The sequence below is a fragment of the Bifidobacterium sp. UTBIF-68 genome (assembly GCF_006408855.1).
In the GTDB taxonomy this organism is placed as follows: Bacteria; Actinomycetota; Actinomycetes; order Actinomycetales; family Bifidobacteriaceae; genus Bifidobacterium; species Bifidobacterium reuteri.
The window spans coordinates 1-57,671 of the sequence record NZ_JFAN01000027.1 but is presented as its reverse complement, the minus strand read 5'-3'; the positions used below and the strand labels follow the sequence as shown (position 1 = coordinate 57,671).

The following is a 57,671-nucleotide window of genomic DNA, read 5'->3' as shown; positions in this document are numbered from 1 at the left end:
GTTATCGGAGAACGTGCCGCCCATGATCGTCGTGGCGCCGTCGGCCTGGCTGATCACACCGCCATTCAGGGCCTTGTTGCCGGAGAACATGCCGTTGTTGATGGTCACCGTGCCGCCGGCGTTGTAGGCCACGGACCCATTGCCGGTCACGTCGATGCCGGAGAACGTGCCGTTGTTGACGGTGAGCGATCCGCCCTTCTCCACGTATGCGAAGTACCGTTTCCCATTCTTGTAGGAGAAGCCGTTGTCGGTCGTGTCCTTGCCGATGGTGAGCGATCCGCCCTTCTCGACGACGAAGAAGGTGTCGCCTGGCGTGGTGGTTTCGATGGAGGTAGCCGCCCCGGTGGTCGCGGTCAAGGTGATGGGTGTGCTGATGGCCGTCTGTGCCCCGTCGGGCACGGTGACCGTGGTGGTGATGGTGACCAGGCCGCCGGTCTTGGTTGCACTCAAGCATTGGGACAGCATCGTCCAGTCGGTCACGGCCGAGCAGTCGACACCGGCGTCCGTGACCGGTGTACTCACCGTCTGGGATGATGCGTCGGCTGCGGGGACCCCGTTGTCGGCCTGTGCGACGCCTACGGCCATCGGCCCCATGGCCAGTATGGCCATCATGGCCATGATTCTCATCGAGACTCGTCCCATCAATGCTTCAACCTTTTCCCTGATGCCCCGCACGGCGATGTGGCGAAGGTATCAATCCAATACGATTACGTGTGTGATGCCGCATCTCTGGTATCGGATGCGGCGCTTCGCCCGGGAGGGGCGAAGACGGGAAGACCGGACGGCGTCCGCCGCGGGCTCCATCCACGTGATGCGCGGGTGGAGGCCATGCGACGGCATGCCGCCGGTCTTGCCGGTTTTGGGTCAGGCGACCAGCTGCTTCTTCATGCGGCGGGTGCGCAGGTACACGGTGACGCCCGCACCGGCCAGCAGCACGCCGACCACCGTGAACAATGCGGTGCCGGCGGCACCGGTGAGCGGCAGCTGCGTGAGAGAGGTGACGTTCTTCACCGTATGGGCGTTGCCCACATTGGCGTTGGCATCGGTGTAGAGGCCGAGGCCGCTCTCGTCGGTGATGGTGATGGTGCCGTCGCGGTTGATGTCGACCTTGAGCTTGCCGACCACCTGCTGCATGTAGCCTGTCGGGATGACGGTCTCCTTCACCCAGTAGGTGCCGGCCTTGAAGCCCTTGAACGCGACGACGCCGTCATCGCCTGAGGTGGCGGTCACGTCAGCACCGTTCTGCTGGTATGCGGTCGTGTAGTCCTGGTCGGTGTACACGGTGAACGTGGCGCCCTTGAGCGGGGTCTTGTTGTCGCCGCCGACCTTGGTGAAGGCGAAGTCGAAGGTCTTGAGGCTGTTGGTGGCCTCCTTGTCGTTGTTGCTGACCTTGAACTTGTTGTCCACGGTCTTGCTGGCGGAGGAGTTCACGGTGGCCTGGTAGGTGACCTTGATGGTCTTGCCGGCGTAGTCGTTCCTCTTGCCGTTAGCCCATGCCCACTTGGACAGGTCGATGATCATCTGGGTGGTGCCGTTGCCTTCCACGTCGGCGTCGGCCGCAGGCCAGCCGGTCAGCGTGAAGTCCTTAGCAGCATCAAGGGTCTCGTTCTTCGTGGGGTCGTTGATGTCCTTGATGACCGTCACGGTGGGGGTGGTGCCGGCCTTCACGGTCAGTCCGGTGCCGGGGGTATCGATCAGCCGGTAGGTGAACGCGTCGGCGGCCGGGTTCTGCACGGTCGGGTCGGCGGACGCGTTCATATTGGCGGTGTTCGGGATTATGGACTGCAGGGTGTAGGTGACGGTGTCGCCGATCTGCACGGTGCCGTCGAGGTCCTTGTCGGAGTCCTTGGAGATGTTGGTGTTCTCCGCCTTCAGATCGACGAATCCGAGCCTTGAACCGTCGGCGAACTCGTTGGCGCCCGGGTAGCCGAACGGCTGACCGTTGGTGTTGATGTAGTCCACGCCGGTGCCGACGAACATAGGGATGCCCGCCTTCCGGTCGCCGAGCTGCTCGGCGGTGGAACGGTCGAGGATGAGGTACAGGCCCTGGCTGAGCTTGCGTACGGTGGCGGTGCTGCCCGTAGGCGAGGTCGTCAGTGCGGTGCCGGCGGCGTCCTTCACCGCCTGCTGTTCGGCGAGCTTGTCCACGAACTTGCGCAGCGTACCCGACCAGGTGGGGGATCCGGAATCCTCATACTTGGCGGCGACATACGCGATCGGGTTGTTCCGGTATTCGGGGGATGTCGTGGCCCAGTCCGGATCCACAGCGTCAAGGGCGGTCTTCACAGCCGTGTCGATGCCGTTGTCCCCGGTGGCTCCGACCTCGAGACTGGTCACATGGATGGTCGGATTGTTGTCGATGGTCGCGCCGACATAGCTTCCCACCTTGATGGCGACGAGGTCGCGCCCGTTGATATCACTGGCGGTGCCGGCTGTCACGGTCAGTCCCATGCTTTACGTGGTCACATCGGGCTTGACCTCGGCTGCGTTGGCGCTGGCGGCCCCCAAGGCCATGCCGCCCAGCAGCGTCGCCGCCGCGGCGATCCCGGCGAATATCTTCCTCATTCTCATTGCGTTACGGCTCCTTAAGTTGTTAACGCTCACAATCACGGGTGCGCGAAAACCGGAGTCAACGTTGATTGGACAGTGACACCCTTGTTCCAGGCGCACCGGACGGCATATAACCGCATGCCGCACGATTGCGTGGAGGCCCTACCCCCTACGAGTAGGGATATCATCGAACCCCCCCCGTCAAGTCCCCCCGACGGGTCATATTGTCCGCTCTGAATCCTTCATCTTCGGCTAGGAGCTCTCGCAGCTGCTTGTTCTCCCGTTCAAGCATCTCGTTGTAGGAGACCAGCTGCTCCATGACCCGGTCGCGTACGCTCCCGGGCACCAGCCACATCACCTCGCCGACGGATGCCCCCTTCGATTCCGTTTTCGCCCCCTTCGTCCGCACATCGCCATGGATGAAGTACCAGCCGTCATCCTCCTGCGCATATCGCAGAATCGCCGATTCGCGCTCCTTCCACCGGAAGAAGCATCTCTCGATCCTCTTGCGGCCGATCAGCTCCGGCTCCAGCCCGGCCTTGCGGAACAGTTCCGTCGGCGCGGCGCCTTGCCGGTACCGTTTCAGGCATGCGGCGGCGAATCCCCTCTCGTATCTGATCCTGTTCGGCCCGACGGTGCTCACCGCCGGAAGGGAGCCCAGATACCGCACCTGCTCCGGCGTGAACGAACGGCTTCCCGACGCCGTCGCATCCGATTGCCCATCGTCGCCCGGCAATGTCGTCATAATCCGGCTCCCCTTCCTCCGATGCCGCGTGACCGTCCGACCAAGTCTTCCCGAACGGCTCGGCCATCCTCGGACGCGCCACGTCCCGCTCCCTGGCTGCACGGTCTTCCTCTGGGCGGCCCATACCCCGCTCAAGTACCAGTTAATTAAATACCTAATTAATTATTTAATTAACGGTTTCCTGCTTGTCCACGTACTGCCTGATCGCGTTCTCGAAGACCTCCTGCATCTTCATGCCGTGGGTCGTCGCATACACCTTGGCCGCCGTCCTTACCGAGGAATGGATCCTGATGGAGGTCATGACCAGCGGGTCGTCGACGCCGCGGTTGTCGTCGTCCTCGCGGAACACGTCCTTGACCTCCTTGATCTCGCGTTCGGTCGTGACGGGCCGGTAGGCCTTGCGGTTGCCTTTCATGATTCGATCTCCTTGATGAGCTCGCTGAGCACGTCACCGTACTCGAACAGTTTGGTCGGGTTCCATCCGAGGGACTTCTTGATCTCCTGGCGCTTGCGGATGACGGTCTCGAACCGTGGCGTATCGTTCTGGTCCAACGCCTCCAAAGTCTCCTTGAACGCGGTGGTGCCGATCTCGGCGCGCACCACGAGCGCGGCGGCCGGCTTCTTGTCGCTCACCGCCTTGAGCGTCGCCCATGCCTGCTGGAGGTCGAGCGGCGAATCGGAGGTGGGGACGATGACGAAGTCCGCCACGTCGATGGCAGTCTCCAGCACCCTTCCCGACGGCGGCGCGTCGATAAACCGCCACTCCCCCTCCGCCGGCTTCAGACGCGTCAGCGTGGACAGGTTCGCCGGGACGACCTCGAACGGCAGCGGATCGCCGTTGTCGGACGCGAGGTCGGCCCACAGGCTCGCCGAGGACTGCGGGTCGGCGTCGAGCACCTGAGCGTCGAGCCCCCTCATTGCCGCGGCCGCGGCCAGGTATACCGCCGTCGTGGTCTTCGCGACGCCGCCTTTCGCGTTGGCGATGGTTATCTTCATCCTCCACCCCTTGTTAATTAATTATTTAACACAATCAGACAATGTCATGCCCACCCACAGTCTACAGCCTGCAGGGCAGGGACACGTTATTTAATTAAATAATTATTTAGTTATTTAATTACCATTATTCGGGTTTCCCATGTACCATGGAGCGCATGGAATCGACGCGACGAGGTGAAGGCGGCATGAGCGAGTCACAGGCACTGGTTGTCCAGACGCTGATGGACATCGAGCAGCGTGAGCCGAGCAGCAAGGAGATCTGGTACGGCCATTCGATCCTCACCTCCACGCTGTTCCCCTCCACCCAGCCGAAGGCCGGGACGGATTTCGTCAGCAAGACCAACGGCGCCATCGAGTACATCCTCGAAGCCGGCATCGATCCCGAGGAACGCAAGAGGAAGTTCCCCTACGGCAAGTACCCGCGCCTCATCATGGCGTGGATAGCCAAGCAGATCAGGGCCGCGAAGCGTACGAAGACCGAATACGTGGATCCCGCGACGCGCACCATCACCATCCCCTCCATCTGGCAGCTGTGCAACGAGCTGGGCCTGCCGCGCGGGGGCAAGACGGCGGACAAGCTCCAGGAGCAGCTGAGGCTGCTGCTGGCCAGCCATATCTCCATCCGCAGGACCACCGGCTTCGCCGGGGGCAGGATGCATGATCTCGTTTCCCTGCCTCTCGTCGAGATGGTGCGATTCAAGGAGGACGACGACTCCGCGTTCTCCGGCAGCGCCTTCGTGCTCACCAAGGAGGTGTACGAGCGTCTCGCGCGCGAATCCGCACCGTTCGACACAAGGGCGAGTTCTCTCCTGCTGAGTGGAAGAAGCGTGCTTCCCTACGACATCTACGTGTGGATGACGGGCAGCATGAAGAACCTCAATCATCCCCTCCCCATCACTTGGGAATGGCTGTATGAGCGCTTCGGCGATGGCATCGGCGAAATCCGCAACTTCAAGATGAAGTTCCGCCGTGCGTTGGACAGGGTCCATCAGGTGTACCCGATGGCGAGGTTCGTCGTCAGCAGCGAGGGTGTGACGCTCTTCCCCAGTCCTACCGCGATAGGCCAACGCGAGAGCACCGTCGACCAGATTACTGGTGAAATCAAGACCGTGCGTCGAGGTTCGACGAGACGGCGCAGGAAGCAATGACGTACCATACCGGCATTGCTACGATAGTCCACTACCTGCGGCCTTCACTCCCCGGACCGCCTCGTGGTAACGCGGTCGTATAGGCCCGGGGATACGTCCGGATTGATGGACTATCGTAGCGGCCATTGCAAGCCGATAACGGCTGAAGCGCCGAGAATGCGAACCGCATGGTGATTCACCGGGCTATGGCCGGTATCGCGCCCGGACCGGTGCCAGCTCCACTGCTACGATAGTCCACTATCATCCGCCCCAACGCACGGCTGGCAGTGGACTATCGTAGCGTCGCCGCACATCGCCGATTCTCGCACCAGCAGGGTGCTTGCGACGAGAATCGGCGTCATTCCGCGGATACCGGGTATCGAACAGTATCGTGGCAATCCGCCAATCATAAGATCCGAAGCATCGTACGGCACCGGATTCGTGGACTATCGTAGCGGGCTGTCTATCGCAGGAGCCACGTTACGATAGTCCATCATCGAGCTTCAACCGACCATCTGACGGCTAGTGGACTATCATAGCGTTTCGCGCCCCTCCGGTTATTCACCCAAGCAGATCGGCGTCATTCCAAGCATTCAGCATGGCAGCGCCTTCCTGATAGAGGTCATCGGCCCGGTTCCTGAACCGTCGTCCCGCACTCGTAGTGATGGACTTTTGTAGCATTACGGTTGAAGCCGTTTGGCGTCAGGGCGGCCGGCAAGACCCGAGAGCCTAGCTACGATAGTCCATCATCGGAGGCGCGGGACCAGAGCGGAGGTTTGCGATAGTGGACTATCGTAGCAATACTGCTGCTTGATGCCGTACAAGCCCTGATGAGTTGCCTGCGCGTGAAGACGCTACGATAGTCCATCATCGTGGTCGCCTTCCCGCGACTGGATGGCAGTTAGTGGACTATCGTAGCAATACGATGCCTGAAGGGTCCCTCAGGACGATGTGGATAACTCTCTGGCGTAGTGGACTATCGTAGCGATTTTTAGTGGACTATCGTAGCATTTCGCAGTTTTCGCACCATTGGGTAGTGGACTATCGTAGTAAAAATAGTGGACTATCGTAGCGATTTTGATGGACTATCGTAGTAGTTTTAGTGGACTATCGTAGTAAAAATAGTGGACTATCGTAGTCGTCGATGCCCGCTCAGCCCTACTCCCGCTTGGGTTCAGAGACACCCCTTATAGTGTTATATTGTTATAGTTAGTTATAGTTTTTATAGTAGATGCGAAAAAATCCGAGTTATCCACATCCCCCTTCGTCAGCATTTGTTCGCAGTCGCCTTCTTGACAGCGCATCCACCTTTATCGGAACCATCGTTGCATGCCAGTTGTTGTTAATTAATTATTTAATTATCACACTTTGCTTAGCTTTGCCTTACGGAACTGCGTGGCTACCTACAAGTAACCCGCCAAAACGCCTTACGCTTGTTGCATGGAGTTTTTAGCGTTATTCGGTGTGGCAGCGCTTGTCAGTGCCATCGGCTTCCGCAGGTTCGTATGGTTCATCTCGCTGGGATACGGGTTCTCCGTCGCCACTATCGGCTTGATGCTGACGATGATGTCGTTGGACGCGCGTGCTCCGGTCCCACTGGCGATGTCGGTGCTGCTCATCGTGTACGGCTGCCGTCTCGGCGGGTATCTCATGGTGCGCGAATGTCGCAGCGCCGCCTACCGCGAGACGATGCGCAACGAAATCAAGGACGGGTCGGGCACCCCGCTGCCGGTGAAGGTCGTGGTGTGGCTGTCGTGCGCGCTGCTCTATGCCTGCGAGACGTCGCCGATTCTGTTCCGTTTGACCACTCATGCGCCCGTGGACGCCGCAGCCGTGGCCGGCATCGGCGTCATGGGGGCGGGAATCGTGTTGGAGTCGGTCGCCGACCATACGAAGAACCGGTACAAGCAGGCGCATCCGCACCGGTTCTGCGATGTGGGCGTGTTCCGTCTGGTACGTTGTCCGAACTATCTGGGCGAGGTGCTGACCTGGACAGGCGTATTCGTCTCGGGGATTACAGCCGTTGAGGGCGTGTGGCAGTGGCTTGCGGCGACGGCCGGATGGCTGTGCATCGTGTGGATCATGTTCGGCGGCGCCCGCAGGCTGGAGATCCGCCAGAACAAGAACTACGGCGACGACCCCGAGTACCGGACGTATGCCTCCCGGACGCCGATCCTCATCCCGTTCATCCCGCTGTACTCGGTCGCCAAATACCGTTGGCTCGTCGGCTGAACGTCGACGTGCAGGAAAGGGGGCCGCATCTCATGACGGTGACGGTTCGCGCATACGATGCCATGGGCGAGCAGGAGCGGGACATCAGAACGCTGGTGTTCGTACGGGAGAGCGCATGGAGGCCCGAATTCGACGAATGGGACGAGCCCGGCGCCTCCACCCACCTGCTCACGCTCGACGACGCCGGAAAGCCGGTCGGGACATGCCGCTTCTACCTCGATACCACCGTCGAACCACACCGGCACGTCATCGCGCGTCTCGCGGTGCTCGCCAAGGCGCGCGGCCACGGCGTCGGGTCCGCGCTGCTGGACGAGGCCGAATCCCGGATAGCGGCCCTCGGCGGGGAGAGCGCATGGGTGCATGCCGAATTCGACTACTACCCGTTCTACGAACGGCACGGCTATGTGTTGTCCGACGACGTGTACGAGAACGGCCGGCATGGATGGCTGAGCAAACCGCTGGACCTCCCAGGCGGTAAAGACTCGTAGGGGCTCGACAATTAGTTAATTAAATAATTAACGATATGGCTTTCGGTCAGCGTGTCTTGGTCCGGTGACGTCTCTTCGGTAGGAGATGAGAATAATAATTAAATTATTAAATAATTAATATAATTCATCGCGGGGCCCACATGTCGGTTCCATCGGTCGTTGCATATGAAACTGTTCATTGTCAATCGGCAAGCTCGGAAACTGGTATGGAGGTCGTGTACGAGGGGCAATGGAGCAATGGGAACATAACGATTCGTCGGCAGGATAGGTCTCGCCGAGTCTGTGTAGAAGGACAAGAAAACGCATGACGGAGAGGCCATTCACCATGCCGGCATCTGCGGAAAAACACCTTGCATCTCGCAACTTGCCAAACCCACGACACACAGACTCGGCAGGTTATGCTGGAATCGGTGTCTGCAACAAGGGAGAAAGGCAGAGCATGGAGACAATGGAAGTCAAAGGTTATGGAGCCACGGTGACATTCGACGGTGAGACCATCACTATCAATAGAACCAAGTTCGGAAACAGTATCGTTGGTATCGAAAAAACGGTGATTCCGATGTCTTCAGTCGTGAGTGTGAGCCTCGGCAAGGCAAATCTGTTCATCAATGGACTGTTCTGCGTAAGCGTCATGCTTCCGAACGGAGAAACCAGCGAACTGTATACCAGTGCAACACAAGCACGACTCGCACCGTACTCGGTAATCTACACCAAGCAACAATCAAAAGACTTTGCACAACTGGCGGAAGCCGTCAATGCTTGCATCCCGTCTAACCCGACGCCAATCGAACATGACCAGTCGAACGAAACAAGTTTCGCCAAGCAACAAGCCAAGTTGAAAGAGCATCAAGTAGCATACGAGAAGCGTTTCCCCGAGGGGAGACGGATCCAAAGATTCAAGGGCAACGATGGTACAGTCATCGACTTGTATGAGCATCAGATTTGGTGTAATGGAGAAAAACGCAACCTTCAGGGTGTGATTGCAAGCGTAGAGAACGGTTCCGCTCTCGAATCTCGTGTGACTGTCACAAGGCTTCTGCTTGCCGGACCATTCGCACTTGCCTTCAAGAAGAAAAAAGGTGGTGAGAAGTACGTGACCATCGAAGGACCCGGCTTCGCTTGGATTGCCGAAGCTGACCGTAAACATGTCAAGGAAGCGGTTCTTTTCGTCAACGCAGTGACCAACCAAGTTGCCAAGGATACCAATGAAGCCAACGACTATATGCCTTCTGTTTCTGCAACCACACCGACGAATGTGACCCCGACGATGCAGGCGGGCGACAACATTGCGGATAATTTGGCAAAACTAGCACAGCTTCATGATGCTGGAATTCTTAGTGATGACGAGTTCGATGCGGCCAAGAAGAAGGCGCTCGGGCTGTAAGACATTCAACCATTATTAACGGAGGTGTTCATCGGTTATCCCAATGAACACCTCCGTTTTCGTGGACACAATCTTGTTATATATATAATTAATTAATTAACTGTTTCGAGTTGTTCCTCCATCGGAGCAGCGGGAAGTGGATATCTTGCGGCTGAGGAACGGTCGGACGCCACGAAGGATGTAGATGCATTCCTCGGTGTCCAGCAGTCCGAGCTCGTCGGGTTGCATGAGTTCGCGCTTGGTGCGACGCCAGCTCACGCTGTACGTGCCGTTGGCGCCCTTGCTCTCGCTGTCGTCCATCACATCGATGGTCTGATGTCCCAGCCGCTTGGACACCCATTCTAGGGTGCTGGTCTCGGTGCCGCCGAGGAACAGCATCGAATCGCAGTTGCCGACGATGGTCTCCCAGTCGTCCCGGTACATGGACTTGCCCTGTGCGTAGTTCTGGATGATGACCGAGCAGGAGATGCCGCGGCTGCGCAGCGTCGCGATAAGCCTGGTGAATCCGGGGATGCGTCCGATGTTGGCGAACTCGTCGAGGAAGCAGTGCAGGGGGATGTTTCCGCCGCCCTCACGGCCCTTGTTCCCGGCATGGTCCGCACGGTACACGTTGGACTCGAACAGGCACTGGTAGAAGATCGAGGCGAGGCAGGAGAACGTGCCCTCGGTGTCAGGCAGCGCGAGGAACACCGCGCTCCGACGGCTCATGACCTCGTCCAGTCGGATCGTGTCGTCCGAGAGAATCCTGCGGACGCTGCCGACCTCCAGCGGCGCGAGCCTGACGCCCAATGAGGTGATGACGGAGCGTTTCGTCTCGCCGGCGCCCTGCACGAACTTGCGGTACTGGCGGCAGGCGAAGTCCAATCCCTCCAGCGTGCGCCGCGAATCCTCGTCATGCCGGGACGGGTCCAGCCGGTATTCGGCGACCAGTTCGCGTGCCGACTCGAACATGAGATCCACATCCGATTGCAAGGTCTCGTCCGTCTCGCTGGCGTCCATGAGCAGCAGAAGGTCGAGCACATGGGTGAGCGTGGGGGAGGGTTCGGCGAAATACGCCCACGCGGTCAACGCGGTCAGCAGGTTGCGTTCGGCACGCTCCCAGAACCCGTCGCCCCCTTCGGGTCGTCGGCCGTCGCCGGAGGTGTTGGCGATGATGTTCTCGGTGAGCCTCAGGATTCCCGCCTCGGGATCGGACGGGTTGATGTAGCGCATCGGGTTGAACATGTCGGAACGCTCCAGGTCGATGAGGTCGAGGCAGCGCACCTCATAGCCATGTTCTTCGAGCATGTCGCCGACGGCTGCGCGGATTTCGCCCTTCGGGTCGGTGACCGCATAGGACATGTTCGCCTGCCTGAGATTCGGCAGGACATACCGTCTGGTCTTGCCCGACCCCGACGAGCCGATCACCAGCACGTTGAGGTTGCGTCCGGTCCGCCTGCCGTCGATGCCCAGCGATTCGCTGGCGGTCATGAGCAGATCCTCGCCCGCGCCCATGCGGAAGGGGCGGATGTCCGAAGCGCCGCCCCACCGTGCCGAACCGTGCTCCTCGCCCTCGCGAAGGTCCCGGCGCATCGACCAGCGGTAGAGCGCCGCCAGGGCCACGACGGCGACCAGAAGACAGCCGCACAGCACGTCCGTCCTGTCCGCCGAGAGACGGAACGGGTCCGTGAGCCAGTCGAACATGCGGTCCGTGACCTGCGAGACCGATTCGCCGGAGGCGAGCCCGGTGCGGACCCTCATTGACATCCGGTTGCCGAACCAGAATAGCAGCACGCCAGTCGGCACGGCCGCCAGCAATGTCTTCGCGATCGTGTTCATGGGAGCCTGCTTTCATGCTGTCCGCCGCCCGTCCGGCGCCGGCGTCCAATCTTGTCGGCGCTGAGCCGGCGCAGCGCGTCGAGCACCATGTCGCGGCCCACCGGCCCGGACTCATGATCCGTAGCCGGCGGGGGAGCGGTCTCAGACGGCATAGGGGTTGGATACCCGGTCACAGTCGTCTGGCGGCGGAGGAGTGCCGGTCCAGCATCGGCCTCCTCCGCTGCGGTCTCGTAGCTGATGACGAGCATGTTCATGCCATGCCATGAGACGACGCCTGCCCCGCGTTCGGCGCAGATCAGATCGTCGATGTGCGTCTGCGATACCGTGCGGCTCATCCCTCCTCCCTAAAGTCGAGGGACGTGCCGGCGGCGAGCATGTCCGCGGACAGGGTCGCCGTCTCGGCCATCACCGACGGCCATAACGGTTCGCCCTCCGGCGTCATCCATCCGCTCGCCACGACCATGTCGCCCTGCCTGAGCCGGCTGCGACGGCAATACGAGGGCATGGCGTCGCCCGCCTCGATGCTGACAGGCTCCGCATACCCGGTGGGCATCCTCACGCCGATTCGCAGCGTGACCGTCTCCGTCCCCGTGCCGGACAGCCCATAATCAGGGTCGTCCAATAGTCGTCCCCGGATGAACGCGTATCGTCTCGCCGTCATCGTCATATCCTCCTTCATCGTGCGCGCGTACGTTCATGACGGGGCAGCGGCGTACGGCCCCCGGCCTTGGCACGGAGCTTCTCCGCGATGAGCTCCCTGAGCCGGCGCAGCGTGTCTGTGCGGCTCACCTTCGCCGGCGTCTGTGGCGCATCCCGGCCGGCGGCCGGTTCAGTCCTGGATGTGTCGGGCCGTGGTGTCGGTTGTTCGCCGTCATGCCCCGCTGTGGGCGCGGATGGCTTCGCATCCTCCGCCGGCTGCCGGCCTTCCTCGTCGTCGCCCGGCGTCGTCGTTCGGGACCGTCCGTCGAGGTGCAGTTCGAATCCGATGTCATCGAGGGCGCGGCGCACGGCATGCGTGACATGGGCGAGATCCCGGCCCTCGAAATGGATCCATGCGACGTCGCCGCCGTATTCGACCGCGTATCGGACGCCGGCCCGTCTCAGGCTGCGCGTCACCGACCGCACCTGGTCCCGGTCGAGTTCGATCGCATGGATGTCGCCCTTGGCGAGACGCTGCAGACGCCGTTCGCTCATGCGACCGGTGTCGCGGCCATGCCTGACCGCGCCGCGCATGGCATTGAGCAGATGCGACGGCGTGCGGGCGAACCATGCTGCGGTCCGTGCGCCGACGCGCAGCGTGAGGCCGCCGCCGGCGAGGGTCAGCCCCATGACGGCCTGCCGGCCGGCGTCATCGAGACGTTCGTCGATCATCGATACTCCTTCACTGTGGTCAGACCGGGTCCGGCGTGCGATGCCGTCCGCCGGTACGCCGCTGCATGGGAGGCTCCTGAATGGGAGATGTCTGCATGTCGAGGGAGCGGAGCAGGTCACGTTCATGGGCCAGCGCCTCGACACGGGCCTCATGCCGTTTCAGCTCCTCGAGCAGGTCGGCCGGCACCGTCCCGTCATGCTGCGCGGCGGTCTCGTCGAGTGCGACCAGCGTCGCCTGGAACGCGTCATGCGCATCCTGAAGCCGCCGGTCAGCCTCGGCCAGCGCCTGCGCGACCGTGATCCCGCGACGTGCCAGACGGCTCGCGAGGTTGAGCCTGTCAGTCAGCTCGTCCAATTGGGAGAACTGACGCTCCCGCATCTCCAGCCAACGCCGGTGGGCGGGCGAACGGCCGAACGATTCGGGGACGGACGATTGCGGGGAGCCCATGGAGCGGATGGGCAGCGGCGCGAAATGCGCGTGCAGATCGCCGGTGTCCATCCGGCATGCGTACCGTCCCTGCCCGTCCATGACCGTGACCGGGTCGGCCTTCGGCAGGTAGGCGCGGTAGGTGTCCCCGTCGCGTACGACGCGCGTCGCCGGGACGGCGATCGTCTGCCGCCGTCCGGTGCCGGGGACCCATATGAGCAGCATGTCCCCGTCGCGGCGTGCGACCAGCCTGCGGTTGAAGCTGATGGCCGTGACGGTACTGCGGCCGATGCGCGCCATGATGTTCAGCTCGTCGTAGGCGCGTCCCAGTCGCACGTCACGCACCTTCATCCCGCTCGCCGTGTCATGGAACGTCAGATGACGGCCGCGGACGGCCGCACGCACGCCATGGTCGCCCAGCAGACGGCGGAACGAGTCGAAGTCATGCGAGCCCGCCGCCGCCATGTCGATGACGGCGCGGATGCGAGTCTTGACCGCATCCCCCTTCGCCGACGCATACAGTTCGGCCAGGCTGACCCCGTACCGTTGCCCCCGTGCCCGTTCCGGCAGGACCGTGAGACCCTCCTCCAGGCATATCCGGTCGCTGACCGTCCGCCATCGGGCGAGCGTGTCCTTCCGGACGCGCATCCTGCGGCCCGTCAGCTGGCTGGCCGCGCAGATGATGATGTGGTTGTGCGTGTGGCCGCGGTCCACATGCGTGGCGATCACATACTGGTATTCGCCTCCGGTGATCTCGTCGGCGAACCGGACGCCCAGCTCATGCAGCCGTTCGGGCGTGAGCCTCGCACTGTCCTCGGGGCTGAACGACTGGATCACATGATGGGCGAGCACGCCGTCCGCGCGCCGCGAGGTCGCCGCGTCGTCGAGGGTGAGCATCATGCGGTCCGCCAGCAGGCCCGCGTCCGTGACGTCATCCGAATAGTTCGACGACACCAATGCGCCGCCTCGCGTCTTGCCCGGGTCGGCGATGTAGCGGACCGACTTGGCCAATGTGGTCTTGATCTGGTTCATCTTGACGACCGCCATCCCGCAGCCTCCAACGCCTCGTCCCGCTCACGGCACATGCGCGCCAGCAGGGCGCGCAGCTCGCCCTGCGCCTCCAACACGAGCGCGAGCTCGGCTGAGGACGCATGGCCGGCGATGTTCGCCCGGTGCGCGATCTGGTTGATGTTGCCACCGATGCGCGCCATGTCCGCACGGACCATGGCCGGGTCCAGGGCGACCGTGACGGTCACCGCATGCGCGTTGATCAGCAGGTCGCGCGCATGCGACGTGAACGGCAATGCGCCGCCGCGCGCACGTCTCACCCGCTGGTAGAAGGCGTCGGCCTGACGCCATTCGTCATGCGTGAACGTGACCTTGCGGACCACGGGGCGCCTCCGGTTCACGCTCTCGCCCATGGCGTCCGCCTATCGGGTTCCGGGTGTCCCGCCGTCGCCGGCCGTGCCGGCGACGGGGCGAGTGTGGCCACACTTGCTATGCTTGCTGACCCTGTTTCCCGTACGGGAAACAGGGGGTGACCACCAAGTGAGTCCGTCATCGTTAACCTCGCTTGACTAAAGGGCGTTGTGACCATCCAACACCGGACGTGGCCGGCAAGTGGTCACGGACGGTTTTACGCCCCGCGATCAAGGAGGATCATCATGACGGCAAGCAGGAACGCGAAGGCCAGGGCACAATGGGTGGCCCGTGCCACGGAGGAGGAGCGCAAGGGCCTGGAGCGTCGGCGAAGGCTCCTGTCCGGCCTGTACGACGAGATGGACAGGTATCTCGCGTCCGTCGGACGGCTCAGGCCCATGCTCCAGGAGATCGCCACGGAACTGGGTGTCGGCCGCGCCGACCTGAAGAGACTGTTCGACGTGACCGACCGTGAGGTGGCGGCGCTCTACGAGCCACGCAAGACCCCGGCCGCACCCGCCAATGAGGAGACGGCCGACGAGCCCGAGAACATGGCCTCCGTCGCTCCGGACCCTGTATCCCCGCCGTGGGGCGTGCCGGACATCATCCCGCCCTCCGGCGCGTACGCGCAGGCCATGGCATAGCTGCTGGGCGACGCCATGATGGACGGGACGGACGCGGAACCACCTCCGGACGTGACGGTGCCGCCGACATTTCAATCGTGGACGCGGGCATCCCCGATGAAGCCTTTCAGGGATTCGACGCTCGCCATGCCCATGAGACGTGACACCTCGGTGAAATCGCCGCCGGTCTCTTGCAGCGCGTTGACGGCGAACCGCCGGCGCAGCGCGTCCGGGGAACGGCCGGCGGCCTGCTTGACCGACCTCCATACGGTGTCGGCGCACACGTGCGCCAGCCCCTTCTCGCCAGGGAACGTGTATCCGCAGCCACGGCAGGATATGGCATGGGCCAATGGGGCTCCGACCGGAACGCTGCGTCTGCGCACCCCGGTGCCGCAGTCCAGCCGGTATCGGCCATGGCCGTCCGCATGCAGGTCGCTGCCGCGCAGCGCCGCGATTTCGCCGCGTCTCAATCCGGCGTCGCCCGCGAGCATCACCATCATCCGGCTCCGTCCGTCCCAATAGGCCCTGCCGCGCGCCATGTCCGCCTCGGACGCGATGTCCTTGACGGCTTCGGCGCGCGGGAACCGCGGTGCTGCGGCCACGGGGTCGGAGCGCAGGCCAGCGGAGGCGGCCCATGAGAAGAACGACGACAGGACGCAGCGGTCGGTGCGCAGCGTGTTCGCCCCGGCCCCTCGTCGGTGCAGCCAGAAATCAACATCCCGTCCGGTCACGTCGGCGGGGATCCTGCCGACGTATCTCGCGAACGAATAGATCCTTGATCTGCGGTATTCGATGGTGGAACGACCGCAGTGACGGGATTCCATATACCTCACCCATGCATCGACCCATGGCTCCCATGGTTCGGGATGGTGCTTCATCGCACCCATGTGTATCATCGCCTTCGTTGACAACCACCAGCCAGCGTAGTCGCGGCATGGTCCGAATGCCACAGGGGAGCCGCCATACGTATGGTTTGCACCCCCGCAGGCATGGAATAAACGAACGTGATGCCCCCATATGCCGATAACCCCCACGTGATGCGGAAGCCGCCGGACGATGTGGGGTAGGGTTGCCAATAATACGGGGGCTCCTTGGAAAGGCGCGGAACGCGCACACCCCCCCATCATTGAACCGTGATGCGCCTTTCCCCGGTTCGCATCAGCGAATCGACTGCCGCAACGAAGCGGCCGACGCCGGCGACGCCGGTACAGGACGAACGGGGAAGGAGGTGCTTTCCTCCGCGCATGACATCGACTGGGCGGAAGCATTGAACGCCGGAATGCCAGCGGGAACGGACGGTCCCTGGAAAGTCTCGTCCGACGCCGATGGATTCCGGCCAGCGTGGCATCGGGAACCGTGACCCGGCCATGCGAGATCCACCATGAGAAACGAGAACCCATAATGAAGATCCGCATCAATCCTATCCCCGGACGGCCGCGCGGCGAATGGCGCGACGGCAAACCCGCCCATCATCCACACCCGGTGCGGCCAGGCTCGGCCTGCGGATGCGCCGACCCGGTGCGCCTGTCCATGAGCCTGCATCCTGCGGGAAGAGGCCGCAGATGAGCGTCGCCGCCTACAGCTACGTGATGACGGTCACGTGCCACATCCCCAGCCATATCGCGCAATCCATCCTTGCGCATCTCGCCGATCATGCCGACCGTTTCGGCCGCCACGCCTTCCCCTCAGTGCCCACGCTGGCCAAGGATGTCAGATGCTCCGACAGGACCGTGCAACGCCACCTGCGATGGCTGGAGGAGCACGGGTTCATACGCCGGTCGCGCAACCTGAGCCGGGTCAGCAGGATCCCCGCACACAAGCGTCCCATCGTCTACGAGATCAGCCTCGACGATCATGCGCGAAGCCGCTTCGCCGAAGAATACCGCGAGCATGCCGGTGCCGGCGCCGGTGACACCGTTGACGCCGGGGCGGTGACAGCCACGTCATCCAAACCGCCATGCGAACCTTCCCCACTGTCCCCTGAAGGGGACAGCTCCCCGAAGCGCGGACGGCCCCGCACGCCATCCGGCACCGAGGCGGCGGCGTTCCTCATCGCCTTCGCGGACATCCTCCGCAGGGAGGGGATCGCCGCCGACCGGCCGCGACGATCCGACCGGCGCGCCGCCGTCAGGCTCATGGCCGCACACGGCGCGCAGCCCGCCCTCGACATGGCCGCATGGGTGGCGTCGGACGGGTTCTGGTGCGGGAAGATGCTCAACGTGCGGTCGCTGGAACGCCGTTGGGAGGAGCTGCGACTGGCACGACGCCACGAGCGGGCCAAACGGCGGACGACACCGGCGCCCCAGGGGACTGCGGCGGCCATCGGGGCGGACACGGCGATGAAGCATCCGGCCGTGCTGGTGTCGTCCTCGACCGTCGCCAGATGTCCGGTCTACGGGTACCGGACGTTCCCCGCCGCCGGCGCGGACCGCACCGGCGAAGCCCAACGCCACCTCGACGGCATCATCAACGTCGAGGAATGCCCGCTGTGCTCGCATGACGACCGCAACCGCCCGCTGCACGGCGGCAGCCGGCGGCCCATGCCGTCCGGCGTCACCGCGGCGCCCATGGGCCGGACGCGGGGACGGTGGTGACCATGGGCGACAGGGAACGAACATCATCGGGTGCGCAATGGATCCACACCTCGATGCTGCCGCCGGACGGCCTGTGCTCGCAGGCCGACGTCGAGCTCTACGACATGCTGTGGATGCAGATAGGCCTCGACGGCGACGTCGGCCGCGACGACAACCTCAAGCATGCAGCCAAACGCCTGTGCATGCGATGCCCGGTGCTCATGTCCTGCCTCGCCCGAAGCCTGCTCGTACCCGTCTCCCACGGGGTCATCGGAGGCATGACCTACAAGGAACGCCAGTACGCGAGGCATGTGGCAGTCCTCCACCAGGTCATCACCCGGCAGCGCAAACGCACCGACGTCGAGATGCGCACCGGGTTCGAGCGGCTCAGCAGGTGGCTTGAAGCCCATCCGGAGATCCACCGCATGGTATACAACCGCCGCCACAACGAACAGTCACGCCTCGCACGGGGCAAGGCCGGATCCTATCCCGTCAGAATCGTCGCACGGCTCGCATGCGCCGATTCCGACGCCACGGTGGAGGACGGCGCGGAAAACGACGCGTGACCACCAAGACCGCATCGCGGCAGCATACTGGTCGCCATGCGGTCGGCGCCAACGGAGGCGCCGGTCAAACAACCCGCACCACGATCCCGGACGGGTGCGGCACCAACCCGGTGCCGCACTACGGGGAAATCAGTCGATAGGAACAAGCAATCATGACATCAATCCCAAGCCTGCGCCGCATGGCGCGCATGGCCATGGCGGCGGTCACCGCATCCATGTTGCTCGCCACCATGGCGGCGACCGCCAGCGCCGAACAGACGACGCCTGCCCTGGGTGACACGATCACCCTAACCGCAGAAGGTTCGAACTCCCTGAACGGCCCCGACTTCCGCGTGGCCAGACTCGCCGGATTCACCATCGACGGCACCGCCGTCACGGTGGCCGTCGAACCCGCCGCCAAGGACGCGGTCATCGCATCGCTGCCCGCCAAGGACGACGGCGCAGGCGTCGCCGACGACTACCAGGAGACGACGGACGGTGACCCGATCACATGGCTGGCCCGACAGGGAGACGCCAAGGATTCACCGGCATGGAGGATCTTCGCCGAACGCATGGCCGCCACCGACCTGATCGCCGGCACGGCGCCCACCACGGGAACGCCGATCACAGGGGACAACGGCACCATATCCAAGGTGGTCTTCGACGGGCTCACGCCGGGGCTCTACATGCTCATCGACGCCAACACGGCGGCCGAAGGCACCACCAAATCATCGCCGATCCTCGTCGGCACGGCCATCACCGGGGCGACGCCGCCCATCGGCAACGCCGACGGCACCGTGGAGGTCAAGAACCAACGGCTCGCCATCGACAAGAGCATCATCGAGGACGGCGGACAGACGCAGACGGCCGACAGGTCGGTCGGCGACACCGTGGACTACCGGATCGCCACGCAGATACCCGACACGTCGAAATACGCGAACGAGGCGGACAGCCCCTACATGTTCCGGGTGGAGGACACGCTGTCCAAAGGCCAGCGCTTCAACGACGACCTCACCGTCGAATCCAGCCCGGACGGCGCGACGTGGACGCCCGTACCCCAGGACGCATGGACGGTCGAGGCCAGCAGCCCTGCGGACGGGACCACGGCCACCGTCATCACCATCGACCTGTCCTCATGGACATACACGCAGGGGCGCAACGGCATGGTCGGGGGAGCGGTGCGCATCTCCTATTCGGCCACACTCACCGATGACGCGGTCATCGACGGCGCAGGCAACACCAACGGCGTCACGCTCACCTATTCCAACGACCCGGCCACGAACCAGACCGGCAGGATAACCCCTCCCGACACCCGCGTCTACACCCACGGATTCCGGTTCACCAAAACCGGCTCCGACGGCACGACCCCGCTCAAGGGCGCGACCTTCACCCTCTACGCCGGCGAAGGCTTCACCGACGCCGACAAATACCGTCGCGCCGACAAGCCCGACATGGACGTGACCGCCACATCAGGCGATGACGGCGTGGTCGCGTTCACCGGCCTTGCCGCCGGCACCTACTGGGTGAAGGAGACCGGCATACCCGACGGATACCGCGACCTCGACGTGCGGTTCAAGGTCACGATTACCGCAGACCACGGCTCCGCCGCCAGAATCCGCTTCGACAGGATCGCATCATTGGGCGACTCGCTCGTCAAGCCCTCCGGGGACGGATCCACGCTCGTCGTCTCCAACGTCGAACACCTCACCCAACTGCCCCTGACCGGCTCCGTCGGCACCACCATGTTCGTGGTCGTCGCACTCCTGCTCGCCGCAGGCGGCATCATCCTCGCCCTGGTCTCCAAGCGACAGCAAAGCAATCTGGTCGACTGACGGTACCGTGCAGGACGAGTGCTGTTTCGTTCCCCCGCCGCTTCCGGTACATGCGTGTGAATGCGCCGGAAGCGGCATAATTCATGGGACGAAACATAGTATGGGATCCGCTCCGGAATCTATCGGTATCCGTCGTTTTTCGGATACTTATATACATAATCATCGAGCTTCACAGAAGCGCCAATATGAAAAGCGACCTTTGCTTACGTCAGGCGGTTTGCAGCATTCTGCTGCAGCGTCGCCGCGCTGCTTCGGCGGTTACGCCGAGCGCTCGGCCGATGGTGTTTCAGGACTGGCCGTGATTGCGACTCGTCTCAACGGTGCGCTCGATCTCACGGTCGAGCGCATGCCGCTGGGAGTTCAGTCGGCGCAGCTCCCGCGATGAATCCCAGCGCGGATCCGTGGTCGGGTCTCCCGGCGTCGGCTCGTCCTTCGCCTCCATCTCGGCCGCGATTTCACATCTGTATGCGGTCAAAGCCTCCTGCTCGGACTTTGGAAGATCATCGAATCTCATTTCAACCCCTCCTTTCTGAGGTAGCTCTTTCTGGCCTTCATCGCCTGCACGATCAGTTGCAAAGGTCATCGGATGCCATGGACCCCTTCCGGTAAACCCGGGAACAGGCGCGCGAATAACGCTGCGCCGGCCTCAGGACCATCGAGCACGCCCATCCTGTACTCGTCCAGGATGAACCCGGTGCGGGCGCGCCCGTTCCGAAGCGCTTCCGGATCCATATCCGCGTCCACGTCCGATTCGTCGATGGTTGCGGAGGCGTGCACCAGCTCGACATCGGAGATGCCGTCGGGCATCGTCCCGTCCGGGTAGTGCACCAGCACCATTTCGCCGTCGCCATCCATCTCGGTCAGCCGGCACATGCCGGTGCCGTCCTTGAGCCGGATGTACTCGCCGATATCCGGCTCCCCGTCACGCATGAAACGGCACAATCCCATCTCGCCGTCATACCCCATCATCGAGCCTCCTCGCTTCCTGACGCAGCTCCCATACTAGGACGCCGCAACAGGCCTGCACGACGGCGGTTCCCGGCATCCGTCCGGGGAAAAACAGGGCGTGACCATTTGCGCGGGCGATACGGACGATAGTGGAACCTGTGCGGTGGGGCCAACGGCGGCCCCGGCAAACCAGTCCCGCACCTGACATCAACGGAACCCCGTGCCCGTCACGCCGCCGACAGGCGTCGGCGGGCACGCCGGGACCCATTGGACTACTTCGATGGTGGAGAGGAAACCCACATGAACACACAGGCACGGAAGACGATGACGGTCATAGCGGTGATCCTGTCCATCCTCCTGCTCGCGCTGACGGCCACGGCGCTGCGGGCCGACGGCATGACGGCGGCGGCATCCGGACGGCATCAGGCGATCCCCGCCGCAGGCGGATTCTACGAGCCGAACAAGGTATGGGTCCGCAAGGGCGCGGACGGCGTCTGGCAGATGATCACGGACCCGGACCACACGAACAGCATGGGCGCGGACAACAACGCGTTCCTCAACGGTGAGGAGGTGGCCGCGGCCATCAGCATGGCGGTGCCGCCATTGAACCGGAACGGCGAGGACTGGCTTCAGATCACCGACGACTGGACGAAGGTGGACCGCTACCTCGACCCGCAGGACGTCTCCACGGTGCGCATCTACGACTTGGAGACCTACGGGTACAATGCGCCGTCCTTCAACGGCATCAACGTGGACGGCCGGGACGTGACCGCCATGTTCGACATCACCGTCGACGGGACGGTCACCAGGGCGACCGCGAAACCCGAATACGTCCAAGGCCTCAAACAGCGGCACGAATCCATGCAGATCTCCATGCTCGTGCCCTTCACCGTGAACTTCGACCCCGAAGCGGACCTAGAGCAGGACGGCGCCTCCGACGGCAACACGTGTTCGGACGGCCAATGGGAGCTGCGCAACAAGGCCGACGCGAGCTTCCACAGACTGGAGCGCCTGGAGTCGAACGAGCCGCTCATCTGCATCCTCAGGCCCGGATTCGACAAGGACGTGCTCGCCAGCAAGACCGAGGGAGGCGACCTGTCCAGCATCGACGGACGGGACGTGCTGCCCGGCCAGACCGTCACCTACCGGCTCGGCATGCGCGTCGAATGGATGCGCGACGACCCGATCCAGCAGCTCGAATTCCTCGACACGTACGACCCCCGCACCACCCCCGACAAGGCCAGCCTGACCATCACCTCAAAAGGACAGGACGGCTCCACGACCATCCCCCGGTCGGCGTACGACACCGAATGGGACGACGCCGGCCACCGGTTCACGGTACGGTTCCACCGCGAATGGCTCGACGGGAACTGGACGACCTGGCGCACCCACGATTTCACCCTCACCTTCGACGCGAAGGTCGCCGACGACGCGGCCGTGGACACCGTCATCGGCAACAAGGGCTGGCTGACGCTCAACGAATCCATCCTCGAATCGAACGAGGTGTCGAACCGGCCGGTGGACCCCGAACCCGTCAAACAGGACACGCAGGCCAACTCCTCCGTGGACATCGACGGCAAGACCGCCCTGCTGGGCGACCGCCTCTACTACCGGATCACGATCGACGCGACGGGCCTCGCCGGACAGGCGTACCCGGTGCGCCGGCTCGGCGTGGTCGACGACTACGACGAACGGCATCTCACCCTCGACATGACCGGCGTCCACGTGCTCGACGCGACCGGCAAGGACGTGACCGACAGGCTCAACATCCAGGACAGGGACGGCGTCGTCTACGCGTTCTTCAAGACCGTGGACACCACGCTTCCCGACGGGACCGTCATCAACGGCGACCCGCAGCCGGCCGACCTGGCGGCATACGCCGACCGCGAGCTCATGCCATACGCGGACCCGGGCATCGACCAGAGCCTGCTCGGTTCCGACTACCAGCTGGTGCTGCCGATGACCGTCACCGACACCGGCGAGGGGACGAAGGTGGAGAACACGGCCACACAGGTCACGAACCACCGCAGGGCGGTGTCCAACACCGTCGTCAACACGCTCACCGAGATCAACCCGTACAAGGACGTGAGCGTGGAGGTCGGCTCCGACAGCGCCGACGGGATGAGCATCTACAGGAACCAGACGTTCCTCTACCAGTTGAACTCCTCCACCCTGCCCGCGAACCGCGCCTACCCCGAGGTCACGGAATGGCGCATCGACGACGACTACGACGAGACCGGCGACGAATACACCGGCCAGTGGGCCGTCTACGCCGCCGAGGACCTGCACGGCCCCGACGGCGGGACACTGGCAGCGAAAGGCGTGCGCATCGCCGGCAGCGGCTTCGACGCGTCCGCATTGGGCGGCGACCTGTTCACCCTCGACATGCGCGACGGGGACTTCACCATCACGGCCACACGGCGTTACCTGGACCTCGTCTCCGCCGACGGCGCGCACGCGCAGGCCTGGCGCGCCTACGTGCAGTTCCGCAGGCTCAAGGCCGGCGAATTCTCCAACACCTTCACCGAGACCATCAACGGCACACGGCGTCCCTCCAACGAGGTGACCACCACGACGCCGAAGACCTCCCCGTCCATCAGCCTCGAGAAATTCGACCGCAGGAGCGGACTGCCGGCAGGCGACCGCGACAGCACCGAGGAGGCGCTGGAAATCGAAGGCGACGGGACTGAGATCGTGTTCCGCATCACCAACACCGGCGACGTGCCGTTGACCTCGCTGAAGCTCACGGACGAGACCATCGTCGGAGACGGCACGGTCGGCGACCTCGCCTACCCGGACGGCTGGGCCGACCTGGTGCTGCAACCGGGCGAATCGGTGGACGTCACCGGCACATTGAGCGGGGTGACCAACCTGCATACGGACCGCGCCACGGCCGAAGGGTCCCCGGTCGTCGAATGCGTGCCGAAGGACGACGACCCGTTCGACGACAAGCCGGCACCGCCGGTCGAGGAGGGGACCGTATGCACAGACACCCCGGTCGAAAGCGACCCGGACGACTGGAACGCCTACAGGAAACGCATCCTGCCCAGCACCGGCGTCAACGTGTCCGGGCTGGCCGCGGTCGGCGTGATCCTCGCCCTGCTCGGCCTCGGACTGCTCCGGATCCGCCGCGACGGCGACGGACGGCACTGAGCCACCGGGCATGGCCGCACCCGCCTCGCCGCGTCCACGCCCGGAGACAGCAACGACGCATCGACCCACGGAGGAACCCATGGAAACCATCGACACCATCCTCGACCTGCTGCAGAAGGCCGCCGTCCTCGGCGGCGGCATCTGGGCGGTATGGGGCGCGATCACACTGGCCGGAGGGCTCAAGGACCATTCCGGGCCCCAGACCCAATCCGGCATCTGGCAGCTGGTCGGCGGCGCCGTCATCATCGCCGCCGCCGCACTGTTCGCCAACCTCAGCTTCTGAATACAACGGGCAAAACGAACATCCGAATGAAAGGAGATACGCGACAGCAAAGAACCATCCATAATTAAACGAGTATGCAATGTAAAACAAATACCCAAACATAAAACGAATACCTATCTCGTGGGGTGATGCCGATATGGCCGATCTCGTGGAACCGTGCGTGAACATGCTCAACGCGATCGGCGGCGGCATCGACGGGACCATCCTCGACAAGCTCGCCATGGGGCCCGCCGAGTTCAACGCCGCCATGCACTCCATGGCGGCGGCCGTGCACGACACGGCCGTCAAACCGGTCGCAGCCGCCGTGGCGAGCATCGTGTTCACGCTCGAACTCGCACGCGCGGGCCTGCGCGTGGACGGCGACCGGGAGCTGGGCGTGAGAATCATCGGCGCCGTGCTGCTCAAATGCGCGCTCGTGCTCCTGTTCGCCGGCAACGCGGGACTCATCCTCTCGGGCATCGACGGCGTCACCTCGTCCGTCATCGACGCCATGGCCGGCACCCTGACGGGCATGCCCGCCGAAGGGACGGGACTGCTGGGCGACCAGCTGCGCCCCGCCATCGAGGACGCGGGCCTGATCGGCCAGTCCGGCCTCATGGTGCTGGTGCTCATCCCGTTCATCGTCTCCCAGATCGCCGGCATCATCCTGCTCGCCGTCGTCTACATGCGGTTCATGCAGCTGTACATGCTCTCCTGCTTCGCCTCGCTGCCCATCGTGTTCATGGCCGGCGAGCACACCAGGCAGATGGGCGTCGGCTACCTGCGCCGCTATGCGCAGACCTCGTTCCAGGCGATCACCCTCACCGTCGGCGTGATCCTCTACCGCACGTTCATCGGCGAGGCGCTGAGGCTCGACGGCTATACGGACGGCGACGGCCTATGGCAGTACATCATCGCCAACTTCGGCACGCTCATGCTGGGCGCCGTCATGCTCTGCTGCCTCGTCATGGTCGCCTCAGCCACATCCAGGGCCGTGTTCGGCGAATAGGAGGGCTCCATGACATTGGAGATCAAGATCTACAAGGAGATCACCGCCACCGAGGCGAAGGTCATGTGGGGCATGAGCTGGCGGCAGCTCGCCGCGGCCGCCGCCATGGCCGTCCTGTCCGCGGGGGTGTGGCTCCTCTTCCGCATGGTCCTCGGCATGCCCGAGCTCGGCCAGTACGCCGTGCTCCTCGCGGACATGCCCATCGCCGCATGGGGATGGCTGCGCCCCAAGGGGCTCAAACCGGAGACATGGCTCGGATACGTGCTCCACCAACGCTTCGGACAGCGCCGCTACTGGCTCGACGGGCCCGCGACGGGACGGGAACGAAGCCGCCGAAGGATCCGCGAACGGAAGGGGAGACGATGAAGGACACGGGCCGGCGGCCGTCGCGGAAGACCGTCAAACGGCGACGGCGAGCATGGAGGACCGCCAAGGACCTCATCGGCTACGAGGCCATGCTCGACAAGGGCATCGCCTACCTGGGCGACGACCGGTGGAGCGCCACCATGGGCCTGTCCGACATCAACTACGAGATGGCGGCGCAGGAGCGGCAGGCGCAGATCATCGACCAGTGGGCGCGGTTCATCAACACGTTCGACGGCTCCACCCGCCTGCAGGTCACGTGCATGACCCGCACGCTCGACGCCGACGACGTGATCGGACGCATCGGCATGCCCATGGACGGCGGCCCACAGGACCGGCTGCGTGCCGACTACAACCGCATCGCCATGGGCAAGATAGGCGAACGCTCGCGCAACGCCGTCACCGACAAGTACCTGACGCTCACCATCAGCGAACCCGAGCCCGAACGCGCCCTGACCACGCTGAACCGGCTCATGATGGCCGCCCGCAACCAGCTCGCCACGCTCGGCGGCTGCAAGGCCACGCGGCTCGGCCGCGCCGAACGGCTCCGCCTGCTCGCCCTGATCCTGCGCCCCGGCGAACCGTTCCGCTATGACGAGACGCTCGTGGAATCCGGCAGGGCGCAGACCAAGGACTTCATCGCCCCATGGTGCATCGACGCCACGGACCCGCGCGCCCTGGTCCTGTCGAACGCCGACGGTGACACCCACCAGTGCACGCTGTGGATCCGCGACTTCCCGCCGGTCATGTCCGACAGGCTCATCGGCGAGCTGGGCGACCTCAAATCCGACGTCACCGTATCCCTCCACCTCGCCCCCTACGACCGCGCCGAAGGCGCTGAACTCGTCAACCGCAAGATCGCCGAAATGGACATGCAACGGCTCGAGGAACGCCGGCGGAACATGCGCCAGCACATACCGGCCGACGAGATCCCCGCGGACCTGCGCGACGCCCTCGACGAGGCGAACAGCCTCAGGGAGGAGATGCGACAATCCAACGAACGGCTCATCAACACGCTGGTCACCATCACCGTGGCCGCGCCCACGCGCGAACTGCTCGACCAGCGGGCCAGGGACGTGCTCGCCGCCTGCAGGAAGATCTCCTGTTCGGCGGAGACGCTCTCCTGCATGCAGCTGGACGGGCTCAACGCGACACTGCCGCTGGGGGTCAACGACCTGCCCATGCGGCGCACGCTCACCACATCGGGTGCGGCCATCATGATCCCCTTCTCCACGCAGGAGATCATGGACGAGGGCGGCGTGTTCTACGGGGCCAACGCGCGTTCCGGCAACGCGCTGGTCGTGGACCGCACCACCAAGCTCAACGCGAACGGCTTCATCCTCGGCACCACCGGAAGCGGCAAATCACAGGCCGCGAAGATGGAGATGACCTCCCTGCGCCTCACCCATGGCGGCGACGACCTGCTCGTCGTCGACCCCGAACACGAGTACGCGCCCCTGTGCGAGGCGCTTGACGGGGCGCGCGTGGTCATCAGCGCCGGCTCGACCGACCGCATCAACCCGATGGACATCGTCCTCGACCAGAACATCGACGGCGACCCGATCCGCACCAAGGCCAACATGGTCGTCTCCATGATCGGGGCGCTGGTCGGCGGCGCCGACGGGCTGAGCGCCATCGAACGCTCCATCATCGACCGGTGCGCGCTCGGCCTGTACCGCGAATTCCGCAACCATCCCGGACTCCCGCAGCCCACGCTCAAGGACCTCCACCAGAGGCTCGTCGCCAGCACGGAGCCGGAATCCCGCAACCTCGCGCTGAGCCTCGAATCGTACACGGCGGGCAGTCTGTCCGGCTTCGCCGGACAGACCAGCGTGGACGTGTCCAACCGGTTCACCGTGTTCGACGTGGCCGCATTGGAAGGCGAATTGAAGACGTTCGGCATGATGGTCGTGCTCGACCACATGTGGAACCGGGTCGCCCGCAACCGGGCGGCAGGCCGCCGCACCTGGGTGTACGTGGACGAGTTCCACCGCATGTTCTCCAACCAGTACGCGGCGGGACAGTTCCTCGACATGTTCAAACGCGCCCGCAAATGGGGGCTCGCCATGACCGGCATCACCCAGAACATCGAGGAGCTGCTAGACAACCGCGACGCGCGCTTCATGCTCGCCAACTCCGACTTCCTGCTGCTCATGAACCAGACGCCCACCGACGCGGAACGCCTCGCCGACATGTGGCACCTGTCGCCCGAACTCACGGAACGGCTCGGAGGCTCACGCGCCGGCGAGGGGATCCTGAAATCCGGTGACGCGTTCATCCCCTTCGATGGGCGCATTCCCGCCGACTCGCTGCTCTACCGGCTGTTCACCACCAGATTCGGGGAAGCATGATGGTCAGGTTCCTCGACCGGGACCGTCTCGACACGGCCGGCAAACTCACCGAATACTCCAGCGGGACCCGCACCGCCGGGATGACGTCCGGCAAGCTTCGCACGACGGTGTTCGCCGCCGGCCAGGCCATCGGCCGCCGCACCATGCGCAGCCTCGACTCGACGCTGGAGGACCACGGCGACGGGGAACAGGCCGGAGCCGAAGCCCTGGATGATCTGCAGGGCATCGCCGGCCGGGGCGGGAACACCGTCGGCCGGAATGCCGGGCACCCGGTCCGGCGAGGAACGGACATGGCTGTGAAAGCATGGCATACGACGGCAAGGCCGGTCCCGCCTGCACCGGCACCTGTCCACGCATCGGCGGCGCAGGCGGCGGGCGCAGGACCCGGACTCGCCCGCAGCCTCGCTCCGGCTACTCCCATCAGACGGTTCGCCATCCTGGCGGGGCGCATGCCGGCATCGCGTGGTGCTGCGGCGAGACGGGTGACGGACGCTGTATCGCAGGCGGTGCATGCCGTTGCCGTCTCCGTCAGGAGAGCCGCGGCGGCCGTGGCCAACGCTGTCTCCGCGTTCATCGGCACGCCTGTGGCGCTGACAGTCATCGGCATCGTCGCCGTCATCGCGGTCCTCGCAGCCATGCTGGCATGGCTGCCCGGCTTCGCCGTGAATCAGGGCTGCGCCGATGCGCGCACCGAGATCGCCATACCGGCTGGGGCGACGCCATGGGTGGCGAAGGCGGCGGAGACGAGCGGTCTCGACCGGGACTTCATCGCCGCCATGATGACCATCGAATCGGGGTTCAGGGCCGACGCCTATGCCGACGACTCCAACGGCGGCACATGGGGGCTGCTCCAGATCAACCGGGAGGTATGGCGCAGCGTCCACCCCGATGGGGCCGATGCGACGCCACCGGAAGGCATCACCGACCCCATGACCCACGCTGAATACGGCGGCATGTATCTGGCAAGACGCCTGGACACGGTGCGACGGCTCAAGACGGCGAACTCATCGGCCGAATTCAGCACACTGGACGACCTCGATGCGCTGGTCATTGCCCACAACGCCGGCGAAGGCGGCCTCATGGGCTGGCCCCGCATCCCTGAGGTCACCAGAACCTATCTCGACAGGATGCACGCGATGCTCGGGGGAGGGGACGGTATGTCCTGTCCGTCGGGCGGCGTCATCGGCTCGCTCGACCCGCCATTGGCGATGAACGCGGATCTCACCGCAGTCGACCTTGAGGCCATGGACCTGCCGGAGGCGACCACCTATGCGCGGTGGGAATGCACGTGGTGGGCTGCGACACGGCGCGCGCACATCGGCAGGCCCGTGGATCCGTACATGGGCGACGGCGCCATGTGGCGCGACAGCGCCAAGGCGCACGGGTATCCGACCGGCAAGGAGCCGGAGCCCGGCGACGTCATGGTGTTCCAGCGTTCGATCCTCGCGGCGAGCCCCGTCTACGGGCATGTCGCCGTCGTCGAGGAGGTCAGGGCCGACGGCGTCATCGTCATCTCCGAATCCTCCGCCTCATCGGCGAGAGTCACCCTGCGCACCATCAGCCGGCAACAGCTCGAGACCGCCATCGGCGGCATAGACTTCATCCACTAAAACAAATAATTAATTAATTAACACGAATCGGAGGGTGATATGGACAGGAACGGGAACAAGGCATGGCCCATCATCGCGGCCGTCACGGTCATCCTGGCCGCGCTCGGCATCGCCATCGGACACGACGCCGGAGACGCGGACGGCAAGGACAAGACGCCCATCGCCGCGGAGCGCGAGGCCGTCCAGCAGCCTCCGCCGTACGTCATGACAGAGGGGGAGGCCATCGGCGTATCCCGCAGCGAGGAGGCATGCCGGCTGATCGCGCCATTCGCCGTGCAGGCGTACATCGGCGACAAGGCCGGAAGGAACGCCGTCCTCGACGACTACTTCATCGAAGACGCCGCAGGACTGGAGGTCCCGGTCGACCAGCTGCGCCACGACGACGCGGACACGCTGGGCGTCGGCTTCGTGCAGGTCGCCATCAACGACGATGCGGCATCCTGTGTGGTGAAGACCAGATCCGGTGCCACATGGGAGGTGCATTACACGGATTTCGATGCGCACGGGTACAAGGCCAGCAGGATCGTCAGCCATGACGAGGGGCTCGTCTACATCCTCCGCCCGGGAACAGTCTGAGACCACGGGAAGGGAGACGGCCATGGGCATCGACCCGAAGGCCACGGCCTATGAGCTCGAGGCGCTGGCCTGCGATCCCGACAACTGGCATCTGCTGGACGAGATCGCCGCACACCCGGCATCATGGCCGGAACTGCGCATGTGGGTGGAAGAGGCGAAAGCGCATCCCGATACGATAGGACCGCCGCCGCTCGCGCCGGATGAGCCCAGACAGGGCCTGATCGCACGATTGCAGGACAGATTCAAACCGCTGACGCACCGGTCGGAAAACCATAGCGAACAAGAGACGAACGACGAAGACCGATGCGATGGGACTGAGACCGTGGTGTTGAATCTCGGTCCCTGCGAGCAGGGGACCGTGACGGGCGCAGCACGTCCTGGGAAGCGTGGACTTCTCCGGGCTCGAACGGCCATCATCGCAGTAATCGCCATCATGACACTGGCGCTCTTGGCAGGTGGCGGTTACGTGGTCGGCACTTTGCTCGGACCGCAGCAGCAGAAGACTCAATCCGAGCGTCAGGATGAGGACGCCATGCGGAGAACGTCCGAACAGAGGGACAAGGCCATGGCCGCCGCCGAACAGCTGCTGGAGAGAATCGGACGCAGCCCGGTCGCCGGGGACATCGACCATACAGGTCTCGAACAGGCGATGAACGCCGATGACATCAAACGAGTGGTCACGGAGACCGAGGCGCTCGAAACGAAGTTCCGGCATCTGATTGACGACAGAATCGCAGCGACAGGTGAGAGCATCGCCCAATATGTGGAGCGTGCGGACGCCATGGCCAGCGCGCCGGAAACCGCTGAGAAAACGGAACTGCTCGCCCTCGCCGGAGAGTGGAAGGAAGTCCAGATCACCGAAACCAATCTTGGCGAGGCTCTCATCGCCGAACAACGGCTCTCGGAATTGATGACGACAATCGAACAGCAGAAGAGAACCGCAGACGAGGAGGCCGCCCAACGGGAGCAGGACATGCAGCACCAGCAATCCGCGACGCCTACACCATCGCCGCCGATCGTGCAGCCGGAACCGATTCCGGTCCCGCAACCGCAGGCCCCATCATGGAGCGTGCCGGGGGAAACCCAGAACGGAACCCTTCCCGGAAAGGACGGAAGCCTATGAGCAGCCAAACCAGCCCAGATCCCCAGGCCAAGACCAAAGCGGACCTTTACATCGACCCAAGCCGGACAACGGCACCCGGCACAACGGAGGCGGGCAATCCTGTCCGTTGGAATATCGGAGATATTCCAACGGGAGCCCAGTATCGCGACCACCGCGTCATGGCGAACCGTGGCGGGTGGAATCCCATGCCGCATGGGAAGAACCAAGGCCTGCGCGCAGCAGCCTTCGCGTTTCTCCTGGCTGCTGCGATTCTTATGATTCTGGCGGCATTGCTGTTCCTATCGTGTCTCGTACTGCATGCCTATCTAAACCGTGGCGAATACAATCCCGCGGACGTCGTTGCTTTGATTATCGGGGCGTTGGCCCTAGGATTTGCGATACGGTGCGCACAGCTGTCATGCGTTGTATTCATCGTCGGTGTGGTGATCTGGCTGGTGGACAGGCTGAGAGGCAATTGAAGCTATTCATGGAGAATTTAGGTTTTCCGTCCGGTCCTGCCTATTCTGAAGCCAGCGACAGCCAAGTTGGTCATCATAAGACACCAGCATCTGGAATGAATGCGCGCTTCGTCCTGTATATTCACCGGCCCCGGCATGCAGACTATGGCGCCGCAATTGGCCTCATTCGTCTCCCAGAACTCGAGCGTGATGGGTGCTGCAGCTGTGGCTTCGCCGATCGCTGCGGCACCCCATCGTGATCCTGTACATGTTCCTGCGGCAATACTTCATCGAAGACACGGTGGTGGTTCAGTGGAGGACTGATACGGCGGCAGTCGTTCGAGACGAAGGCTTACTTGCCGAGACGCTCGCGCATTTGCAGGTAGGCCTTTGTGGCGTTGCGGATGACATCACGCTCATTCACCATGGTCAATTGCCTGTCCCGCATCACAATCCGTCCGTCGATGATGGAGTCGAGCACATACGAGCCATTGTTCGAGTAGACCAGATGCGAGCACAGCTGCTGATCGTCGCCCCAGCGCAGCGGCGTCATGGCGAATGTATCCAGATCCACGGTGACGACGTCCGCGAGACGCCCCGTCTCGATGCTGCCTGCATCGTGGTGTAGGGCCTTGTTGCCGTTTACCGTGGCCATTTTCAGCACGGTGGATGCCGGCATGATGGAGGAGTCGACACGTGCGCCGCGGTGGTACACGGCTGCGGCGCGGATGTTCTCCCATAGGTCGCGACTGTCCGCGCATTTGGCGGCGTCGTGTCCTATGCCGACATTGACACCACGGGCCAGATAATCCGGTACGCGTGCGATGCCGCTGCCCAGTTTTGCGTTGGACAGCGGATTGTGCGCGATGCTGGTTCCGGTTTCCGCCATCATGGCGATCTCTGTGTCGGACAGCCATACGCAATGCGCGGCGACGCAATCCGGTCCAAGCACGCCGTTCTCATAGGCGAGTTCGGCTGGACGCCTGCCGAACTGCTCCTTCGAGTATTCGATCTCGCTCAACGACTCGTTGAGATGGATGTGGATGCCAGTGTCCAGCTCGTCCGCCAATGCCCTGACCTCACGCAATAGTTCCGGTGAGCCTTTGGGCATCCATTCGTATCCGATGTAGACCTCGACTCGGCCGTCGGCCTTGCCGTCGCACTGTTCGTAGGCCTCGCGTGCGGTGTCGATGTTGTCATGGCCGAACTTCCGGAGCATGACGTCGTTCGACAGCACTGCTCGCATGCCCGAGTCTTCGGCCGCACGGGCCAGTGACGGTAGCTGCCGGTACATGTCGTTGACGCAGGTCACGCCGGCTTTGATCGATTCGCAGTAACTGGCCATCGCCGCATGGTAGGCGCTTTCCGGGTCGATGTTGTTGATGTAGGGGTACCAGGTCTCGTCGAGCCATTCCATCAGCGGCAGCCAGTCGCCCTCGCCTCGGCTGATGCAGGTGTGGTAATGCAGATCGACCAGTCCGGGCATGATGAGCCTGCTGCCCTCGCAGTCGATTACCGTGTCCGCAGGCTGCGGTGCTGGTGCATGCGTGTCATCGCCCACATAGGTGATGCGGTTGCCGGTGATGCAGACGGTTCCGCCCCAGATGACCCTGTCATCCTTGTCGTTGGTGAGCACCACCCCGTTCTTGAGTACTATCATGTGGCTTCCTTCGCCGTTTCCTTATTGCGTTGTATTGCTATGCGTTGCTGCCGTGCGTACCGCTAGTCCGGCAGGTATTCCGTCGTCATGGCGTCACGCCCCTTGTAGGGCTTGTCGATCAGGCCGTTCTGGTGCATCCACTGCGCGTAGGAATCCCATTGCTTCGGGTCCATGGATCCGAAGCCCTGAGGATTATCGTATTCCGGCACCGTGGCCTTGACCATGTTCCTTAGGGTCGTGTCGTCGTATCCCTTGGCTACAGGCGCGATGGCGTCGTATGCGGCATCGGGGTCGGCGTTCGCGGACGCGAAGCCCTCTTTCAGCGCGGCGATGGTCTTCCTGACGAAGCTGGCGTACGAGGAGTCCGATTGCAGCCGGTCAGGGTTCGCCACGAGCACCAGTTCGTCGAAGGACGGCACGCCGATCTTGTCGAAGGGCAGCACGGTGTAATCGCCCTGCTCAGCCAGCTGTACGCCCTCCACATTGCTGTAGTAGCCGAAGATGGCGTCCACCTTGCCGGCCAGCAGCGGCTCCACGCCTCCGGTGGACAGGCTCACGTTCTTCACGTCCGATTCGGTCATGCCGTTCTGGGCGAGTACGGAGTTCAGCGTCGGCAGGGACGTGGCAAGGCCCGGATTGCCGATGGTCATACCCTTGAGGTCCGTGACGCTGCGGTCCTTGCCGGTGATGATGAGCGAGCTGAGCACGTTGGGAATCAGCGCGGCCACGGCTTGCACCTTCATGCCTTGCGCGGCGGCCATGATGGTGTCAGGCTCATACGAGATGGCCAGATCGATCTGGCCGGTGCTGATCATCTTGGCGGCATCGGCTGTGCCGGACGGTGTCTGTACTTTGACATTAATGCCCTGTTTCCGGAAATCATTCTCGGCTTGGGCGACATATATGCCGCTGTGGTCGGGGTTTGGAAGCCAATCCAACAGCAGCGTGTGGGTTACGGTGCCGGCTGATGATGGTGTCGTATGCGGGCCGGAAGGGTCAGGTGCGGCGTAATTGGCGAGGAGGACGGCTAGGACGGCGATCCCCGAAACGGTGCCGAGGAGTTTTCTGGATGAGAACATGACTGTTCCTTTCACAAGCGGTAATGCGATGTTCAGACTGCGGCTGCGCGACGAACGGGAGGCGTGGGCATCAACGGTGGGTGTCCCAAGGGCACACGATGCGCTGGAGTACGGAGACGATGGCGAAGAACAGGATCGACAGCGCGGCGATGATGAGCACCTCGCCCCACACCAACGCGGTGTTCATCTGCGGGATGGCCTGGATCATCAGATAGCCGAGACCGCCCTGCGAGCCGGTGTATTCGGAGAACAGAGCCGCCACGGGCGCGTATGCCACCGATACCTTGAGGCCGGCGAACAGTTCGGGCATGGCCGAGGGGATACGCAGCTCGACCAGCGTGCTGAACGGGGAGCCGTACAACGTCTTCATGAGGTTCGTCTGCTCGACGTCCACGGCGGTCAGGCCCGTCAGGAAGTTGACCGTGATCGGGAAGAAGCAGCTGATGGCCACCACGATGATCTTCGGTTCCAGTCCGTAGCCCAGCGCGATGGCGAACACGGGGGCGATGATCATCACCGGAATGGATTGGGAGGCTATCAGCACCGGGTACAGGGCCTTGCGCAACGGCTCGTTGGCCGCCAACAGGATCGCCAGGGCGAAGCCGAACACGAACGCGAACAGCAGTCCCACGATCATCTCGTAGAACGTCACGTAGGTAGCCCAGCCGAGCCCGTCGTTCCATTCGGTGCCGATCTCGGTGAACACTTCCGAAAGCGGCACGATGATGAAGCGCGGGATGTTGAACCAGCCGGGCGCGAACTGCCATAGCAGGGCGAGCACCAAGAACATGCCGGCCGCATACACATAGTCGAATGTCTTCCTGACGCCGGTCATATCAGTCCTCCTTGCCGTTCTTGCTGGCTGCGCCAGCCATGTCCGACTCGCCATCGTCCGGGGCGGTTCCCGGTGCCTCGCCAGTCTGCTTGCCGTATTGGGGATCCTGAGCATCCCTCAGGTATCCGATGATGAGTTCTCGGGAGCGGACGAAATCCTCCTGTGCCGCGAGTTCGGAACGGTCCAGTTCGCTGGAGAAGAATCCTGGGATCTCGTGGATGATGCGCCCTGGATTGCGGGACATGACCACCACGCGGTTGCTCAGGATCAGCGCCTCCTCCACGTCGTGGGTGACGAGCACGGAGGTCTTGTTCATGCTGGAGAGGGTTCCCTTGAGCCAGTTCTGCAGGTCCATGCGCGTGATGGAGTCGAGCGCTCCGAACGGCTCGTCGAACAGGAGAAGGTCCTTGCCGGTCAGAATGGTGCGGACGAACGAGGCGCGCTGCCTCATGCCGCCGGACATGGCGTACGGAGGCTTGTCGGCGTATTCACCCAGGCCGAAGCGCTCAAGATAGGGCAGAACCTCTTTCAACGCCTTGCCGCGCGACGTATGGCGGTTGGTGAGCGAGAGAGCCGTGTTCTCGGCGACGCTCATCCAGGGGAACAGCAGGTCCTTCTGCGGCATCCAGGCGCAGTATGACAGACGCTGCTGTTCATCGGCCTCGCCGAACACCCTGATCAGGCCTTCAGTCTGGTTGTTGAGTCCGGCGATGATGGACAGCAATGTGGATTTTCCACAGCCGGATGGCCCCACCAGGGCTATGTGCTCGCCTTCGGAAACGGTAAGGTCCAGCGATTCGAGAATGGTACGGTTCCCGTATTTCTTGGTCAGTCCGTCGGCGATGATGACCTGGTACGGCTGGTGTGTGGTTTCAGGCATGATTGACCCTCACGATGACGTGTGATGCGAAATTCTCTATGGACAGGTCCGCAATCAATTGTGACTGCGGCGGAAGGCCATATGGAGAGCAAGTAACGAGCGATGCGACCATGCATGGTCGCATGCGGTGAATGTGTGCCAGGGCGGGCGGGAATTCGCGCGCCGGGTCCGGCGAATCAGAAGCGACGTGTCAGGCCACGGTCCACGACAGGCCATATGCGGAAATCAGCCGCATGACCTCGCGATTGATGAAGAGGAATCCGCCGGCAGGTATTTCAATATGGTGATTCATGCGGATCCTCCTCTCTCTGTGTGGCTACAGTCAAACAGCGCTTTGTTTCCCTCCCGTTAAACCCGGTGAACCGTATGTAAACGTCTGCGCATGCCGCATGTTGCTGTGGTGGCTGGTGTCTGTTCCTGTCGTATGCGTCTGCTTTCCTCAATGGGCCGTGTGCGACACTCCGAATGGTCCAACTTGATTAAAACGTCATATGACGTTATACATATACATATGACGTTACATAACGTCATATGGTTTAACGAGGAGGTTATCCGTCATGAATGTCGTTCCTGTAGTCGATCAGATAATTGAACGCAATGGAGGCAAGGTCAGTGAAGTCTATTACGTAGCCTGCGGCGGCTCTCTCGTCGACATGTACGTATCTGACTTCTTCGTACGCACCGAATCCACAGGCGTCACCAGCGGCTGGTATACAGCAAACGAATTCGTCCACGCCACCCCGAAGCGTCTCTCACCCACCTCTGTGGTGGTTCTGTGCTCCCACAGTGGCAATACTCCGGAGACTGTGGCCGCAGCGGCTATGGCACGCAAGGCCGGAGCGCAGACCGTGGGACTGACATACAACAAGGATGCCAAACTTCTCGACGAATCCGATTACTCGTTCGTCTACGAATGGGGGGATGAGACCCGCGTGCATAACAACCCCATGGCCATCATGCTCGACTTGACCGTCAATCTGATTGACAGGCTCGAGGGCTATCCGCATATCGAGGCATTCAACAAGGGCATGGCCATCATCGACACCGTTGTGGCGAATGCCGAAAAGCAGGTCGAACCGCGCACAAAGGAGTTTGCATCCAAGTATCAGAATGAAACAATGTTCTACGTATTGGCCTCCGGCACATCCTACGGACATGCCTACGGCTTCTCCATCTGTTCGCTGATGGAAATGCAATGGCTGGATGCGGCGCCGATTCACTCCGGCGAGTTCTTCCACGGGCCATTCGAGGTGACCGATGAGGACACGCCCTTCATTGTGGCCAGAGGACTCGGCAGGACCCGCGCTCTCGACGACCGCGTGCTCGAATTCCTTGGTAAGTACGCAAAGAAAGTCGAAGTCGTAGACGCCAAGGAGCTCGGCCTTGACCTCATCGATGATTCAGTCAATGAGTACTTCAGCCCGATTCTGTTCTACAGCGTGCTGAGCAAATATCGTTACGCGCTATCCGTGGTCCGCGACCATAATCTCGACGTCCGCCGTTACATGGGCAAAGTCGAGTACTGAAAGAAGGCCGCGATGAGCAACACCAGCAAGGTTCTTGGCCTCGGCGACCAGGTCGTCGACCAGTATGTCAACCTCAATGTCATGTACCCGGGAGGCAATGCGCTGAATTTCGCGGCGTTCGCCAAGAAACTGGGATACGACGCCGCATTCATGGGCGTGTTCGGAGATGATGCCAACGCCGCGCATGTGGAGCGTAGCATCGACGCGCTCGGCATAGACCGAAGCCACAGCCAAGTAAGGCACGGTGAAAACGGGTGCGCCAAGGTGAACGTGGTAGATGGGGACCGCGTCTTCATCGGCAGCAACGAGGGCGGCATCGCCGGCATCGAGCCTATTGAGGCCACAGAGGCCGATTGGAAGTACATCAGTGATTTCTCCCTGATTCATATGGGCATCTGGGGGAATGCGGATCATCTACTGCCTCGCCTTTCGACCATGGGGGTTCCTGTCTCCTATGATTTCTCCGATGAATTCGAAACCAGCACCATCGATGGCGCGCTTGGATACATCCAGTACGGCTTCTTCTCTTTGAGTGGTATGCCCGCGAACCAGGTTAAAGTGCTGTTGCGCAGCCTATATCGCAAGCCTAACAAACTGCTGGTCGCCACCCGGGGTTCGCAGTCCACGCTCGTCTATGACGGTGAACGGTTCCACGAGCTGGAGCCTCATGTCGTCGAGGCGGTCGATACCATGGCGGCGGGGGATTCCTTCCTCACGGCGTTCCTTTTGGCGCACGTCATCGAAGGCAGAGGCATCGATGACAGCCTTGTCGCCGGGCAGGAGTTCGCCGCCAAAGCCGTCCAGCTTGACGGGTCGTTCGGGTTCGGAACGCCTATCGACTAGTCGGTGCGCGTCGGCAGCGCAGAACAAACCGGTATACGATTGACCCAGAAATCCTCGAGGAAGGAGACCGACGATGCTGCAGGATGATGCGCGTATCCCCATGTACGCCCAACTGAAAGCCTCGTTGCTCTCCGACATCGCATCGGGCGCATATGCGCCTGGAGCGCGAATTCCGGCTGAGCCCGAACTCGGTGAACGATACGGCGTATCACGCATCACCGTGCGCAAAGCCATCAAGGAACTCGTGGATGAGGGATACCTCATCAAGAAGCAAGGCAAGGGCACATTCGTGCGTCGTCATGTCATCGACCGCAAGATCGAATATGTGATGGGCTTTACCGAAAGTCTTGAACGCGCCGGATACCATGCCTCGAGCGAGGTCCTGAAACGGAAGATCATTCCCGCCGACGTGGACCTTGCCGACAAGCTCGATATCTCTGTAGGCGATGATGTGTTGTATATCCAACGTGTACGTAGGGGTGACAATATCCCGATCATGATGGAAAACAACTATTTCCCCGCAAATCGATTCGGTTTTCTGGAACACGCCGATCTGAGCGGTTCTCTGTACCGATTGCTGTCAGACGAACACGGCATCCATCCCATTAACCCCAAAACCACGACATTGAGCATGGCGCTGGCCGATGCAGACCTTGCCAGGCAGATGAACGTAGTTATCGGGACCCCGTTCTTCGAGATCAGGACGCTGATCTGCGATCAGGATGACCGGCCTGTGCACGTCGGCCACCAATTTTATTTAGGAGAGCTCTACACGTTCACGCTCTAGACGCACCCGGAAAGCATCCGGAGTTTCACTCTATCTATCCTCGTTCGCGCCGATATCGGCCGTAGACCCAGCGCAAGCTATGCCTTTTCGAGTTTGCGGCCATGACTCGGATGCGGACGGCGAGTTCAAAACGGGGACAGAGCTCTCATAATCCTTAGCTTTTCCGAAGGAAAGCCTATGAACACCATTATCAGGTCACGTCATATTTTTGACGGGAACGGCGAGGAACCCTTCCAAGGGTTCATTGAATTTCGAGGACCGTTCATCACCCGCGTGGAACATGGTTGGAACTATGGGCCAATCGATAGCTCCACACACCTCATCGAGCATGATGACCACCTTGTGATGCCCGGTCTGCATGACAATCACGTGTTCTTCTCCGGCTGGATGGCGGCTAACGCAGGCCTTGACCTATCGCATGCCGTCAGTATGGAGGACGCGGCAAGTGTTATCTCCGATTGGGCTTCAACGCACTCTGGACGACCGGTATATGCACACGGTTGGAATCGCAAGGTATGGGGTTCCGATCCTGACCGACAGACGCTTGACGATATTTCCACAACGGTGCCAATAACCGCCATCGATGATGCCCGTAGCCGGTATTGGATGAACAACGCTGCAATCGAGCGCTATGGATTCCAGGAAGATCAGCTTTCCGCAGAAGCACGCGTAAGACTGATCAGGGAAATGTGCCATGATGCCGAGCTGGTCAGGGAATCCTGGCGACGATTCGAGCGACTTCTGCTTTCGCGAGGCGTCGTCTCCTGCAAAGACATCGTGTTCGATGACTGTGACGTGCATGTTCCGATATCCGACAAACTGCTCGATGTCACCATGACCATCGAACCTGTCATCCGCAAACTCGACAAAGCCTTGATTCCAAGACTCCGTTATCGGTCATTTGGTCCACGGACCCGATTCGGTGGGGTAAAGATCATGGTCGACGGCGTCGTTGCCGACAGAACCGGTGACATTCGAGGAACCTATACCAATGGAACGGTGCCACCAAAGGTGGATTACGACGCCATCGAAGCCGATGTGGCCTATCTGTCAGACCGAGGCGTATCCTGCTGTCTGACCGCCGAGGGAGACAAAGCCATCGAACGGTCGGCGGAGATCTTGGCACGTCACACGAATCGCCAGGTGCGGCACTCCATCAGCGATCTGGAGATGATCACCGGACATGCGGCCAAGATCATGGCGGAAGCCGGCATTACCGCCGAAATCTACCCACAGGTTCTCGGACTGAATCCCTCGCTCCAGGAGTCATATATGCCCACAGCCATTGTGGGAGAGGATGGGTCCTCGTTCTTCCATTACACGAACCTTACCGATCACAACGTGACCGTGACCAGCGGCACCGACTGTCCGCTATTCGTGGCCGATGTTCCTGAAGCATTGCTTCGCGCTTCACGCCGACGGTTCGATCGAGGTGAAGAACGTTGGTTCCCTGAATACGCTCTGGCTCAGAGCTCGCTCCTGAAATCTTGGATACGAGGAGGCGATAGCAGACCATCCGGCACTCTCAATGGAAAGCCGTCCGGAGACTTCCTCCCCGGCAGCGGTACCGGACGGATGCTTCAACGCGGTGCCACTGCCACCTTCGCGATATTCGACCGTGATCTTCTCTCTACGCCTGACGCCGAGCTCCATGATGCTCGTGTCATAGAAACCATCATCGATGGGAAAACCGCGTACCGAGCATGACCACGCGAATCGATTTCGCAACGTTTCCATCAAATCGACGCCGGCAATGATGCCGGCCATAGATACCAATTCATGTATCGTATTCCACCATTATGCAAAGAGGCAACAAATGAAACTCGTCGACCGCATCAAGAAAATCGGATTCCCACACAGCTATGCGCTGCTGTTCTTCCTCATCATCATCTGCGCGTTCCTTACCTGGGTGGTGCCCAGCGGCCAATACGACACCAAAACCGTGACGGTTGACGGCAGCGAACGTACCGTCGTGGTTCCAGGCACCTACCATCAGATATCAAAGATAGCCGAAGACGGCACTGATTACCGGCAAGGGCTCAGCGCCGTGCTGGAAGCGCCAGGCAACGGTATCATCGCCGCAGTCGAAGTCATCGCTTTCGTACTCATCCTTGGAGGCGCATTCGGCATCATCCTTAAAACCGGAGCCATCGATCGCGGCCTGCGCGCTCTGGCAGACTTCCTCGGGTCCAAGGGCATCCTCGTCATCCCGCTGATGATGATCCTCGTCAGCCTCGGCGGATCCACCTACGGCATGAGCGAAGAACTCATCCCCCTGTTCATCATCTTCATCACATTCATGCTGTCTATGGGATTCGACTCCATGACCGCAATCCTCACCTTGTTCCTTGCCAGCCAGGTCGGATACATCGGCTCCACGATCAACCCGTTCAACGTGCTGATCGCCCAAGGCATCGGTGAAGTGCATGGGAATCCATTGCTCTGGCTCCGTCTCATCTACTGGGCCGTCTTCACCGTCATCGCCATCGCATTCACGATGCGCTACGCGTTCAAGGTCCGCAAGAATCCCGAATCCTCCATCGTCTACGATTCTGACCGAGTGCTTAAGGCGAAGCTGTTCGGCAAAAACGGAGAAACACTCGTCTCCGACACCGGCGCGACGCATTTCACCGGCAAGGACAAGGCCATCATCACTGTGTTCATCCTCGGCCTTGCCGTCATGGTGTACGGCATCGTCACCCAAGGCTGGTACATGACCGAAATTGGTGCATTGTTCCTCGCTTTGGGACTCATTACCGGTATCATCGCACGATTCAGCATCAACGAGATGTGTGAGGCATTCGTCTCCGGATGCGCGGACTTCGTCTACGCGGCCGTCATCATAGGACTGGCCAACAGCATCCTCGTCATCCTGCAGAACGGTATGATCATCGATACCATCCTCAATGGTCTCGCCGGATTGCTGGGCGGCCTGCCCAAGGCGCTGTTCACCACCATCCTGCTGGCAGTTCAGGCGTTCATCACCTTGTTCGTTCCCTCGTCCTCCGGTTCCGCAGCATTGACCATGCCGGTCATGGGGCCGCTCGCCGACCTCGTCAACATCAATCGTGACGTGATCGTATTGAGCAACCAGTTCGGCAACGGATTGATGAACATCGTCAACCCCACTGGCGGCGTGCTGCTCGCAGGCCTGTCCGTAGCCGGAATCAGCTTCGGCAAATGGCTGAAGGTGGGTTTGAAGGCGTTTGCGATCCTGTTCGTTGTAGCCGCTGTATTCCTTTGGGTAGCTACGCTTGTCTAACGCGCACTATGGGATAGATGCGGATATCATCGATCCAACGAAATGGCCTCCACTCCAGACGATCATTCTTCTGGAGTGGAGGCCATTACGTTGGATATCCAATCCCTTTTGGATATCCAATTGAAGTTTGTGCTTTGGTAGAACCCGTGGAACAGCGGGAAACCCAAGCAAAATGGGATGCTCGTTCCTATACTCCTTTCTGACGCACCATGTCGGCGCGTCGCAGTCAATCAGCTGGATTCGCCCCTTCTCCGTCGAACAAATGTCCGCACAAAAGTAGAACATATGTTCTACAAATCGGCTGTTGATTGGTCAGTCTGACGACGGAACGGTTTCACGAGGAGGGGACGCGACATGGCATGGCGGATGGTCACGCACCGCTGCGGGCATCAGGAGCGTATCAATGTGGACGGCTCCTACGTGATAGTGGAGCGCAAGGTCCGCAAAGCCGAAGAGACGCTGTGCGCCTCATGCGAAGGAATCCAGAGCCGGCGGGACAACAGATCGGCCGGCTTCTGCGAGTTGTGGGGCTCGAAATCGCAGTGCGACAGGGCCGAGCCGATACGCCAGCGCGTCCTGTCGCAGGTGATAGTGCTCGCCCGTCATGCGCGCATCGAGGATAGGGATGCGTTCGACGAGTTGTATAAGCAGGTGCTCCGTCGCGACGATGCCGAATGGTGGATCGAGCATCGTAATGACGCCATCACCATGCTTGCCCAGGACATCGAGCTGTAGGGAACCAGAAGAAGAGGAAACGCTATGAGCGATAGACTTGAAGACGGCACGCTGGTGCTGCATATGTGTGAATGGTATGAGCAGGGCAGACGGTATGTCGCTGAATACGAGACGCTCGGCGACGGTTCCGGCTTCGCTGTGACCCAGGATTGGAGTACCGGCGTCGAGATCCCGGAGAACCATATTCTCACCAGGCCGGACGGGACCCTCCTGCCCGGCATAGAACGCTTACGCCGGCACAATATAAGTATTGGGCCAAACGACGGATGCCGTATGGACGACTATGGAGCTTGGGAGAAGGAGCTCCGCATACAGCGCGAACACGACCGGTTCGACAACGAGCTGCGGGCGTTGGGAGTATTGGACGACAGGGAATCTGTATTCGACTGACGATTTCTTGTCGGTGGTGACCTTGTAGCGATCGATGAGCCAGCCAATCGCGAATTTGCCGTTGACCACGTACTCGTAGGCGAACAATGGGATGCCCTCGATGGTTAGGTTCTCAGATACCCTGAGCACCGTCAGGTCCGGCACTTTCCTGCCACTCTCAGGGTCCTTGACCTTCTTCGGGTACACCATCTTCTCCGTGCGCCCCGGATTTGTCTTGTCCCCGACCTCCATGACCGGCCATGGATCCAATGACTCGTAATCGAGATGCAGGTGGGCGAGGGCGCGGCCTGCCTTCATGAACGCCTTGAAGTCCCCGACCAGCGGGACGCGCGGCAGCTCCTTCTTCAGATTGTTCGCGAACCGGTGACAGTACTCCGGGCTGTGCAGCACGCCGTACACGTAGTAAAAAGGGTTTGTAACACTAGAGGTTGAAAACTAGTGCAGGATAATGCTCTTGTTCTGAAGCGAGGAAAGCGTTCTCTGGTTGAGGAATCCGTTGTAGTACTGATTGGTTCAACCAGAGAATGACCGAATCACTCCATGATTTCTCCTGTGGTCTCGTCCACCTCGTATTCGGGTTCGGGGAACGGTTCCCATTCCTCTTCCTCGACTTCCGTGTCTTCAGCATCGACGGCTTCCGTGGTGAACAAGGGGCCCTTCGCGAGAACACGTGGGCCGATGGAGAGTCCGCCGCTGTTAATGATGGCGAGCAGATTGTATTTCCGGTAAAGGCTTCGTCCTCGGAGTGTTTCGAAAGAGTAGCCCCGTCCCTTCATGTTGGTCTCGCGGATGAGACGGTTCGCACATTCCGTGTACCCATTGCTGATTGCCAGAGGGCAGTCCCAATAATGGAATATTTGCTCGTGGAAGTTGTGCACGGTCTTGGCCAGTATACGGAAGCTCTCGTAGACCGCATCCTCGGGTATTTCCTGTTCCCACCGGTCGAACGCCGCCATGGCATTGTCCTTGGAGGAGGGGTTCTCATCCCATATGTCGAAGAAGTCCTCCTTGAGGTCGAACGCCATAGCCAACGGTTCAAGTTCCGGGTTCTTCCGGAGTTGCCGGATCTTCACTGCCTCATCGACGGTCAGGTCGCGCCGCCGTGTCTTGAGCGTGTAGGCAAGCCCTCGCTTGGTGTTGATACGGTCTTTTCTGGGCATGCTTTGCTGCAGAGCCCGACGTATCGTATCGACGGCCTCATTTGCCTTCATGACGACATGGAAGTGATCGATGGCCCAGCGTGCGTTGGGCATGGCCGTGCCGATGGTCTTCTGAAACGGACGATACATATCCGAACAGACCCAGAGGACCTTCTCCCGGTCGGGCATGGTCATGAAGTATTCGGTCAACCTCTTCTGGTTGCGCCCGTCGAGCATGTCGTATACGGTCCGATGCTCAAGGTCGGTGATGACCGTCACCTCGCCTATCTTCTTGATCTTTATCTCGTCGATGCCGAGAAACGCCGGGGTCTTGAATCGTAATTGCCGGTCGTATTCGCGGATGAAGTCCTCGAACACGTTCTTGACGGTCACATGGGTGAGCATGTAGTCCTCGGCGACCTCCCGGAACGTGGCGCGGAGGGATCGCTGGGCGATGTCCGCGTAGGCGCGGGAAGTCATCTTGCGGGTCTCGTTCACGTTGTCGAATAAGGGCTGCCACAGGTTCCGGCATTGGCTGCAACGACGACGCGGGAACGTGATGACGAGACGGATCGGGACCCCTCCCATGGGGGTGTCAGCGATGGTCAGATCGCGTTTGCCGTGACTGTATGTACGGCCTCCGCATTTCGGGCATTCGCCCGGCACTCCGCCACTATAGGTCAGGTGGATGGTCTTGCAGCGCTTCCCTTTCTCAACCGTCTCCTCGGTGGAGACGAGGTCGCAGTCGGAGATGCCGAACAGCTCCTTGATGATGGAGTCACTGCCGTTCATGGCCCTTCTCCCTCTCCGTCTCCTCGACATACTGCTGGATGTCGGGAATGTTGTAGCGGCGTCCCTTCGCGATCTGATCGTAGATCTGATCGGCCAGGGAATCGATGGCCTGCGGGTCGTTCATGATTTGCGCCGCAAGACCGCCGGTCTCGTTGTTGACCATGGAGACCAATGCGGTCTTGATCAGATTCCTCATCCGTCCATCACCAACCACCGATTCCTTGGAGTTGGTCGAGTTGATGATGCGCGTGCGGGTGACCTGATCCATGATCACATAGTCGACGATGAAGTTGACCACGCGGGCCGCGGATACCACATTTACCTTGTCGCCCCATGTCTCATTGAGCTTCGCCACGATGCTTTTCATGTTCTGCCGTTTGGACGCCCCGGAATGTCCCACGCCGGGTCCCATCGGTTTGAGGTCGCGTTCCGTTTCCGAATCATCACGGCGAAGCCGGTCGATACGGTAATCCGAGAGCACGAGTCCTTTCACGTCGATCTGATCGAGTCCCGTATCCGAGATGCGGTTCGAGAGGAGTTTGGCGAACCCGTTGAACACCTCAAGGTCGGGATCTTCCAGATCGATGATCTGACTGATGAACATGTAGGCGGAGCAGTAGCGTTTCAGCAGCTTACGGAACGCTACGAGCTTGTCCCGCTCCGCTTGCTCCTCCTCTATTCTTTTCTCGGCATGAAGGATGGTCACGGTGTCTCCGTCCGCTTTGGCCCGTTCCAGCACGTCGGCCCATGTCGCGTACGCGGTGGTGTGGGCGCGGTATTGCGACATCCACCGTTCCGCAGGCAGGCTCACCGCGTTGTACAGGCGTTTACGGTATGAATCCTTGCCGGTGTTCGAGACAGCCTCGGCGACGGCCTTGTACTGCACGTCACGGTATTTGGCGAAGTCGTCCGCCGTGTAGATGTCCGCATGGTCGAGCATTTTCTTGATCGCGTAGACCACTTCCGGGTTCTGGGCCTCGCTCATGTGCGCGCCCGTGTCGTATTTGCGGAACGCGTTGACCACGGTGTCCGGATCGTTCACGAAATCAAGGATGAACACCTGATCCTTGCCCGGATATATGCGGTTGACACGCGAATAGGTCTGCACTATCTCGATGTCGTTGGCGATCGGCTTGTCGACGTACAAGGCGCACAGCTTCGGCTGGTCGAAACCGGTCTGGAACTTGTCCGCGACGATCATCAGACGGTATTGGGACATGTCGAACGCCTTTTCCACGCTCTGATAGCCGAGATTATTCATGTTCGACTCGGTGTAGTCGTATCCGGTGTCGATCTGGGCGAACGGGTTGTTTTTCAGGTACTCGTCGTCGGGCAGCACGCATTTGGAGCCGTTCACCTTGTCGGAGAACGCGACCAGCGGTTCGCCCGGCACCTTGAATTGCAGATGCGGTTCGATCCGGTCACGGTCGTATTCCGGATGCGCCCTGAGATACGCGTCGAACGCGTACTTGTATCTGACCACGGCCGGACGGCCCGAGGTGATGATCATGGCCTTCGCCTGACCGTCCAGCAGCGGGGCGACGTTGCGTATGAAATGCTCGATGATCAGCGAGGTCTTCTCCATCACGTTCGTGGGATGCAATGACTTCCATCGGGCGATGGCCCGGCGCGCCTGGCCCTCGTCGACGAGCTTGTCGGGGGCGTACTCCTCGGCCAACTTGTATGCGGTCTTGTATGGCATGTATCCGGACAGCGGGTCGATGATGTAGCCTTCCTCGATGGCCTGCCGCATCGGATATTTGTGGAACGATTCGGGAATCTCCCTGCCGTCCCGGTCGGTTCTGCCGGAGGGACGGCCGAACAGGGTCTCCGTCTCCGCCTTCGGCGTCGCGGTGAACGCGAAGAACGACACATTGGCGGGCATGACGTTCGCGGCCTGCATGCGGGTGAAGTATTCCGCCACCGCGTCCTCGTCGGTCAGCCCGTCCCCGTCCCCTCCAAGGGGCTTGGCGACCGCCAGTTTGAGCTTGTCGGCAGCCATGTTCAGCGCGCTCTTCAACGCGGCCGCGCTGCTGCCCTCCTGCGCGGAATGGGCCTCGTCGATGATGACCGCGAAATTCCGCCCCTCAAGGTTCGGGTCGGTGGCGATCATGGGCCATGCGTACAGGAACGTCTGCAACGTGACCACGATAATCTCACGACGGTCGGAAAGAGCCTTGGCGACCTGACGGCTCTTCGACGCGTCCGAGACACGATGCCCTTCCGCGTCGGTGCCGATTTCGGTCACGTAGCCGGGCACGTTCTTCAACTGGCCTATCGTCTTCTTGATGTTCGTGTCCAACGCGAGACGGTCGGTCACGACGATCACGCTGGAGAACATGCGCCCGCCCTTTTCGTTGCGCACGTCCGCAAGCTCGTGCGCGGTCCATGTGATCGTTTCGGTCTTGCCGCTGCCGGCCGAATGCTCGATCAGATACCGTTGGCCGGGTCCCTTGGCCCGCACGTCCGCGAGCATCCTGGTGACGGCGTCCCACTGGTGGTATCGGGGGAAGATCTGCGTGCGACGCTCCCGCACCCGGCCCGTGGCATCCTCCTTCTGGGAGACCTCCTCGAACACGAACGATTGGAAGATGTGCAGCCAGTTGTCGCGGCGGCACACCTGATTCCAGAAATACGAGGTCGGATACTCGTCCCCTTCGGCCGGCGGGTTGCCCGCATGGCCGTCCGCAGTGCCCCGGTTGAACGGCAGGAAAAGCGGGGACGGCTCCGACAGGTTCGTGCACATCCACACCTCGTCCTCGCTGATCGCGAAGTGCACGACCGCGCCCCGCTTGTACATCAGCAGATAGTTGCGGCGCTTCGTTCCCGGTTCGATCGGCTTGCGTTCGGTCCGATACTCGTCGATCGCGTCCTGGACCGATTGGGTAAGTTCGGTCTTCACCTCGCCGGTCGCGACCGGGATGCCGTTGACGAAGAACACGAGGTCGAGCGACTTGTTGCCCTGCGTCTGGTAATGCACCTGTCTCATGACGCGCAGGATGTTCGCGTCATAGTTGCGTTCCGCGTTTCTGATGCGAGGGTCGGACGGGTATGGGGCGGATCCCATGATGGTCTGATAACCGGCATACGGGAACCCGCCGCGCAGCACGCTGATCGTGCCGTCGGTCTCCAACGCGCGCACCAATCGCAACCGCAGGTTGTTCTCCCAGTTGCCTCCCTGGACGCGGTTCATCTTCTCCAGCTTTTCCGGTGCGACCGTCCGCTGGAATTCGATGAAATCCGGCCAGTAGAGCGCGGTCTGCGGGTCGAAGCCCTCGTCCGTGTCGCTTACACGCCAATCGGAATCCTCCAACCCGGCCAACGCGCGGGTCAGGTACCCCTCGAAATACTGCTCCCTGTGCAAATCGTCGTTGACGCTCATTCCCCGGCTCCTTCCGTGCAATCGATTCGCCCCGTCACCGCGGCATGAATCAGACTCTTGCGGTATTCCTCCAACTTGCTAATGATCTGGTTCTGACGGTCGATGGCATCATCCACCGCAGCACACTGATAATCAAGATGGGCCATGATTGACAGCATTTGTTCGGATGGAGGCAAAGGAATCAGCATATTCCTTAACATGTCATTTGATAGCTGATTGATTGTGGTCGTATCAAATTGGCCTCTATGGAAAGAAAGTAATTCCGAGCGGAGAACCCAATAGATATAGGGATTAAATGTTGAACGGCAAATAAGCATGAACGCGCCTGCAGTGCATTTCTCATCCGTGTCGATCAATCCGCATTTCCCGACAAGACGCTGGCTGCCGTTCGTTCGTACGATAATCAAATCGCCGCGGCGGAGTTGAAGAGCGCCTGGGATTTGTTTATTAATGTATACGTCGTCTCCATGCTCGATACGGCCATTGATGATGTTCGAGGAACGAATCACGAAGACAGCGTTTTGGTCGCTGCTGTCGCATACATCCTGAGCCTTATAGTCCAGCCCGTTTCGGCTTTCACAAAGGTACTTCAGCTTTTCAAGTCGCCAGCTACTGGGCATCTTGCCGATCCAGCCAATACCGCTGTCCTTCATGTCGGCGTTCGGGTCGAGTCCCTTGGTCACGGCTTTGGTGATGACCGCGCGACGGTATTCCTCCAGCTTGTCGATCGCCGCACGATGCCGGGCGATGGCCTCGTCGATAGGCGCGCAATGAGCATCAAGATACGCTACAATGGCCTTCTGCTCTTGATTGCTGGGGACGGGGATAAGCAGATTCCCAATAAAATCCCAGCTTGCCCGAGGCATCTTCGTTCCATACGTTGAAACATCAACCTGATTAACAAACGATGGGCTCAGTGTTATGTATTTCAAGAATTCCGATGAAACAATACGCGGTCGCATAACGACGAATTCACTGGAACATGATGTGTTCTCGTTAATCAGAAGTGTCTTTGAAAGATACGGCCGTAGTTTCCCGAACAAGACATCGCCTTTTTCTGCAAAAATGGCGTTCCCCTCTGGTGCTTTCGAATATCCCAGAAGACATGCGGTACCACTTTCGATGTTTTCCAATCCAATGAAAGACCGGGTATCTACAGCAGCTGTTCTATGTTGCGGGGCTGCATACTTTAATTTCCATACCGCCCATCGAGACGGAATGTTACCCAACCAAATCTCACCACTATCCTTCATCGTTCTCATTTGAGGAATCCCTTCATGAACGATTCGAGCCCGTCCTCTAGGTCCAGAATCTCGTCGGCGATTTCTTTGGGGTCGCGCGGTTGCTCGTACTTGTAGAAGTACCTGTTGAAGCTGATGGATGTGCCGACGACGCCGATCCTGCCGTCCTGCAGGGGGCCGGTGTCCTTCACGTCCGTGTCGATGGTGGTTTCGGGCGCGTACGGCAGCACTTCCTGTTCCATGTACTCCTGGAAGTCCAGCCCAAAGGGGATGTTCTCCCTGTCGTTGAGTTCCGTGTCGTAGACGATATTGCCTTTGTCGTCCAAGGCTATGGGCGCTTCGGGGTCGCGCATGCCGAACACGTCCACGATGGCTTTGACGAGCTGCGCCTTCGGGGGCTTCGGACTGGACATGAGCTTGCCGAGTTCCTTGACCGCCGCGTACGCCCACTTGTAGTCGTGGGTCTCGCCGTCATGTTCGGCGAACCAGTCGCGGATGATTCGCTTTTTCTCGTCCGTGAGCTTGCCCATCGGCTTGGACGTGGAGAACAGTTCGTCCGTGCGGGACGCATCCACGGTGACATACATGTGCAATGGCTGGCGGGTCGTGACCTGACGGAACATGAACTCCTTCGCGGGCACGATGACGCTGTCGCCGTGGTCGTGTCCGTCGATGTAGGTGCGGGTGATCCAGTCAATCTGTTCATCGCTGATCTCATAGCGCTTGTTGCCGAGATTGCGTTTCAACGGGGTACGACGGTTGGACGCGTCGATCAGCTGGATCATGCCCTTGCGGCCCTCGGGCTTCTTGTTGGACAGTATCCAGATGTACGTGCTGATACCGGTACGGAAGAAAATCTCCGTGGGCAGCTTCACGATGCAGTCGATGTAATCCTTCTCGAACAACCAACGGCGGATGTTCGACGGCCCCGATCCCGCGTCCCCGTTGAACAACGGGCTGCCGGACAGGACGATCGCGGCCTTGCCTCCGCCTTGCTCGACCGGTGCGAGTTTGGCGGCGACGTTCTGGATGAACAGCATCGACCCGTCGCCGATCTGCGGAAGCCCCGCGCCGAAACGGCCTTTGAAACCGTAGGAGGCCTCGTCTCGGACCGCCCGTTCCTCGACCTTCCATTCCTTGCCGTAGGGCGGATTGGTGAGCTGGTAGTTGAACGTCATCCCGTTGAACTTGTCGTCGGACAGGGTGTCCCCCTGCATGATGTGCTCGGACAGGTCACGCATTTGGTCGAACCGGTCCTGACCGGCGTTGCCGACGTTGCGCAGCAGCAGGTTCGTCTTCCCGACCGCCCAGGTGACGCCCTCGCGTTCTTGACCGTAGGGGACGATGGACGCGGGTGAGACACCGGGGTTGCGGGCCTTCCACTCGTCAAGCATGTCGAGGGCGTCGCTGATGAACCCGCATGTGCCGCAGGTTCCGTCGTACAGGGTGCGCATGGCACCGTCGTCGGAGGTGAGGAACTGGTCCTCGTTGGCGAACACGAGGCTTACCGCGAGACGCACCACGTCGCGTGGCGTCATGAAGTCCTCGGCGCCCTGCGCGATTTCCTCGCCGTAGCGTTGGATCAGGTGCTCGTAGATGTCGCTCATCATACGGTCGGACACGGTCTGGGGGCTCAGGTCGAAGCCGGCGAAGCGCATACAAACCTCATGCAGCATGCCCTCATCCTGAAGGTCCGAACAGGTCTCTCGTATTTTGAACTTGGTGAGGATTTCCCGCGCGTTGGGGCTGAACCCCTCCACGTAGGTCATGAGCGCGTCGATTGTGTTGTCCACGCCCAGATCGTTGAGACGGAAGCTGGTCACGTTGTAGAAGGATTTGCCGGAGAACGCGCAGTACGCTTCGTTTTCCAGACCCCATTCGGCCTCGTGTTCCTCGACCGCCTTGCATACGGCATCCCGCGTCGGCTCCAGCGCGCATTCCAATCGGCGCAACAGCGCGAACGGGAGGATCAGCTTGTTGTAGTCGGCCGGGCGTATGACATCGCGCACCCAGTCCGCGATGCTCCATATCTCGCCCACATAGTCGAATGTCGTCTTCGGGTTGCTCATCGTTCGCACCTTCCTTTCAACCGGAAAGTTTACAAAACATCACCGACTTTTCAACCTATATTTTTACAAAGACCCTCTGTAGGTGTAAAAAGATTCAACCAGAGACCAACCAAACATCAACCAACTATTTCATATACCTGTAAACCTGTGCATATCCGCTAGTATCTATGGTTTATGGAGGAGGTGTTCCGCATGGTCAACATATCGGATGTGGCCCGTGCTGCGGGGGTGTCAAAGGCGACGGTCTCCTACGTGCTTTCCGGTGATTCCCGTATCACGGAGCAGACCGCCGACAAGGTGCATAAGGCGATCAAGGAGCTCGGCTACACGGTCAACCATGCGGCACGGGCCCTGTCGGCCAACGAGACCAGGACGTTCGGCATCGTCTCCCCGGCCTCCCATAGCGATTATCTGTCCGCCTTGTTCGGTTTGCATGTGTTCCTTATCGGTGAATGCGCCGCGCAATGCGGATACGATACGCTCTTCATCGGCGGTGATGGCGTGGACGCCATGCGAAGGGCTTGGGCGTCCAGAAAAGTGGACGGCTTCATTCTCATGGATGTGCGTGATGATGATGCGCGCATGCGTCTGGCTGTCGATGAGCACATGCCCACGGTGGTGTTCGGTTCGCCCGCCGATTCCTTCGGGCTGGACGTCATGGATTCCGATTTCGTCAAGGAGACCAGCAACATCATTGATTTCCTTGATGGAGAGGGGCATCGTGACGTCACTCTGGTTCTGTGGTCCAGGCAGATCTTCCGGAAGCGGCTCGGATTCGCACTTCGCTTCCATGAAGCCATCATGAATGCGGCACAAGCCAAGGGCATCAATATGCATGTGATGTGTCCGAGCGACGATGATGCCGACCCGTCGTCGCTGATCGGACAGGCCCTGGCTGATTATCCTCAGGCGACGGCCATGGTCATATACAATGAACCAGTCACCATAGTGGCCGCGCAGACCTTCGCGCGTCTTGGCATCGACATCCCTCGTGATCTGCGAGTGGTGACCGTGTTCCCCAAACAATTGGCGCATACGATGAAAATCCCGTTCGCCTCCGTGCAGACCGATCTGGACGAGTTGACCAAGACCGCCGTCCAGCTGCTGGCCTCTCGCGTGGCAAACCGCGACGCGCCGAAGCAGGAAGTGCTGTTCGATTTTCCTTTAGTGGTTGAACAATAAAGAGTTTAGCGTTAACAACCAATCGGATTAATTGGTTAGAGCGTCATACTAATTTGCTTTTCCTTCATTCTTGCTGTATATTCAACTTTGTTGAACCGGTTAAACATAATCAGGACAATTGTTTCAGCGCTGCATACAGTTGTCTGGGGAAAACTGCCGAACGCAATGTTGCGTGGCGACGAAAGGAAAACAGAGATGACCAATTCAACAACCCGTCGCGTGCTGGCCTGTATGGTGGCCGCCGCCGCTGTAGTGAGTCTGACGGCCTGTGGAAACTCTTCCTCCGCCAAGGACGACAAGACGATCGAGTTCTGGGACCCGTATCCGCAGAAGACCGCGGACAGCACCTGGCAGGCCTTCGTGGAGAAATGCGCTCCTGACGGATACACCGTGAAGCGAGTGGGCTACGCCCAATCCGATTTGCTCAACAACCTGACCACAGCCGTCAAGGCGAACAACGCTCCTGAGATCGCACTGATCGACAATCCGAAAATGCCTACCGCTGTGGACGCCGGTCTGGTGACCGATATCAAGGCCGCAGGCGTGGATGTCTCCGGATATGACGAGAACATCGAAGGCCCCGGCGTCGTGGACGGCGTGCAATACGGTATCTCCTACGGCTCCAACGCTCTTGGACTGTACTACAATCCGACCGTTCTGGAGAAGGCCGGCGTCGATCCCGCATCCATCACCGATTGGGATTCCCTGAACACAGCCATCGAGAAGGTCGTCAACGCTGGATTCAAGGGCATCACGTTCGCAGGCATCTCCGGCGAAGAAGGCACTTTCCAGTTCTTGCCCTGGTTCTGGGGTGCAGGCGGCAAACTGACTGACGCCGCCGGCTCGACTGCCGAGCAGGACGCCTTGAATCTAGTTTCGGGCTGGGTGCAGAAGGGGTGGGCGCCGAAGTCGGTGGCCACGGACAACCAGTCCGCCGCATGGGATCTGTTCCTGACCGGCGAGTACGGTTTCTCCGAAAACGGCTCTTGGCAGGCGGAATCAGCCGCTGAGGAAGGCTATGAGATGATTCCGATCCCGTCCAAGGATGGCGGCGTGGCGCCAGTGCCGACCGGCGGCGAGTTCATCACCATCCCCACGCAGAAGGACATGGGCAAGGACAAGCTGGCCGCCACGGTCAAGGTCATCGAATGCCTCGTGGACGGCGACAATCTGAAGTCGCTCAATGACGAGATGGTCTACCTGGCCGCCAAGAGCGACGTGCGCGCGGAACAGGTCAAGGAGAACGAAGTGTGGAAGCCGTGGGTCGAGATCGTGGAAAACGCCTCCGGCCGCACCACTGATGTCGGACTCGACTATGAGGACATCTCGGCGAAGCTGTCCGAAGACCTTCAGGCGGCCTTGAACAAGGCCTGACCCGCAAACCGCTTTCTTTCCCTTCCTTCCCGCCAGGGGCGTCCGGCTTGCGGTCTCGACGTCCAATCCGGACGCCCCATACTCCAACCCTGTTTTGCCCGCCCGGCGCGGCGCATCCCCTGATTCCGTCGTTTTCTCTTTCCCCATCGTGAGGCGCTTATCATGCCAACAACACAAAACCGTGCGCGCAAACCGTCCGGACGTATCAGGCCGACTACCTGGGCGGCCATCGGATTCGCGGCGCCACTGATCATCTACATGCTGGTGTTCTATGTATCCCCACTGGTGCAGAACATCTCCATGAGCCTTCACCGCTACACCCGGCGCACATTCGTGACCGGCGAGGCCCCCTGGACCGGATTGGACGTCTACAAGGAGGTCGTCTCCAACCCCGAGTTCTGGACCACGTTGCGGCAGACACTGATATTCGTAGTGCTTTCCATCATCTTCCAATATGCCATTGGCCTGGCGTTGGCCGTGTTCTTCAACCAGAACTTCAAGCTGTCCGCAGGGCTGCGGGGCGCGTTCCTCGTGCCCTGGCTGCTGCCTCCCATGATCTCCGGCACGATCTGGCAGTGGATGATGGACGCGGACAGCGGCCTGATCAACAACCTGCTCGGCGTGTTCGGCATGGACCCGGTCTGGTGGCTGCAGGCCGACAAGTCCCTGTGGGCCGTGATCATCGCGAACATCTGGCTGGGCATCCCGTTCAACCTGGTGATCCTGTATTCCGGCCTGCAGAACATCAACGGGGACCTGTACGAGGCCGCCTCCCTCGACGGATGCAACGCCTGGCAGCGGTTCTGGAGGATCACGTTCCCGCTGCTGCGCCCCGTCACGATGATCACCCTGCTGCTCGGCTTCGTGTACACGCTGCGCACGGTGGACATCATCTGGATCATGACCAAGGGCACCGGCACATCGCGCACCCTGGCCACCTGGGCGTACGAGATGGCGTTCGGCAAGGGCACGTCCGCGACCATCCGATACTCCGAGGCCTCCGTGGTCGGCACGATCCTGATCCTGGTCGCATTGGCCTTCGCCCTGGTCTACCTGTGGGCGCAAGGCAAAGAGGAAGAGAGGTAACACGACATGCAACACCGTTCGACATGGTGGAAGACCGCCATCGGCGTCATACTGACGCTCATCATGCTCTTCCCCGTCTACTGGATGGTCAACATCTCGTTCACCCAGCGGCGATCCATCCGCTCCGGCGCTCTGATTCCACTGGATTTCACGCTCGACAACTACGCCAAGGCGTTCGACTCCCAGCTGCCGTACCTGGCGACCTCGATCGTCATCGCATTGGGATGCGTGGTCCTGACCCTGCTCATCGCCCTGCCCTCCTCGTACGCGCTGGCCATATTGCGCATGAAGGGCCGCAGGACGCTCAACTTCCTGCTCATCGTGGCGCAGATGATCCCGGCCGTGGTCATGGCGCTCGGCTTCTACCAGATCTTCAGCGACCTCGGGCTGTTGGACACGCTGCCCGGCCTGATCGTGGCTGACTCCACGATCGCGGTGCCGTTCGCGGTCATGCTGCTCACCGGGTTCATGTCCGGCATGCCGAGATCCCTGATCGAGGCGGCGCAGATCGACGGAGCATCCCAGTGGACCGTGTTCACCAGGATCGTAATCCCGTTGAGCCGCAACACCATCGTGACCACATCGCTGTTCAGCTTCCTGTGGGCATGGAGTGACTTCATGTTCGCGTCCACGCTTGACTCCGGAGGCGGCAGGATGCGACCGATCACCATGGGCATCTACGACTTCATCGGCTCACAGAACCAGGAATGGGGCCCGATGATGGCCACCGCAGTCCTGGCCTCCGTGCCCACCGCCCTGCTGCTCATCGTGGCGCAGAAATACGTAGCCGCCGGCGTGACCGCAGGCGCCATCAAGGACTGACAGACCGAACCGACACGGGAGCGATACGCGTCCCGTGGCATCAATCACACATCGTCAAAGGAGACGGACATGACACTACTGACCTTCCATACCGACGGGCAGGCGCTGACCTGGACCGGCGACGGCGAATACCTTCGCGTCGAACCATGGGGCGCGGACTCGATACGCGTGCGCTCGTCGCAGATGCACGAACCGGAATCCCCGCAATGGGCCTTGCTGGACGATCCTGTACAGGACCCTTCGGCGGTCTTGGTGACCATCGACGAAGAGCATTCCAGCGCGGAGCTGCGAAACGGCGGCATCATCGTCAAAGCCAAGGCGTCATACGACGTCTACGGTGGCGCGGGCTACGAGGAGCCACGATGCGAGCTGAGCTTCCACAGGGCGGACGGGACCCTCCTATTCCGCGAATACCCGCGCGGTGGATCGCTCGACCTGCACGCACGCCGGTTCAAGCCCATCATCGGCGGCGACCACGCCGTCACCGTCTCGTTCCAGGCACCCGCGGACGAACGCCTGTACGGCATGGGCGAATACCAGCAGGACGTCATGGACCTCAAAGGCTGCACGCTGGAGCTCGCCCACCGCAACTCCCAGGCCTCCGTACCGTTCGTGGTCTCATCCG

The 57,671-nt window shown here is 61.3% G+C and carries 50 protein-coding genes and 1 pseudogene; 29 read left to right on the top strand and 22 right to left on the bottom strand.

Going from position 1 to position 57,671, the window contains the following annotated elements:
- Nucleotides 1-864: 864 nt before the first annotated feature.
- The 4 genes from BW14_RS08350 to BW14_RS08335 form a co-directional block, all read right to left on the bottom strand.
- Nucleotides 865-2,451, bottom strand: coding sequence for a SpaA isopeptide-forming pilin-related protein (locus BW14_RS08350; RefSeq protein WP_140490171.1), 1,587 nt, complete (start codon nt 2,449-2,451; stop codon nt 865-867).
- Between the two features lie 283 nt (nt 2,452-2,734).
- Nucleotides 2,735-3,295, bottom strand: a complete 561-nt coding sequence (locus BW14_RS08345) for a hypothetical protein (RefSeq protein ID WP_140490169.1) — start codon at nt 3,293-3,295, stop codon at nt 2,735-2,737.
- Nucleotides 3,296-3,461: 166 nt separating this feature from the next.
- Entirely contained in the window at nt 3,462-3,710 is a 249-nt protein-coding gene (locus BW14_RS08340; RefSeq protein ID WP_140490167.1) for a hypothetical protein, read from the bottom strand.
- A complete protein-coding gene (locus BW14_RS08335; protein ID WP_140490165.1) occupies nt 3,707-4,291 on the bottom strand; it encodes a ParA family protein in 585 nt (194 codons plus the stop codon). Before BW14_RS08335 ends, BW14_RS08340 begins: the two co-directional genes overlap by 4 nt.
- A gap of 155 nt (nt 4,292-4,446) precedes the next feature.
- On the opposite strand from BW14_RS08335, the gene BW14_RS08330 reads away from it, so the two are divergent.
- The 4 genes from BW14_RS08330 (at nt 4,447) to BW14_RS12105 (ending at nt 9,522) form a co-directional block, all read left to right on the top strand.
- Nucleotides 4,447-5,439 carry a replication protein RepA gene (locus tag BW14_RS08330; protein WP_258186096.1) on the top strand — a complete coding sequence of 331 codons (993 nt, stop codon included), beginning with the start codon at nt 4,447-4,449 and terminating at the stop codon, nt 5,437-5,439.
- Nucleotides 5,440-6,882: 1,443 nt separating this feature from the next.
- Complete coding sequence (locus BW14_RS08325; protein ID WP_258186095.1) at nt 6,883-7,650, top strand: DUF1295 domain-containing protein; 768 nt, start codon at nt 6,883-6,885, stop codon at nt 7,648-7,650.
- Between the two features lie 32 nt (nt 7,651-7,682).
- Nucleotides 7,683-8,138 carry a GNAT family N-acetyltransferase gene (locus tag BW14_RS08320; protein WP_140490159.1) on the top strand — a complete coding sequence of 152 codons (456 nt, stop codon included), beginning with the start codon at nt 7,683-7,685 and terminating at the stop codon, nt 8,136-8,138.
- A gap of 439 nt (nt 8,139-8,577) precedes the next feature.
- Nucleotides 8,578-9,522 carry an SHOCT domain-containing protein gene (locus BW14_RS12105; RefSeq protein ID WP_219847190.1) on the top strand — a complete coding sequence of 315 codons (945 nt, stop codon included), beginning with the start codon at nt 8,578-8,580 and terminating at the stop codon, nt 9,520-9,522.
- A 96-nt stretch (nt 9,523-9,618) separates the two neighbouring features.
- Here BW14_RS12105 and BW14_RS08310 read toward each other — a convergent pair whose 3' ends face one another.
- Genes BW14_RS08310 through mobC form a run of 6 tightly spaced genes read right to left on the bottom strand, consistent with a single transcriptional unit; the run spans nt 9,619 to nt 14,559 of the window.
- Nucleotides 9,619-11,340 carry a VirD4-like conjugal transfer protein, CD1115 family gene (locus BW14_RS08310; RefSeq protein WP_140490157.1) on the bottom strand — a complete coding sequence of 574 codons (1,722 nt, stop codon included), beginning with the start codon at nt 11,338-11,340 and terminating at the stop codon, nt 9,619-9,621.
- The gene (locus tag BW14_RS08305; RefSeq protein ID WP_140490155.1) at nt 11,337-11,675 is read right to left on the bottom strand and encodes a hypothetical protein; all 339 of its coding nucleotides are present in this window, start codon (nt 11,673-11,675) and stop codon (nt 11,337-11,339) included. Before BW14_RS08305 ends, BW14_RS08310 begins: the two co-directional genes overlap by 4 nt.
- Nucleotides 11,672-12,007 (bottom strand): hypothetical protein, encoded by a 336-nt coding sequence (locus BW14_RS08300; RefSeq protein ID WP_140490153.1) that lies wholly within the window; start codon nt 12,005-12,007, stop codon nt 11,672-11,674. The genes BW14_RS08305 and BW14_RS08300 overlap by 4 nt, the downstream gene beginning before the upstream one ends.
- 8 nt (nt 12,008-12,015) lie before the next feature.
- Nucleotides 12,016-12,711: a DUF3801 domain-containing protein gene (locus BW14_RS08295; RefSeq protein WP_181162351.1), complete on the bottom strand. Its 696-nt coding sequence runs from the start codon at nt 12,709-12,711 to the stop codon at nt 12,016-12,018.
- A 19-nt stretch (nt 12,712-12,730) separates the two neighbouring features.
- Nucleotides 12,731-14,185, bottom strand: a complete 1,455-nt coding sequence (locus tag BW14_RS08290; RefSeq protein WP_140490149.1) for a relaxase/mobilization nuclease domain-containing protein — start codon at nt 14,183-14,185, stop codon at nt 12,731-12,733.
- Nucleotides 14,167-14,559: a plasmid mobilization relaxosome protein MobC gene (gene mobC / locus BW14_RS08285; RefSeq protein ID WP_140490147.1), complete on the bottom strand. Its 393-nt coding sequence runs from the start codon at nt 14,557-14,559 to the stop codon at nt 14,167-14,169. The genes BW14_RS08290 and mobC overlap by 19 nt, the downstream gene beginning before the upstream one ends.
- Nucleotides 14,560-14,802: 243 nt before the next feature.
- Here mobC and BW14_RS08280 point away from each other — a divergent pair, with 243 nt between their 5' ends.
- A complete protein-coding gene (locus BW14_RS08280) occupies nt 14,803-15,201 on the top strand; it encodes a hypothetical protein (RefSeq protein ID WP_140490145.1) in 399 nt (132 codons plus the stop codon).
- Between the two features lie 71 nt (nt 15,202-15,272).
- Here BW14_RS08280 and BW14_RS12035 read toward each other — a convergent pair whose 3' ends face one another.
- Nucleotides 15,273-16,067 carry a phage integrase N-terminal SAM-like domain-containing protein gene (locus BW14_RS12035; RefSeq protein ID WP_181162350.1) on the bottom strand — a complete coding sequence of 265 codons (795 nt, stop codon included), beginning with the start codon at nt 16,065-16,067 and terminating at the stop codon, nt 15,273-15,275.
- Between the two features lie 514 nt (nt 16,068-16,581).
- On the opposite strand from BW14_RS12035, the gene BW14_RS12030 reads away from it, so the two are divergent.
- From BW14_RS12030 to BW14_RS08260, 4 genes are all read left to right on the top strand, one after another.
- Nucleotides 16,582-16,746 (top strand): hypothetical protein, encoded by a 165-nt coding sequence (locus BW14_RS12030; protein WP_181162349.1) that lies wholly within the window; start codon nt 16,582-16,584, stop codon nt 16,744-16,746.
- Nucleotides 16,743-17,774: a helix-turn-helix domain-containing protein gene (locus tag BW14_RS08270; RefSeq protein ID WP_181162348.1), complete on the top strand. Its 1,032-nt coding sequence runs from the start codon at nt 16,743-16,745 to the stop codon at nt 17,772-17,774. Before BW14_RS12030 ends, BW14_RS08270 begins: the two co-directional genes overlap by 4 nt.
- A 2-nt stretch (nt 17,775-17,776) precedes the next feature.
- On the top strand, nt 17,777-18,319 hold the full coding sequence (locus BW14_RS08265) for a WhiB family transcriptional regulator (protein ID WP_140490140.1): 543 nt from the start codon (nt 17,777-17,779) through the stop codon (nt 18,317-18,319).
- A 152-nt stretch (nt 18,320-18,471) separates the two neighbouring features.
- Nucleotides 18,472-20,130, top strand: a complete 1,659-nt coding sequence (locus BW14_RS08260; protein ID WP_140490138.1) for a SpaH/EbpB family LPXTG-anchored major pilin — start codon at nt 18,472-18,474, stop codon at nt 20,128-20,130.
- Between the two features lie 286 nt (nt 20,131-20,416).
- Here BW14_RS08260 and BW14_RS08255 read toward each other — a convergent pair whose 3' ends face one another.
- Both BW14_RS08255 and BW14_RS08250 read right to left on the bottom strand, forming a co-directional pair.
- Nucleotides 20,417-20,644 carry a hypothetical protein gene (locus BW14_RS08255; protein ID WP_181162347.1) on the bottom strand — a complete coding sequence of 76 codons (228 nt, stop codon included), beginning with the start codon at nt 20,642-20,644 and terminating at the stop codon, nt 20,417-20,419.
- A gap of 65 nt (nt 20,645-20,709) precedes the next feature.
- The gene (locus tag BW14_RS08250) at nt 20,710-21,099 is read right to left on the bottom strand and encodes a hypothetical protein (RefSeq protein ID WP_258186094.1); all 390 of its coding nucleotides are present in this window, start codon (nt 21,097-21,099) and stop codon (nt 20,710-20,712) included.
- Nucleotides 21,100-21,378: 279 nt separating this feature from the next.
- On the opposite strand from BW14_RS08250, the gene BW14_RS08245 reads away from it, so the two are divergent.
- From BW14_RS08245 to BW14_RS08205, 9 genes are all read left to right on the top strand, one after another.
- Nucleotides 21,379-24,231, top strand: a complete 2,853-nt coding sequence (locus BW14_RS08245) for an LPXTG cell wall anchor domain-containing protein (RefSeq protein ID WP_140490136.1) — start codon at nt 21,379-21,381, stop codon at nt 24,229-24,231.
- Between the two features lie 79 nt (nt 24,232-24,310).
- On the top strand, nt 24,311-24,514 hold the full coding sequence (locus BW14_RS08240) for a hypothetical protein (RefSeq protein ID WP_044090174.1): 204 nt from the start codon (nt 24,311-24,313) through the stop codon (nt 24,512-24,514).
- A gap of 136 nt (nt 24,515-24,650) precedes the next feature.
- Complete coding sequence (locus BW14_RS08235) at nt 24,651-25,502, top strand: hypothetical protein (RefSeq protein ID WP_140490134.1); 852 nt, start codon at nt 24,651-24,653, stop codon at nt 25,500-25,502.
- Nucleotides 25,503-25,511: 9 nt separating this feature from the next.
- On the top strand, nt 25,512-25,868 hold the full coding sequence (locus BW14_RS08230) for a PrgI family protein (RefSeq protein WP_140490132.1): 357 nt from the start codon (nt 25,512-25,514) through the stop codon (nt 25,866-25,868).
- Nucleotides 25,865-28,216, top strand: coding sequence for a VirB4-like conjugal transfer ATPase, CD1110 family (locus BW14_RS08225; protein ID WP_140490130.1), 2,352 nt, complete (start codon nt 25,865-25,867; stop codon nt 28,214-28,216). Before BW14_RS08230 ends, BW14_RS08225 begins: the two co-directional genes overlap by 4 nt.
- Nucleotides 28,213-29,826, top strand: a complete 1,614-nt coding sequence (locus BW14_RS08220; RefSeq protein ID WP_258186093.1) for a CHAP domain-containing protein — start codon at nt 28,213-28,215, stop codon at nt 29,824-29,826. The genes BW14_RS08225 and BW14_RS08220 overlap by 4 nt, the downstream gene beginning before the upstream one ends.
- Nucleotides 29,827-29,865: 39 nt before the next feature.
- Entirely contained in the window at nt 29,866-30,402 is a 537-nt protein-coding gene (locus BW14_RS08215) for a hypothetical protein (protein ID WP_140490128.1), read from the top strand.
- A gap of 22 nt (nt 30,403-30,424) precedes the next feature.
- Nucleotides 30,425-31,525 (top strand): hypothetical protein, encoded by a 1,101-nt coding sequence (locus BW14_RS08210; RefSeq protein ID WP_140490126.1) that lies wholly within the window; start codon nt 30,425-30,427, stop codon nt 31,523-31,525.
- A complete protein-coding gene (locus BW14_RS08205; protein ID WP_140490124.1) occupies nt 31,522-31,983 on the top strand; it encodes a hypothetical protein in 462 nt (153 codons plus the stop codon). Before BW14_RS08210 ends, BW14_RS08205 begins: the two co-directional genes overlap by 4 nt.
- Nucleotides 31,984-32,314: 331 nt before the next feature.
- Here BW14_RS08205 and BW14_RS08200 read toward each other — a convergent pair whose 3' ends face one another.
- The 4 genes from BW14_RS08200 to BW14_RS08185 form a co-directional block, all read right to left on the bottom strand.
- Nucleotides 32,315-33,622 carry an amidohydrolase family protein gene (locus BW14_RS08200; RefSeq protein WP_140490122.1) on the bottom strand — a complete coding sequence of 436 codons (1,308 nt, stop codon included), beginning with the start codon at nt 33,620-33,622 and terminating at the stop codon, nt 32,315-32,317.
- Between the two features lie 62 nt (nt 33,623-33,684).
- The gene (locus BW14_RS08195; protein ID WP_140490120.1) at nt 33,685-34,701 is read right to left on the bottom strand and encodes an ABC transporter substrate-binding protein; all 1,017 of its coding nucleotides are present in this window, start codon (nt 34,699-34,701) and stop codon (nt 33,685-33,687) included.
- 70 nt (nt 34,702-34,771) lie between these two features.
- On the bottom strand, nt 34,772-35,536 hold the full coding sequence (locus BW14_RS08190; RefSeq protein ID WP_052382136.1) for an ABC transporter permease: 765 nt from the start codon (nt 35,534-35,536) through the stop codon (nt 34,772-34,774).
- A 1-nt stretch (nt 35,537) separates the two neighbouring features.
- Complete coding sequence (locus tag BW14_RS08185) at nt 35,538-36,416, bottom strand: ABC transporter ATP-binding protein (protein ID WP_140490115.1); 879 nt, start codon at nt 36,414-36,416, stop codon at nt 35,538-35,540.
- Nucleotides 36,417-36,973: 557 nt separating this feature from the next.
- Between BW14_RS08185 and BW14_RS08180 the strand changes: the two genes are divergently transcribed.
- From BW14_RS08180 to BW14_RS08155, 6 genes are all read left to right on the top strand, one after another.
- Nucleotides 36,974-37,942 carry an SIS domain-containing protein gene (locus tag BW14_RS08180; RefSeq protein ID WP_140490113.1) on the top strand — a complete coding sequence of 323 codons (969 nt, stop codon included), beginning with the start codon at nt 36,974-36,976 and terminating at the stop codon, nt 37,940-37,942.
- A gap of 12 nt (nt 37,943-37,954) precedes the next feature.
- Nucleotides 37,955-38,785 (top strand): PfkB family carbohydrate kinase, encoded by an 831-nt coding sequence (locus BW14_RS08175; protein WP_140490111.1) that lies wholly within the window; start codon nt 37,955-37,957, stop codon nt 38,783-38,785.
- 73 nt (nt 38,786-38,858) lie between these two features.
- A complete protein-coding gene (locus BW14_RS08170) occupies nt 38,859-39,572 on the top strand; it encodes a GntR family transcriptional regulator (RefSeq protein ID WP_140490109.1) in 714 nt (237 codons plus the stop codon).
- A gap of 177 nt (nt 39,573-39,749) precedes the next feature.
- Nucleotides 39,750-41,279, top strand: a complete 1,530-nt coding sequence (locus BW14_RS08165) for an amidohydrolase family protein (RefSeq protein WP_140490107.1) — start codon at nt 39,750-39,752, stop codon at nt 41,277-41,279.
- Nucleotides 41,280-41,388: 109 nt separating this feature from the next.
- On the top strand, nt 41,389-42,834 hold the full coding sequence (locus BW14_RS08160; RefSeq protein WP_140490105.1) for a YfcC family protein: 1,446 nt from the start codon (nt 41,389-41,391) through the stop codon (nt 42,832-42,834).
- Between the two features lie 354 nt (nt 42,835-43,188).
- Entirely contained in the window at nt 43,189-43,569 is a 381-nt protein-coding gene (locus BW14_RS08155) for a hypothetical protein (protein ID WP_140490103.1), read from the top strand.
- Nucleotides 43,570-43,797: 228 nt separating this feature from the next.
- Here the strand turns inward: BW14_RS08155 and BW14_RS12025 are convergent, their stop codons facing one another.
- From BW14_RS12025 to BW14_RS08130, 5 genes are all read right to left on the bottom strand, one after another.
- Nucleotides 43,798-44,358 (bottom strand): type ISP restriction/modification enzyme, encoded by a 561-nt coding sequence (locus BW14_RS12025; RefSeq protein ID WP_181162346.1) that lies wholly within the window; start codon nt 44,356-44,358, stop codon nt 43,798-43,800.
- Between the two features lie 134 nt (nt 44,359-44,492).
- A complete protein-coding gene (locus BW14_RS08145; RefSeq protein ID WP_181162345.1) occupies nt 44,493-45,890 on the bottom strand; it encodes an ISL3 family transposase in 1,398 nt (465 codons plus the stop codon).
- The gene (locus tag BW14_RS08140) at nt 45,877-49,272 is read right to left on the bottom strand and encodes a type I restriction endonuclease (RefSeq protein WP_140490096.1); all 3,396 of its coding nucleotides are present in this window, start codon (nt 49,270-49,272) and stop codon (nt 45,877-45,879) included. The genes BW14_RS08145 and BW14_RS08140 overlap by 14 nt, the downstream gene beginning before the upstream one ends.
- Entirely contained in the window at nt 49,269-50,534 is a 1,266-nt protein-coding gene (locus BW14_RS08135) for a restriction endonuclease subunit S (RefSeq protein ID WP_140490094.1), read from the bottom strand. Before BW14_RS08135 ends, BW14_RS08140 begins: the two co-directional genes overlap by 4 nt.
- Nucleotides 50,531-52,582, bottom strand: coding sequence for a class I SAM-dependent DNA methyltransferase (locus BW14_RS08130; protein WP_140490092.1), 2,052 nt, complete (start codon nt 52,580-52,582; stop codon nt 50,531-50,533). The genes BW14_RS08135 and BW14_RS08130 overlap by 4 nt, the downstream gene beginning before the upstream one ends.
- Nucleotides 52,583-52,774: 192 nt before the next feature.
- Between BW14_RS08130 and BW14_RS08125 the strand changes: the two genes are divergently transcribed.
- The 5 genes and pseudogenes from BW14_RS08125 to BW14_RS08105 form a co-directional block, all read left to right on the top strand.
- A complete protein-coding gene (locus tag BW14_RS08125; protein ID WP_140490090.1) occupies nt 52,775-53,764 on the top strand; it encodes a LacI family DNA-binding transcriptional regulator in 990 nt (329 codons plus the stop codon).
- Between the two features lie 195 nt (nt 53,765-53,959).
- Nucleotides 53,960-55,138: an ABC transporter substrate-binding protein gene (locus BW14_RS08120; RefSeq protein WP_140490088.1), complete on the top strand. Its 1,179-nt coding sequence runs from the start codon at nt 53,960-53,962 to the stop codon at nt 55,136-55,138.
- A gap of 162 nt (nt 55,139-55,300) precedes the next feature.
- Nucleotides 55,301-56,224, top strand: a complete 924-nt coding sequence (locus tag BW14_RS08115) for a carbohydrate ABC transporter permease (protein WP_140490086.1) — start codon at nt 55,301-55,303, stop codon at nt 56,222-56,224.
- Nucleotides 56,225-56,230: 6 nt separating this feature from the next.
- A complete protein-coding gene (locus tag BW14_RS08110) occupies nt 56,231-57,046 on the top strand; it encodes a carbohydrate ABC transporter permease (RefSeq protein WP_140490084.1) in 816 nt (271 codons plus the stop codon).
- A 69-nt stretch (nt 57,047-57,115) separates the two neighbouring features.
- A pseudogene (locus tag BW14_RS08105) lies at nt 57,116-57,671 on the top strand (family 31 glucosidase); the annotation flags it as partial.

Excerpts from the sequence above, each read along its gene's own strand:
- BW14_RS08265 (WP_140490140.1), top strand. The coding sequence starts at position 17,777 with ATGGGCGACAGGGAACGAACATCATCGGGTGCGCAATGGATCCACACC.
- BW14_RS08205 (WP_140490124.1), top strand. The coding sequence starts at position 31,522 with ATGAGCAGCCAAACCAGCCCAGATCCCCAGGCCAAGACCAAAGCGGAC.
- BW14_RS08295 (WP_181162351.1), bottom strand. The coding sequence starts at position 12,711 with ATGATCGACGAACGTCTCGATGACGCCGGCCGGCAGGCCGTCATGGGG.
- BW14_RS08305 (WP_140490155.1), bottom strand. The coding sequence starts at position 11,675 with ATGAGCCGCACGGTATCGCAGACGCACATCGACGATCTGATCTGCGCC.
- BW14_RS08245 (WP_140490136.1), top strand. The coding sequence starts at position 21,379 with ATGAACACACAGGCACGGAAGACGATGACGGTCATAGCGGTGATCCTG.
- BW14_RS08270 (WP_181162348.1), top strand. The coding sequence starts at position 16,743 with ATGAGCGTCGCCGCCTACAGCTACGTGATGACGGTCACGTGCCACATC.
- BW14_RS08260 (WP_140490138.1), top strand. The coding sequence starts at position 18,472 with ATGACATCAATCCCAAGCCTGCGCCGCATGGCGCGCATGGCCATGGCG.
- BW14_RS12105 (WP_219847190.1), top strand. The coding sequence starts at position 8,578 with ATGGAGACAATGGAAGTCAAAGGTTATGGAGCCACGGTGACATTCGAC.
- BW14_RS08310 (WP_140490157.1), bottom strand. The coding sequence starts at position 11,340 with ATGAACACGATCGCGAAGACATTGCTGGCGGCCGTGCCGACTGGCGTG.
- mobC (WP_140490147.1), bottom strand. The coding sequence starts at position 14,559 with ATGGGCGAGAGCGTGAACCGGAGGCGCCCCGTGGTCCGCAAGGTCACG.
- BW14_RS08190 (WP_052382136.1), bottom strand. The coding sequence starts at position 35,536 with ATGACCGGCGTCAGGAAGACATTCGACTATGTGTATGCGGCCGGCATG.
- BW14_RS08130 (WP_140490092.1), bottom strand. The coding sequence starts at position 52,582 with ATGAGCAACCCGAAGACGACATTCGACTATGTGGGCGAGATATGGAGC.
- BW14_RS08180 (WP_140490113.1), top strand. The coding sequence starts at position 36,974 with ATGAATGTCGTTCCTGTAGTCGATCAGATAATTGAACGCAATGGAGGC.
- BW14_RS12035 (WP_181162350.1), bottom strand. The coding sequence starts at position 16,067 with ATGGGTGCGATGAAGCACCATCCCGAACCATGGGAGCCATGGGTCGAT.
- BW14_RS08140 (WP_140490096.1), bottom strand. The coding sequence starts at position 49,272 with ATGAGCGTCAACGACGATTTGCACAGGGAGCAGTATTTCGAGGGGTAC.
- BW14_RS08165 (WP_140490107.1), top strand. The coding sequence starts at position 39,750 with ATGAACACCATTATCAGGTCACGTCATATTTTTGACGGGAACGGCGAG.
- BW14_RS08340 (WP_140490167.1), bottom strand. The coding sequence starts at position 3,710 with ATGAAAGGCAACCGCAAGGCCTACCGGCCCGTCACGACCGAACGCGAG.
- BW14_RS08175 (WP_140490111.1), top strand. The coding sequence starts at position 37,955 with ATGAGCAACACCAGCAAGGTTCTTGGCCTCGGCGACCAGGTCGTCGAC.
- BW14_RS08345 (WP_140490169.1), bottom strand. The coding sequence starts at position 3,295 with ATGACGACATTGCCGGGCGACGATGGGCAATCGGATGCGACGGCGTCG.
- BW14_RS08225 (WP_140490130.1), top strand. The coding sequence starts at position 25,865 with ATGAAGGACACGGGCCGGCGGCCGTCGCGGAAGACCGTCAAACGGCGA.
- BW14_RS08135 (WP_140490094.1), bottom strand. The coding sequence starts at position 50,534 with ATGAGAACGATGAAGGATAGTGGTGAGATTTGGTTGGGTAACATTCCG.
- BW14_RS08210 (WP_140490126.1), top strand. The coding sequence starts at position 30,425 with ATGGGCATCGACCCGAAGGCCACGGCCTATGAGCTCGAGGCGCTGGCC.
- BW14_RS08250 (WP_258186094.1), bottom strand. The coding sequence starts at position 21,099 with ATGATGGGGTATGACGGCGAGATGGGATTGTGCCGTTTCATGCGTGAC.
- BW14_RS08115 (WP_140490086.1), top strand. The coding sequence starts at position 55,301 with ATGCCAACAACACAAAACCGTGCGCGCAAACCGTCCGGACGTATCAGG.
- BW14_RS08110 (WP_140490084.1), top strand. The coding sequence starts at position 56,231 with ATGCAACACCGTTCGACATGGTGGAAGACCGCCATCGGCGTCATACTG.
- BW14_RS08330 (WP_258186096.1), top strand. The coding sequence starts at position 4,447 with ATGGAATCGACGCGACGAGGTGAAGGCGGCATGAGCGAGTCACAGGCA.
- BW14_RS12030 (WP_181162349.1), top strand. The coding sequence starts at position 16,582 with ATGAAGATCCGCATCAATCCTATCCCCGGACGGCCGCGCGGCGAATGG.
- BW14_RS08145 (WP_181162345.1), bottom strand. The coding sequence starts at position 45,890 with ATGAACGGCAGTGACTCCATCATCAAGGAGCTGTTCGGCATCTCCGAC.
- BW14_RS08255 (WP_181162347.1), bottom strand. The coding sequence starts at position 20,644 with ATGAGATTCGATGATCTTCCAAAGTCCGAGCAGGAGGCTTTGACCGCA.
- BW14_RS08200 (WP_140490122.1), bottom strand. The coding sequence starts at position 33,622 with ATGATAGTACTCAAGAACGGGGTGGTGCTCACCAACGACAAGGATGAC.
- BW14_RS08280 (WP_140490145.1), top strand. The coding sequence starts at position 14,803 with ATGACGGCAAGCAGGAACGCGAAGGCCAGGGCACAATGGGTGGCCCGT.
- BW14_RS08235 (WP_140490134.1), top strand. The coding sequence starts at position 24,651 with ATGGCCGATCTCGTGGAACCGTGCGTGAACATGCTCAACGCGATCGGC.
- BW14_RS08335 (WP_140490165.1), bottom strand. The coding sequence starts at position 4,291 with ATGAAGATAACCATCGCCAACGCGAAAGGCGGCGTCGCGAAGACCACG.
- BW14_RS08195 (WP_140490120.1), bottom strand. The coding sequence starts at position 34,701 with ATGTTCTCATCCAGAAAACTCCTCGGCACCGTTTCGGGGATCGCCGTC.
- BW14_RS08170 (WP_140490109.1), top strand. The coding sequence starts at position 38,859 with ATGCTGCAGGATGATGCGCGTATCCCCATGTACGCCCAACTGAAAGCC.
- BW14_RS08125 (WP_140490090.1), top strand. The coding sequence starts at position 52,775 with ATGGTCAACATATCGGATGTGGCCCGTGCTGCGGGGGTGTCAAAGGCG.
- BW14_RS08290 (WP_140490149.1), bottom strand. The coding sequence starts at position 14,185 with ATGGCGGTCGTCAAGATGAACCAGATCAAGACCACATTGGCCAAGTCG.
- BW14_RS08185 (WP_140490115.1), bottom strand. The coding sequence starts at position 36,416 with ATGCCTGAAACCACACACCAGCCGTACCAGGTCATCATCGCCGACGGA.
- BW14_RS08220 (WP_258186093.1), top strand. The coding sequence starts at position 28,213 with ATGATGGTCAGGTTCCTCGACCGGGACCGTCTCGACACGGCCGGCAAA.
- BW14_RS08215 (WP_140490128.1), top strand. The coding sequence starts at position 29,866 with ATGGACAGGAACGGGAACAAGGCATGGCCCATCATCGCGGCCGTCACG.
- BW14_RS08120 (WP_140490088.1), top strand. The coding sequence starts at position 53,960 with ATGACCAATTCAACAACCCGTCGCGTGCTGGCCTGTATGGTGGCCGCC.
- BW14_RS08160 (WP_140490105.1), top strand. The coding sequence starts at position 41,389 with ATGAAACTCGTCGACCGCATCAAGAAAATCGGATTCCCACACAGCTAT.
- BW14_RS08320 (WP_140490159.1), top strand. The coding sequence starts at position 7,683 with ATGACGGTGACGGTTCGCGCATACGATGCCATGGGCGAGCAGGAGCGG.
- BW14_RS08300 (WP_140490153.1), bottom strand. The coding sequence starts at position 12,007 with ATGACGATGACGGCGAGACGATACGCGTTCATCCGGGGACGACTATTG.
- BW14_RS08155 (WP_140490103.1), top strand. The coding sequence starts at position 43,189 with ATGGCATGGCGGATGGTCACGCACCGCTGCGGGCATCAGGAGCGTATC.
- BW14_RS08230 (WP_140490132.1), top strand. The coding sequence starts at position 25,512 with ATGACATTGGAGATCAAGATCTACAAGGAGATCACCGCCACCGAGGCG.
- BW14_RS08350 (WP_140490171.1), bottom strand. The coding sequence starts at position 2,451 with ATGGGACTGACCGTGACAGCCGGCACCGCCAGTGATATCAACGGGCGC.
- BW14_RS08240 (WP_044090174.1), top strand. The coding sequence starts at position 24,311 with ATGGAAACCATCGACACCATCCTCGACCTGCTGCAGAAGGCCGCCGTC.